General features: G+C 68.0%; 46 protein-coding genes, 1 pseudogene and 1 riboswitch (2 of these 48 running past the window's edge). Of the genes and pseudogenes, 27 read left to right on the plus strand and 20 right to left on the minus strand.

What is annotated here, in order from left to right:
• From RVX_RS16960 to RVX_RS16975, 4 genes are all read left to right on the plus strand, one after another.
• Positions 1 to 287, plus strand: the end of a protein-coding gene (locus RVX_RS16960) for a hypothetical protein (protein ID WP_116307479.1). It extends 790 nt beyond the left edge of the window; 287 of the gene's 1,077 nt are visible here — the last part of the coding sequence; its start codon lies off the left edge, out of view; the stop codon is at positions 285 to 287.
• Positions 288 to 534: 247 nt separating this feature from the next.
• On the plus strand, positions 535 to 1,593 hold the full coding sequence (locus tag RVX_RS16965; RefSeq protein WP_116307477.1) for a tRNA dihydrouridine synthase: 1,059 nt from the start codon (positions 535 to 537) through the stop codon (positions 1,591 to 1,593).
• On the plus strand, positions 1,590 to 2,435 hold the full coding sequence (gene ispH / locus RVX_RS16970; RefSeq protein WP_116307474.1) for a 4-hydroxy-3-methylbut-2-enyl diphosphate reductase: 846 nt from the start codon (positions 1,590 to 1,592) through the stop codon (positions 2,433 to 2,435). Before RVX_RS16965 ends, ispH begins: the two co-directional genes overlap by 4 nt.
• A gap of 39 nt (positions 2,436 to 2,474) precedes the next feature.
• Entirely contained in the window at positions 2,475 to 3,425 is a 951-nt protein-coding gene (locus tag RVX_RS16975; RefSeq protein WP_116307472.1) for a chemotaxis protein, read from the plus strand.
• A 104-nt stretch (positions 3,426 to 3,529) separates the two neighbouring features.
• Here RVX_RS16975 and RVX_RS16980 read toward each other — a convergent pair whose 3' ends face one another.
• Positions 3,530 to 4,543 (minus strand): RluA family pseudouridine synthase, encoded by a 1,014-nt coding sequence (locus tag RVX_RS16980; protein ID WP_116307469.1) that lies wholly within the window; start codon positions 4,541 to 4,543, stop codon positions 3,530 to 3,532.
• Positions 4,544 to 4,711: 168 nt separating this feature from the next.
• Positions 4,712 to 6,376, minus strand: coding sequence for an FG-GAP repeat domain-containing protein (locus RVX_RS16985; RefSeq protein WP_116307467.1), 1,665 nt, complete (start codon positions 6,374 to 6,376; stop codon positions 4,712 to 4,714).
• Positions 6,377 to 6,754: 378 nt separating this feature from the next.
• Here RVX_RS16985 and RVX_RS16990 point away from each other — a divergent pair, with 378 nt between their 5' ends.
• On the plus strand, positions 6,755 to 8,059 hold the full coding sequence (locus RVX_RS16990; RefSeq protein ID WP_116307464.1) for an RsmB/NOP family class I SAM-dependent RNA methyltransferase: 1,305 nt from the start codon (positions 6,755 to 6,757) through the stop codon (positions 8,057 to 8,059).
• Positions 8,060 to 8,228: 169 nt separating this feature from the next.
• On the opposite strand, the gene RVX_RS16995 is transcribed toward RVX_RS16990, so the two are convergent.
• The gene (locus tag RVX_RS16995) at positions 8,229 to 9,215 is read right to left on the minus strand and encodes a 3'(2'),5'-bisphosphate nucleotidase CysQ family protein (protein WP_116307462.1); all 987 of its coding nucleotides are present in this window, start codon (positions 9,213 to 9,215) and stop codon (positions 8,229 to 8,231) included.
• A gap of 51 nt (positions 9,216 to 9,266) precedes the next feature.
• On the opposite strand from RVX_RS16995, the gene RVX_RS17000 reads away from it, so the two are divergent.
• On the plus strand, positions 9,267 to 9,992 hold the full coding sequence (locus tag RVX_RS17000) for a C40 family peptidase (protein WP_230404743.1): 726 nt from the start codon (positions 9,267 to 9,269) through the stop codon (positions 9,990 to 9,992).
• A gap of 181 nt (positions 9,993 to 10,173) precedes the next feature.
• Here the strand turns inward: RVX_RS17000 and RVX_RS17005 are convergent, their stop codons facing one another.
• Positions 10,174 to 10,461, minus strand: a complete 288-nt coding sequence (locus tag RVX_RS17005; RefSeq protein ID WP_007525258.1) for an HU family DNA-binding protein — start codon at positions 10,459 to 10,461, stop codon at positions 10,174 to 10,176.
• Between the two features lie 267 nt (positions 10,462 to 10,728).
• On the opposite strand from RVX_RS17005, the gene RVX_RS17010 reads away from it, so the two are divergent.
• The 13 genes and pseudogenes from RVX_RS17010 (at position 10,729) to RVX_RS17070 (ending at position 30,432) form a co-directional block, all read left to right on the plus strand.
• Entirely contained in the window at positions 10,729 to 11,460 is a 732-nt protein-coding gene (locus RVX_RS17010; RefSeq protein WP_172596633.1) for a MerR family transcriptional regulator, read from the plus strand.
• A gap of 490 nt (positions 11,461 to 11,950) precedes the next feature.
• Entirely contained in the window at positions 11,951 to 14,269 is a 2,319-nt protein-coding gene (locus tag RVX_RS17015) for a vitamin B12-dependent ribonucleotide reductase (protein WP_371682114.1), read from the plus strand.
• 255 nt (positions 14,270 to 14,524) lie between these two features.
• Positions 14,525 to 15,214 (plus strand): annotated as a pseudogene (gene ftsE / locus RVX_RS17020) (cell division ATP-binding protein FtsE); the annotation flags it as partial.
• Between the two features lie 158 nt (positions 15,215 to 15,372).
• Complete coding sequence (locus RVX_RS17025) at positions 15,373 to 16,281, plus strand: cell division protein FtsX (protein WP_116307455.1); 909 nt, start codon at positions 15,373 to 15,375, stop codon at positions 16,279 to 16,281.
• Positions 16,282 to 16,620: 339 nt separating this feature from the next.
• On the plus strand, positions 16,621 to 18,288 hold the full coding sequence (ilvD, locus tag RVX_RS17030; protein WP_116307453.1) for a dihydroxy-acid dehydratase: 1,668 nt from the start codon (positions 16,621 to 16,623) through the stop codon (positions 18,286 to 18,288).
• A gap of 501 nt (positions 18,289 to 18,789) precedes the next feature.
• A riboswitch (cobalamin riboswitch) is annotated at positions 18,790 to 19,019 on the plus strand.
• Between the two features lie 115 nt (positions 19,020 to 19,134).
• Positions 19,135 to 21,465 (plus strand): 5-methyltetrahydropteroyltriglutamate--homocysteine S-methyltransferase, encoded by a 2,331-nt coding sequence (metE, locus tag RVX_RS17035; protein ID WP_116307451.1) that lies wholly within the window; start codon positions 19,135 to 19,137, stop codon positions 21,463 to 21,465.
• A 361-nt stretch (positions 21,466 to 21,826) separates the two neighbouring features.
• Entirely contained in the window at positions 21,827 to 22,633 is an 807-nt protein-coding gene (locus tag RVX_RS17040; protein ID WP_116307449.1) for a class I SAM-dependent methyltransferase, read from the plus strand.
• Between the two features lie 150 nt (positions 22,634 to 22,783).
• The gene (gene hisS / locus RVX_RS17045; protein ID WP_116307447.1) at positions 22,784 to 24,079 is read left to right on the plus strand and encodes a histidine--tRNA ligase; all 1,296 of its coding nucleotides are present in this window, start codon (positions 22,784 to 22,786) and stop codon (positions 24,077 to 24,079) included.
• A 154-nt stretch (positions 24,080 to 24,233) separates the two neighbouring features.
• Positions 24,234 to 26,090 carry an aspartate--tRNA ligase gene (aspS, locus tag RVX_RS17050; protein WP_116307445.1) on the plus strand — a complete coding sequence of 619 codons (1,857 nt, stop codon included), beginning with the start codon at positions 24,234 to 24,236 and terminating at the stop codon, positions 26,088 to 26,090.
• A gap of 147 nt (positions 26,091 to 26,237) precedes the next feature.
• A complete protein-coding gene (gene def / locus RVX_RS17055; RefSeq protein WP_116307443.1) occupies positions 26,238 to 26,792 on the plus strand; it encodes a peptide deformylase in 555 nt (184 codons plus the stop codon).
• Between the two features lie 37 nt (positions 26,793 to 26,829).
• A complete protein-coding gene (gene fmt / locus RVX_RS17060) occupies positions 26,830 to 27,879 on the plus strand; it encodes a methionyl-tRNA formyltransferase (RefSeq protein WP_371682115.1) in 1,050 nt (349 codons plus the stop codon).
• A gap of 157 nt (positions 27,880 to 28,036) precedes the next feature.
• Positions 28,037 to 28,966, plus strand: coding sequence for a DUF116 domain-containing protein (locus tag RVX_RS17065; RefSeq protein ID WP_116307439.1), 930 nt, complete (start codon positions 28,037 to 28,039; stop codon positions 28,964 to 28,966).
• Entirely contained in the window at positions 28,963 to 30,432 is a 1,470-nt protein-coding gene (locus RVX_RS17070) for a transcription antitermination factor NusB (RefSeq protein ID WP_116307437.1), read from the plus strand. Before RVX_RS17065 ends, RVX_RS17070 begins: the two co-directional genes overlap by 4 nt.
• 188 nt (positions 30,433 to 30,620) lie before the next feature.
• On the opposite strand, the gene RVX_RS17075 is transcribed toward RVX_RS17070, so the two are convergent.
• The 3 genes from RVX_RS17075 to RVX_RS17085 form a co-directional block, all read right to left on the minus strand.
• Positions 30,621 to 31,025: a DnaJ family domain-containing protein gene (locus tag RVX_RS17075; protein WP_116307435.1), complete on the minus strand. Its 405-nt coding sequence runs from the start codon at positions 31,023 to 31,025 to the stop codon at positions 30,621 to 30,623.
• A 333-nt stretch (positions 31,026 to 31,358) separates the two neighbouring features.
• Complete coding sequence (locus RVX_RS17080) at positions 31,359 to 32,384, minus strand: bifunctional heptose 7-phosphate kinase/heptose 1-phosphate adenyltransferase (protein WP_116307433.1); 1,026 nt, start codon at positions 32,382 to 32,384, stop codon at positions 31,359 to 31,361.
• Positions 32,385 to 32,415: 31 nt separating this feature from the next.
• Positions 32,416 to 33,348 (minus strand): ParB/RepB/Spo0J family partition protein, encoded by a 933-nt coding sequence (locus RVX_RS17085; RefSeq protein WP_116307431.1) that lies wholly within the window; start codon positions 33,346 to 33,348, stop codon positions 32,416 to 32,418.
• A 94-nt stretch (positions 33,349 to 33,442) separates the two neighbouring features.
• Here RVX_RS17085 and RVX_RS17090 point away from each other — a divergent pair, with 94 nt between their 5' ends.
• Positions 33,443 to 33,853: a hypothetical protein gene (locus tag RVX_RS17090; protein ID WP_116307429.1), complete on the plus strand. Its 411-nt coding sequence runs from the start codon at positions 33,443 to 33,445 to the stop codon at positions 33,851 to 33,853.
• A 48-nt stretch (positions 33,854 to 33,901) separates the two neighbouring features.
• Here the strand turns inward: RVX_RS17090 and RVX_RS17095 are convergent, their stop codons facing one another.
• The 6 genes from RVX_RS17095 to RVX_RS17120 all read right to left on the minus strand — a co-directional run bounded on the left by RVX_RS17095 (position 33,902) and on the right by RVX_RS17120 (position 40,463).
• On the minus strand, positions 33,902 to 34,690 hold the full coding sequence (locus RVX_RS17095; RefSeq protein ID WP_116307427.1) for a ParA family protein: 789 nt from the start codon (positions 34,688 to 34,690) through the stop codon (positions 33,902 to 33,904).
• A 603-nt stretch (positions 34,691 to 35,293) separates the two neighbouring features.
• A complete protein-coding gene (locus RVX_RS17100; protein WP_116307426.1) occupies positions 35,294 to 36,301 on the minus strand; it encodes an NAD-dependent epimerase in 1,008 nt (335 codons plus the stop codon).
• 211 nt (positions 36,302 to 36,512) lie between these two features.
• Positions 36,513 to 37,262 carry a slipin family protein gene (locus RVX_RS17105; RefSeq protein ID WP_116307423.1) on the minus strand — a complete coding sequence of 250 codons (750 nt, stop codon included), beginning with the start codon at positions 37,260 to 37,262 and terminating at the stop codon, positions 36,513 to 36,515.
• Between the two features lie 200 nt (positions 37,263 to 37,462).
• Entirely contained in the window at positions 37,463 to 38,497 is a 1,035-nt protein-coding gene (locus RVX_RS17110; RefSeq protein ID WP_116307421.1) for a hypothetical protein, read from the minus strand.
• Entirely contained in the window at positions 38,479 to 39,729 is a 1,251-nt protein-coding gene (gene coaBC, locus RVX_RS17115; protein ID WP_116307419.1) for a bifunctional phosphopantothenoylcysteine decarboxylase/phosphopantothenate--cysteine ligase CoaBC, read from the minus strand. Before coaBC ends, RVX_RS17110 begins: the two co-directional genes overlap by 19 nt.
• A 167-nt stretch (positions 39,730 to 39,896) precedes the next feature.
• Positions 39,897 to 40,463 (minus strand): hypothetical protein, encoded by a 567-nt coding sequence (locus RVX_RS17120; RefSeq protein ID WP_116307417.1) that lies wholly within the window; start codon positions 40,461 to 40,463, stop codon positions 39,897 to 39,899.
• Between the two features lie 251 nt (positions 40,464 to 40,714).
• On the opposite strand from RVX_RS17120, the gene queA reads away from it, so the two are divergent.
• The 6 genes from queA to RVX_RS17150 all read left to right on the plus strand — a co-directional run bounded on the left by queA (position 40,715) and on the right by RVX_RS17150 (position 45,470).
• Positions 40,715 to 41,908, plus strand: a complete 1,194-nt coding sequence (queA, locus tag RVX_RS17125; protein ID WP_116307414.1) for a tRNA preQ1(34) S-adenosylmethionine ribosyltransferase-isomerase QueA — start codon at positions 40,715 to 40,717, stop codon at positions 41,906 to 41,908.
• 226 nt (positions 41,909 to 42,134) lie between these two features.
• Complete coding sequence (locus RVX_RS17130) at positions 42,135 to 42,374, plus strand: 4Fe-4S binding protein (RefSeq protein WP_007525344.1); 240 nt, start codon at positions 42,135 to 42,137, stop codon at positions 42,372 to 42,374.
• Between the two features lie 4 nt (positions 42,375 to 42,378).
• Positions 42,379 to 43,464: a 3-methyl-2-oxobutanoate dehydrogenase subunit VorB gene (locus RVX_RS17135; protein WP_116307412.1), complete on the plus strand. Its 1,086-nt coding sequence runs from the start codon at positions 42,379 to 42,381 to the stop codon at positions 43,462 to 43,464.
• On the plus strand, positions 43,464 to 44,255 hold the full coding sequence (locus RVX_RS17140; protein WP_116307410.1) for a thiamine pyrophosphate-dependent enzyme: 792 nt from the start codon (positions 43,464 to 43,466) through the stop codon (positions 44,253 to 44,255). Before RVX_RS17135 ends, RVX_RS17140 begins: the two co-directional genes overlap by 1 nt.
• Complete coding sequence (locus RVX_RS17145) at positions 44,255 to 44,797, plus strand: 2-oxoacid:acceptor oxidoreductase family protein (RefSeq protein ID WP_116307832.1); 543 nt, start codon at positions 44,255 to 44,257, stop codon at positions 44,795 to 44,797. The genes RVX_RS17140 and RVX_RS17145 overlap by 1 nt, the downstream gene beginning before the upstream one ends.
• Positions 44,798 to 45,179: 382 nt before the next feature.
• Positions 45,180 to 45,470: a hypothetical protein gene (locus tag RVX_RS17150; RefSeq protein WP_116307408.1), complete on the plus strand. Its 291-nt coding sequence runs from the start codon at positions 45,180 to 45,182 to the stop codon at positions 45,468 to 45,470.
• Positions 45,471 to 45,659: 189 nt separating this feature from the next.
• On the opposite strand, the gene RVX_RS17155 is transcribed toward RVX_RS17150, so the two are convergent.
• The 4 genes from RVX_RS17155 to RVX_RS17170 form a co-directional block, all read right to left on the minus strand.
• Positions 45,660 to 47,867 carry a methyl-accepting chemotaxis protein gene (locus RVX_RS17155; RefSeq protein WP_371682113.1) on the minus strand — a complete coding sequence of 736 codons (2,208 nt, stop codon included), beginning with the start codon at positions 47,865 to 47,867 and terminating at the stop codon, positions 45,660 to 45,662.
• Positions 47,868 to 48,474: 607 nt separating this feature from the next.
• Complete coding sequence (locus tag RVX_RS17160; RefSeq protein WP_116307404.1) at positions 48,475 to 49,182, minus strand: ABC transporter ATP-binding protein; 708 nt, start codon at positions 49,180 to 49,182, stop codon at positions 48,475 to 48,477.
• A gap of 114 nt (positions 49,183 to 49,296) precedes the next feature.
• Positions 49,297 to 50,505 carry an ABC transporter permease gene (locus RVX_RS17165; protein WP_116307403.1) on the minus strand — a complete coding sequence of 403 codons (1,209 nt, stop codon included), beginning with the start codon at positions 50,503 to 50,505 and terminating at the stop codon, positions 49,297 to 49,299.
• 174 nt (positions 50,506 to 50,679) lie between these two features.
• Complete coding sequence (locus RVX_RS17170) at positions 50,680 to 51,147, minus strand: DUF2318 domain-containing protein (RefSeq protein WP_116307400.1); 468 nt, start codon at positions 51,145 to 51,147, stop codon at positions 50,680 to 50,682.
• A 197-nt stretch (positions 51,148 to 51,344) separates the two neighbouring features.
• Between RVX_RS17170 and ybaK the strand changes: the two genes are divergently transcribed.
• A complete protein-coding gene (gene ybaK, locus RVX_RS17175) occupies positions 51,345 to 51,809 on the plus strand; it encodes a Cys-tRNA(Pro) deacylase (RefSeq protein ID WP_116307399.1) in 465 nt (154 codons plus the stop codon).
• A gap of 396 nt (positions 51,810 to 52,205) precedes the next feature.
• Here ybaK and RVX_RS17180 read toward each other — a convergent pair whose 3' ends face one another.
• The 3 genes from RVX_RS17180 to RVX_RS17190 all read right to left on the minus strand — a co-directional run.
• Positions 52,206 to 54,629 carry a heavy metal translocating P-type ATPase gene (locus tag RVX_RS17180; protein WP_116307397.1) on the minus strand — a complete coding sequence of 808 codons (2,424 nt, stop codon included), beginning with the start codon at positions 54,627 to 54,629 and terminating at the stop codon, positions 52,206 to 52,208.
• Positions 54,630 to 55,087: 458 nt separating this feature from the next.
• Positions 55,088 to 56,389: a hypothetical protein gene (locus RVX_RS17185; RefSeq protein WP_116307395.1), complete on the minus strand. Its 1,302-nt coding sequence runs from the start codon at positions 56,387 to 56,389 to the stop codon at positions 55,088 to 55,090.
• A gap of 309 nt (positions 56,390 to 56,698) precedes the next feature.
• Positions 56,699 to 57,539 carry the 3' portion of a M48 family metallopeptidase gene (locus tag RVX_RS17190; protein ID WP_116307393.1) on the minus strand. 122 nt of this gene lie beyond the right edge of the window, so the window shows 841 of its 963 coding nt (coding positions 123-963); its start codon lies off the right edge, out of view — the gene reads right to left on this strand; its stop codon occupies positions 56,699 to 56,701.

The raw sequence follows: 57,539 nt of genomic DNA on the forward strand, positions 1-57,539 counted from the left end.
CCGGCTCTCCGGGCCGCTTCCTGCTGCACGGGCTGCTGCGGCCCGCAACCCTCGGCGTGCCAGCCCGGTTCGCCTTCCGGGTGATGGCGGAGCGGCCTGCCGGACTCGACGGGCTGTTGGAGCCGTTGATGGACCAATTGGCGCAGGCCGTGCCCGCCACTGCCGCAAACCCTGACGTGGCCCCTGACGTGGCCCTGCTGTCCACCGGTCCGCTGCCTCCCGGCCCGGCCGACCCGCTGGGACTGCTGCTGGCCGCCTTGCACGGCGGCCCCGGCCTGCTTACCTGATGCCGGGTAGCGGCAACATTCTTCCGGGAAGGCTCCGCCTCCCCCGACCCCTCCGGCAAAGGGGCCGCGCCCCTTTGCAAACCCTTTCCGGGGGGCTGCGCCGTATCCCGAAATGCACCGCGTGGCCAACAATTACTCGTAATTTTCCCGGGGATGCGGGGGGCGTTGCCCCCCGCCCGCCGGAGGCGTACAAAACGCCTTCCCGTTCCTGTCCGCTCCACCCCGTCCACCCCTACCCGCACCCCGCATGACCGACATAGCATCCTCCGCTCCCCACCTCTCTCTGGCCCCGCCCCTGCGGGCCGACGCCCCGTGGCTGGCCCCCCTGGCCGGGTATTCCGACCTGCCCTTCCGCCTGCTGTGCCGCGAGCACGGCGCGGCCGCCTGCTGCACCGAGATGGTCAGCGCCAAGGGGCTGCTGTACCACAGCCCCGGCACGCGCGAACTGCTGTCCACCACGCCTCAAGACGCGCCGCTTGTCCTGCAAATGTTCGGGGCCGACGCGGACATCATGCGCACGGTCATGCCGGGGCTGCTGGAACAAGGCTTCCGCTGGTTCGATCTGAACATGGGTTGCTCGGTGCCCAAGGTGGTCAAGACGGGCTGCGGCTCCGCCATGTCGCGTGACATGGACAACGCCCTGGCCGTGGCCCGGGCCATGATCGAGGTGGCCGGGGAAGGCCGGGTGGGCTTCAAGATGCGCCTGGGCTGGCAGGCGGGCGAGGAGACATGGCGCGAAATGGCCCTGCGCCTTCAGGACGCGGGCGCGGGATGGATAACCCTGCACCCCCGCTTCGCGCGGCAGGGCTTTGGCGGCGAGGCGCGCTGGAGCGCCCTGCGCGATCTTGCGGCCGCGCTGTCCATCCCGGTCATCGCCAGCGGCGACCTGTTCACGGCGGACGACGCGGTGCGCTGCGTGCGCGAAACGGGCGTGGCCACGGTGATGTTCGCGCGCGGGGCCATGAACAACCCCGCCGTCTTCGACGAATACCGCGCGCTGCTGGCCGGGGGCCAGCCCCCGCCGCCCGACGCGGACCGCCTGAGGGCGCTCATCCGCCGCCACCTGGAGCTGGCCCTGGCCCATTCCGGCGAACGCACGGCCATGCTCAAGATGCGCACCTTCGTGCCGCGCTACGTGCGCCACATTCCCGGCGTGCGGGCGCTGCGCAACCGGCTGGCCTCGTGCCTGGACCGCGCCCTGCTGGAAGAACTGCTGGAAACCCACCTGACGCCGCAGGCGTTCGCGGAAGGCGGCGACAGCGCCGACACCATCACAACCGTTTCCGACGGGGAGTCCCGGCCATGAAGATCATCCGCGCCCGCACGGCGGGCTTCTGCATGGGGGTCAGCCTGGCCCTGCGCAAGCTGGACCGCGAGGTGACCGAAAACAACGCGCCCATCGCCACCCTTGGCCCCATCATCCACAACCCGCAGGTCATGGCCCACTACGAGGGGCGCGGGGTGCGCTGCCTGCGCGACACAACGCAGGTCATGCCCGGCCAGCGGGTGGTCATCCGCGCCCACGGCATTCCCGTGGCCGAGGAAGCGGCTCTGAAGGCCACCGGGGCCTCGGTGGTGGACGCCACCTGTCCCAAGGTCAAGCGCGCCCAGCTCGGCATCGCCGAGGAACGCGGCCGGGGCGGCACCCTGCTGCTGTTCGGCGAGGCCGACCACCCGGAGGTGCGCGGTCTGCTCTCCTACGCCGGGGAAGGGGCCATGGTCTTCGGTTCGCTGGACGAACTGAAAAGTCTGCCCCTGCGCGACGACGTGGACTATTTTCTGGCCGCCCAGACCACCCAGGACCGGGCCGCCTTCGAGGACGTGGTGGCCTGGCTGCGGCAGCGCCTGGGCCGCGAGATGCCCGTGCTGCAAACCATCTGCGACGCCACCCGCAAGCGCCAGCAAGAGGCCGTGGACATCGCCCGGCGGGTGGAGGCCATGGTGGTGGTGGGCGGCTTCGACAGCGGCAACACCCGCCGCCTGGCCGACGTGGCCCGCGCGCAGGGGGTGTTCACCGTGCACGTGGAAACGGTAGACCAGCTTCCCGTGGACGAATTGCGCAAAAAATCAACCATCGGGCTAACGGCCGGGGCATCCACGCCGAAAAGTCTTATTGACGCCGTGCAGCGATTCCTTGAATCTCTGTAGATACGTTTCCATCGACGCGCCGCACCAACGGAGGGGGCCATGTCCCAGACCAACATCCTGCTCGAAGCCGGGACCAACGAACTCGAAATCGTGGAATTCCACCTCGAGGAAAGCTCCGCCGACCCCGACGCCGCCAACTATCGCGGCTACTACGGGGTCAACGTGGCCAAGGTGCTGGAAATCATCCGCATGCCCAAGGTCACGGGCCTGCCCGAGGTGCAGCACCCCTCGGTGCTCGGGGCGTTCAACCTGCGTTCGCACATCATCCCGCTGGTGGATCTCAGCCAATGGCTGGGCAAGCAGCGCGCCGAAAGCGAGCCGCCCAAGGTCATCGTCACCGAGTTCAACAACGTGACCACGGCATTCATGGTCTCCGGCGTCAACCGCATCCACCGCATCAGCTGGGAAGAGGTGGAGCCGCCGAACAAGTACGTGGCGGCGCTGTCCAACAACTCCATCACCGGCGTGGTCAAGCTGGAAGGGCGGATCATCTTCATCCTGGACCTGGAGAAGATCGTGGCCGACCTGAACCCGCAGTTGGGCCTGCGCCTGGACGAGGCCGTGGACTGGTCGGCCAACACCCGCTACCGCGCCCTCATCGCCGACGACTCGGGCCTGATCCGCGAAATGCTGAAGGACCTGATGCAGAAGGCCAACTTCGAGGTCGAGGCCGTGAACAATGGACGCGAGGCGTGGGAACGGCTGGTGGAACTGAAGCGCAAGGCCGAGCAGGAGGCGCGCCCCGTCACCGACTACGTGCAGGTGCTGGTTTCTGACATCGAAATGCCCAGCATGGACGGCCACAACCTGTGCAAGCAGGTCAAGGAGGACCCGGCGCTGAAGAACCTGCCGGTGGTGCTCTTCTCGTCGCTGATCACCGACAAGCTGCGCCACAAGGGCGACTCGGTGGGCGCGGACGACCAGATTTCCAAGCCCGAGGTCACGGCCCTGGCCAAGCGCTGTCTTGCGCTCATCGAGGCGGAGAAATAGCGCGCGCCGCAAGGACGGCATCCGGATAGAATTCGGGGCGGGACGCCACATGGCGCTCCGCCCCGTTTGCGTTGGTGCCGTGGCGGGGCATCGCGCCCGGCGCGTCAGGGCAGTTCGGCCTCGCCCACCTTCCATTGTCCGGTCCAGTCCGGCAACGCCGAAAAGCGCTCGCCGCCGGGCAGGGTCAGGCGCACGGCGTGCAGCAGCATGCCCTGCCCGCAGGCGGGGCCGCCGTACTTGCGGTCACCGATGATGGGGTGGCCGCGCCCGGCCAACTGCACGCGGATTTGGTGGGTTCGCCCGGTGTGCAAACGCACCAGCAGCAGCGATGCCGCGTCCCCGCGCCGCAGGGGGGCGACGGTGCAGGCGGCGTCGCGGGCCTCGTCATCGGCATCCGGACCGGCATGCCCCTGTCCGGCCTGGGCCACCCGCCGCACCTTCTGTCGTCCGGGTTCGCCCTGCTTCTCCAGCCGGTCGCGCAGGGTTCGTGCATCCTCATGGGGCCAGCGCCCCGCCACCCAGGCCAGATACTCCTTCACCAGCCCCTCGCGCGCGGCAAAGGCGTCGGACAACGCCCGCAGCCGCGCGTAGCTGGTGGCCACCAGCAGCAGGCCCGAAGTGTCGCGGTCCAGCCGGTGGGCGGGCGTGGGCAAAAAATCAGCTCCCACGTACTGCGCGGCCAGCCGGGCGGTGACGCAATCGGCATGGCCGGTGCCGGGCTGCACCGCGAGTCCGGCGGGCTTCAGCAGCACCAGCAGTCCCTCGGCCTGGCCGACCACGGGAGGAGGGGGCGGGAGTGACGACAGGGATGGCGCCGGTGCGGCAGGCGTGTCGGCCACGTCGCCACCGCCTGACCCGCTACCCGGCGCGCAACGTGACGCGTCGTCCGCCACCGCATCCGGGGCGCCTGCCCCGCCCGCCAGCGCAAAGGGCGGCACCCGCACCACGTCGCCTTCGGCCACCCGGTCGAAGGGCTTGCAGCGCCCGCCGTTGATGCGCACCTGCCCGGTACGCACCCAGCGCTGAATGGCCGACTGAGGCGCGCCGCACCGCCGGTGCAGGTACTGCAACAGCTTCTGCCCGGCCTCGGCGGCGGTGACCACGAGCGGTTCGGCCATGGGATGGATTCCGTGGGTTGGGGGTTGCCGCGCGCAACGGCGCGGAAAGGACCCGGGCCGGGCACCGGCCGTCTACGCGAACGCCCGGCGGGTGCGTGGGCAACCCGCCGGGCGTGGTGATCGCATGTGGGCCACCCCGTTCGGGGAGAACCCGTGCCCGTGGCCGGGCTACTGCTGTTCGTTCTCGGTCTTGTCCGGGGCCGTGTTGGGGTCGGCCTTGGCGAGGTCGAGGGGATAGGCCAGCAGCATGGTCTTGCGGCTTTCCAGGCCCAGCGCGCCGGGGTGGGTGTTCACGCACAGCACGATGTCGGTGGTGCCGTCGTTGTTGAAGTCGCCCACGGTGAAGTCGGCCACGGAGCCCTTGATGCGGCGGGTCTTCCACTGCAGGTTCAGGCCCACGCCGTCCCAGTACATGGCGTGGATTTCGCCCTGCGGGAAGAAGCGGTACCGGTCGAAGAACTGCGAGGCCGTGGAGATGGGCCGGTTGACCAGCAGTTCCCAGTTGTCGTCGCGGTCGAAGTTCACGGCGTACATGCGCAGCGGCACGAAGTACATGTTCTTCAACTGCACGCGGTCCTTGCCAAGGCCGGGCATGCCTGGTTCTTCGGGGATGCCCTTGGCCGAGCCGGAGTAGGTCTCGTCGGTCTCGGCCAGACGGGCGCCCCGGTCGGTGTGCACGCGCAGCCGCTCGTTCTCGGTAAGGACGATGCACTTGTCGCCTTCGCCCTTGCCGCCGGGCAGGTAGGCGAAGTTGAACACGTTGGTGCCTTCGGGCAGGTCGAGACGCTTGCCCATGACCAGCTCGTCGCCGCTCTTCATCATTTCATGCACGCCGGGCCGGAACAGGCGGGGGTTGTCGCCGCGCTGGCCGATGAGCGTGGGAATGTAGTCCGGGGGCAGCTTCTCGACGTTCAGGTAGAAGCGCACGCGGCGCATCAGTTCGATGAACTGGCCGCCCTTCCAGTTGAGGATGAACGATTCGGGTTCGCCCTTGTCGTTGTAGGCGCTGACCACGATTTCCTTCAGGCCGTCGCGGTTCCAGTCGATGGTGCGGATGTTCAGGCATTCCACCATGCCCGGCGAACGGTACTCGCCCATGGGGATCAGGCGGCCGCCGTCCCAGCGGTAGGCGTAGACGACGTGGTCGTCCAGCATGAGGATTTCGTTCTTGCCGTCGCCGTCCAGGTCCTCGACAATGATGCCGATGGCCGAATAGGGCAGCGACTGGCTGCGGATGCGGCTGTCGCCCTCGGGCGCGCCCGCATAGCGGAACTGCGGGTTCAGATACACCTGCTGGGGCTGCGTTTCGTTGTGCACCAGCTCGGGGTTCATCTGGTTGACCACCTTGGGCGTGGCGTTGGCCGCGCCGCCCTCGCCGGGGCGCTTGAACACCTCGGCGTTGATGGAATCTGCCACGCCCTTCAGCGCGGGGATCAGCCCGGCCACCTTGGCGTTGGCCGACTTGGGCCATTCCTTGCCGTCGCGGTCGCGCACGCGCACGTCCAGGCTGCAGTCCTCGCCCACCACGGTCACGCTGCCCCACACGGCGTAGTCGGCGCCCAGCGAGGCCTGGGCCGCCTTGGCCTGGGTCTCGCTTTCCGGGGGGGTGATCTTGGCGGCGGCGTCCTTGGACACGGGATGGAAGTTGTCCTTCCAGTACAGACGCGAGACGAGCATCTCGGGGATGGCCCGTTCGAGATACTTGTAGCCGGCGGGGCCGTTGACCTTGAACGGCAGCACGGCGAAGCTCTTGGGGGCGGGCGCGGCCATGGCGGTGGCGGCGGAAAGCAGCAGGGCCAGCACGAGCGCCGCCGAGCGCATGAGCAGTTGCATCAGGTTCTCCTTGGTTCAAGGCCGCATCCCCGCGCATTTCCCGGAAGGGGAAAGGGGATTGCCTTGGCGCTGAAGGCTCTCATAATATCTCTTGATGGCCGAAGCAACCATAAGGTAGGAGCGGCGCTGCGTCGTCCGCCTTTCGTCGCATGGGCCGGAGGGGCGTAAGGCGCGCAACCGTGCCCCGCAGCCGGGCTCGCCAGCGCTGGCGCCTGGCCGCGCCGCACACGCGGCGGCAAGGCCACGGGCATGCTGGTCAAGCAAATGGCCCAAGCATATTAACCCGGTTCCGTTGCCCCCGTATGTCCGGCCTGTTTCCGCCATGTATCGGGCAGGCCGCCGCGCCCGACACCATCAATCATGTTTCTCCGAGCGCCCATGAACGCACCCGCCGCCCGCTCCTTCCGCATCGTGTGCCCGCCCGCCCAGGTGCCCCTGGTGGAAGATCTGCTCCGGGCGCAGGGCTACGATTTTACCCCGGAACCGTTCTCGCCGTGGTGCCGCCGCCTGACCCACGAGCCGCGCCCCCTGGGCGGCAGCCTGGCCGCGTTCTTCGGGCTGATCTACATCCAGGACCGCTCGTCCATGCTGCCGCCGCTGGCCCTGGCCCCCGAGGCCGGGGCCGCCGTGCTGGACATGTGCGCGAGCCCCGGCAGCAAGACCGGCTTCCTGGCCCAACTGGTGGGTCCGCACGGGCTGGTGGTGGGCAACGAGCCCAACCACACCCGCCTGGCCACCCTGCGCCAGAACCTGTTCACCCTGAATCTCGTCAACGCGGTGACCTGCTCGCACCCCGGCGAATCGCTGCCCATGGCGGAAGGCACGTGGACGCGCATCCAGTTGGACCCGCCGTGCTCGGGCTGGGGCACGGTGGAGCGCAACCCTTCCGTGCTCAAGCTGTGGCAGGGCGACAAGGTCAAGCCGCTCATCGGCATCCAGCGGCTGCTGCTGGCCGAGGCCACGCGCCTGCTGGCCCCCGGCGGGCGGGTGGTGTTTTCCACCTGCACCACCAACGTGCACGAGAACGAGGCCCAGGTGCTGCACGCCCGCGACGCGTTGGGACTGGAGGTGGTTCCGCTGGCCCCGCCGCCCGGCTTCGTGTTCGCCGAGCCGGAACTGCCCGGCTGCGACGGCACCCTGCGGGTGGACCCGGAACGCTCGGGCGCGCAGGGATTCTTCATCGCCTGTCTGCGCAAGCCCGGCGGAAATGGAGACGCTGGCCCCCTTGCGCCCTGCCCCCCGCTGGCCGACACCGAGCGGGTGCGCGCCGACGCCCTGCCGCCCTCGGCCTGGCCCGATGCCGGGCTGGATCCGGCCCTGTTGCCCGACGGCGTGGTGGCCCCCTTCGGCGACGCCGCCTACTTCCTGCCCCGGCCCGCCCTGGAGCGGCTGCCCGCCGCATTGCGGTGGCGCGGCTATCCGCTGGGCAAGTGGGGCAAGGACGGCATCCGTCCCTCGCCCCGGCTGCGCGGCCTGATGCCGCAAGCAGCGGCTGCGCGCGGCGCGGGGATCGAAAACATCGCCATCCTGCACATGGACGACCCGGCGGACATCGCGGGGCTGCTCACCGGGCGCAGCATCGACGCGCCGCGCACCGCCTCCGCCGCCCTGCTCTACTGGCGCGACCTGCCGCTGGCCCGGCTGCGCGTCAAGGGCGGGCGGGCCTTGTGGGCGGAACGCTAGCCGCCGCACCCGGAAAAGGGCGCACGACGCCCGCGCCATCCGCCCCTCACGCTCTCTTGGCCACACTACCGCAACGCCGCACTGCGGAAACCGCCTGCCATGGCGCACGTCCCACGGCACACCATCGGCGTTGCGTTCCCGGCCCGGCATTGTCCGCGCCTGCCGCGCGCTACCCCGCGCAGTCCTGCGGGGGGCCTACCGCAAGGATGGGGCCGTTGCGCAGATCGGGCTTGTTGTAGCCCAACGGCGCGCCGTCCAGCAGGGTGACGGCCCCGCCCGCCCCTTCCACCAGCGCCTGGCCGGGCGCGGTATCCCATTCCCAGGTGGGGTGCAGGCACGGAAAGACGTGCGCCGCCCCTTCCGCCACCAGGCAGAACTTCAGCGGGCCGCCCGCCTGCATGCGCCGATGCGGAAACAGCCCGGCGCGCAGCCTGTCCTGCGCGGCCGTGTCCGGCGGCGGGACCACGTCCGACGGGGCCGCGCGCCACGCGCGGCCGGGAAAAGCCGCCGACCGTATGTCCGGGTGCGCCGCGAGAAAGGCATCCAGCTTGGGCGTGCGGCGCACCCGGCCCTGCACCACCGTGGCGCGGGGCGGAAAGACGCGCGAAGCGCGCACCGGCTCGGGCGGCGCGCCGTGCTCCACCCGCCACGAACCACAACCGCGCCCGCCGTACCAGGTGACGCCCAGCGCCGGAAAATGCAGGATGCCCGCCGTGGGGTGGCCATGCTCCACCAAGGCCACGCACACCGCGAAATCGCCCTCGCCGTTCAGAAAGCCGCGCGTGCCGTCCAGCGGGTCCACCAACAGGAAGCGCGTCCAGCCCGCGCGCTCGGCGTGCGGGGGGATGCGCCCTTCTTCCGACAGCACGGGCAGGCCGGGCCGCAACCGGGCCAGCCCATCGGCCAACACGGCCTGCGAGGCCTCGTCCGCCTCGGTGACCGGAGAATCGTCGGCCTTGCGGCGGGCGCTGGGGGCCGTTCCGCCGCACCAGCGCAGGATGGCCGAACCGGCAGCCTCCACCAGGGGCAACAGGTCGCGCAGGGGAAAAGACGCGGCGGTGACCGGAGCGCCGGAGCACCCGCGCCCCGCCGCACGCCCCCGTGCGTCCGCGCCGTCGCGCCATCCCTTGCATTGTCCCCGCTTCCCGTCGGCCATGGCCCCTCCGCATGCATGGGCATTTGCAGGATTTCGTGCTACAGGGCGGCCATGCGCACCGCACACTCCGCCGACCTGCATCGGCGCGCGCACCCAGCCCTCATCGCCACCGCCGCTCCGCACCCCGCCGGAACGCGCGGCACGACGCATTGCGACCGCCGCATCCGCCGCATCCACCGTACTGGCGGCACCTGCCGTACCGGGCATGCCCCCGTCGGGCAGCGGGTCACCGCCTGCGCCACGGCGCGCCGCGCCGCGCTGGCCTTCGTGCTGCTCTCCGTTGTGGCACTTGCGGGCTGCGCGGGCAAGCAGCAGATCCTCATGGAGCCGGAACAGCAGACCCAGGTCCGCCAGCAAACCGCAACCGCGCCGTCGCAGGCGCTCATCCGCACCGCCCGCTCCGCGCTGGGCGTGCCCTACCGCAACGGCGGACGCACCCCGGTGGAGGGTTTCGATTGCTCCGGCTTCGTGTGGTGGACCTTCCACCAGCACGGGGTGGACCTGCCCCGCACCTCGGAAGAACAGGCCGCCTGCGGCAGCCCGGTTCCGCCCGGCGGCGAGCTGCGCCCCGCCGACATCATCGTGTTCCGCACCGGGTCGGGCCCGCTGGGCCTGCACACGGCCATCTACACCGGGGGCGGGCAATTCGTGCACAGCCCCAAGCCCGGCGGCACGGTGCGCGAGGAAAGCCTGGCCGTGTACTATTGGCAGCGGGCCTTCATCGCGGCGCGGCGCATCTTCCGCACTGCGGACCAGACCACGCCAAGCCTGCCCTGATCCGCCGCCCGCAAGCCGCCCATCCCCGCACCGCCCCCGGCCCCGCATCGCCCACCGCGCTGGTTGCTGCCCGCCGCCAGCCCCGATCGCCCCCAACGCCTTCCGCCGCTCCAAAAAGAAACGACCGCACTCCGAAGGGGAATGCGGTCGTTCGCGTCCGGACGCGATGTAACTGCGAGCGCTACTTGTTCAGGCCTTCGACCAGGGTCTTGGCGGCCATGAACTTCACGGCCTTGCGGGCCGGAATGGAGATGCTCTGACCGGTCTGGGGGTTGCGCCCCGTGCGGGCGGCCCGCTCGGTAACGGAGAACGCGCCCACGCCGGGCAGACGCACGCCCGCGCCATTGGCGACGCCGTCGGAAAGCACGCGGCAGAACGCGTCATAGGCCTTCTCGGCGCTCACCTTGGTCACGAACACATCGGGCAGCGCCTCTTTGAGGGCGGCAACAAATTCAGCCTTGGTCAACATCAGGATGTCCTCCTTGCGCTATGCGGATTTCCCCCCGTAACCAAACCACGGTCAGCATGTCCCACCCTATGCAGTGACCACGTTTTCTTGTCAATCGTTTCACGGCCCGCAAAGCAAGGAAACACGCCATTTTCCCCGCTCAGCACCCCATCCAGTTGCGCTTGGTTCGCATTGCGTATAGAAGGCAGGATGTACACAGCCCCAGAGCAACAGGCATTGCGCACGCCGCCGGGCCGCGCATCCGCCACAACGCCACGGGAGCATGCCATGCCAGACGTCATGCCAGACGCCGCACCGCGCGATACCGCACAGACGCCGCCCCATCCTGCCGACGATCTGCTGACCATCGCCGACATCGCCCGCCGCCTTTCCTTGCCGGAATCCACCGCACGCTACTACTGCAAGCGTTTTGCCGCGTTCATGCCCACTGTGGGCGACGGACGCCGCCGCCGCTACCGCGCGGGCACCCTGGCCATCATCGAAGCCATCATCGAGGCCATGCACACCGCCCGTACCGCCAGCGCGGTGGAGGCCATCCTGGCCCGCAGCTTTCCCCGCAATGCCGCCGTGCAGCCCGCCCCCGGCCGGACGGCTGCTGCGGAGCAAATTTCCGCAACCAGCACCGCAAGCCCGGCCGTCCAGCCGGTGACGGTGACGGAAGGCGCGCCTGCCCCGGCCGCCGCCACGTCCACGTTTTCGGGCGGCGGCATGGAGCCCGGCCATGCGCTGTACGCGCTCATCGAGCACCAGACCCGTGCGCTGGACACCATCGCCGCCGCCCTGTCCACCCTGGCGGCACGCCAGTCGGCCATCGACCTTCTGGCCGACCTTGCCCGCACCGCCGAAGGCGAGGTGGGCAACATCCGCAAGGATGTGGAAACCCTGCGCCTGCTGCTGGATTCCTCGGAAAAGATCCACCAGCAGGACCTGGACCAGTTGCGCGACTGGCTGGGCCGGGTCATCGCCGACCGGCGGCAACGCACCCGCGAGCAGACGTAGCCAGGCGGTCCTCCGTCCTCCCCCCCCCACTCGCGCCCGCATCCCGCACTTGCCCGCCGCGCGCCTGCGTGCACCCGGAGTGCGGCCCCGACTGTGCCGCATCGACATTGCGCGCCGGTTGGGCTCGCCACGTCCGGCAGACCTGCGCAACTGACGGCGCGCCTCGCCCTTTCGCCGCACCCCGCACGCGCAGACATCTGTTGGCCGTGCAACGCATCGTTTTCCCCACCCGCATTTTGTGCATCTTTTTTTCCACTGTGATTCCTGGCCATTATGCCGTATTACAATATGACATCAAATTCGCCTTCAGCACGCCATCCGTGTATTGGCGGTGTCTTTCCCGCTGCATGGCAGACTGTGGAGAATTTCTAGAGACTCTGGATTTTCCCGTCCTGCCGGGTTACACCCTGTTCTGGTCACAACTGCATGCGCGGAAAAATTTTCCGTTCAAATTCAACATATTATAAAATTATCATCGGAAAACAGCCACATGACACTCCCCGCCAACCAGCCCCTGCCCACCCCGCCCCCCATGCCCGATGCCCTGCCCGACGTGGCCCTGAACCCCAACGCCAGGATCGTGCTGGCCAAGCGCTACTACCGCAAGGGCCCCGACGGGCAGCCGCAAGAGGACGCCCGCACGCTGTTCTGGCGCATTGCCGGGGCCATCGCGGCCGAAGAGGGGAAGTACAAGAAGTCGCCTTTCAAGGTGGATGCGCTGGCCCGCGAATTCTACGACCTGATGACCGGCTGGAAGTTCCTGCCCAATTCGCCCACGCTGATGAACGCGGGCACCGACCTGGGCCAGCTTTCCGCCTGCTTCGTGCTGCCGGTGGGCGATTCCATCGAGGAAATCTTCGACGCCGTGAAGCACGCCGCCATGATCCACAAATCCGGCGGCGGCACGGGCTTTTCCTTCTCGCGCCTGCGGCCCAAGGAGGCCCGCGTGGGCTCCACCGGCGGGGTGGCCTCCGGCCCGGTGTCCTTCCTGCGCATCTTCAACACCGCCACCGAGCAGATCAAGCAGGGCGGCACCCGGCGCGGGGCCAACATGGGCATCCTGCGCATCGACCACCCGGACATCATCGAATTCATCCGCGCCAAGGAGCGCGACGGAGAATTCAACAACTTCAACCTGTCCGTGGGCCTGACCGAAGCTTTCATGAAGGCCGTGGAGGCCGACGAGGAATACGACCTCATCGCCCCGCACTCCGGCCAGGTGCGCGAGCGCCTGAAGGCCCGCAAGGTCTTCGAGATGCTGGTGCAGAAGGCGTGGGAAAGCGGTGACCCGGGCATCGTGTTCCTGGACCGCATTAACCGCGACAACCCCACCCCCAAACAGGGCGAGATCGAATCCACCAACCCCTGCGGCGAACAGCCGCTGCTGCCCTACGAGGCCTGCAACCTGGGGTCCATCAACCTTTCCGCGTTCTTCGTGCCCGGCGCCGCCACGGCACCCACTACAAAGGACGGCGGCCTGCCGCATCCCTCGCCGGAAAAGGCCATCGACTGGGCGGAGCTGAAGCGGGTCATCCATCTTGGCGTGCGCTTTCTGGACAACGTCATCGACGCCTCGCGCTTTCCGCTTGAGCGCATTACCGAAACCGTGCACCGCAACCGCAAGATCGGCCTTGGCGTCATGGGCTGGGCCGACCTGCTGTACCAACTGGGCATCCCCTACGACAGCCAGGAAGCCATCAGCCTTGGCGAGCGGATGATGCGGTTCGTGCTGGACGAGGGCCGCGCCGCCTCCAAGGTGTTGGCCAAGGAGCGCGGCCCCTTCCCGGCCTATGCGGAATCGACCTTTGCCGAGCGCGACATGGGCCCCTACCGCAACGCCACCGTCACCACCATCGCGCCCACGGGCACGTTGTCCATCATCGCCGGGTGCTCGTCGGGCATCGAGCCGCTGTTCGCGCTGTGCTTCTCGCGCAACGTCATGGACGGCGAACGCCTGGTGGAGGTGAACCCCCACTTCGAGGCGGCCCTGATGACCACCGGCAGCCACAGCAGGAAGCTGATGGAGGCCGTGGCCGAAAAGGGCTCCATCCAGGCCATGGACCACCTGCCCGAAGACCTGCGCCGGGTGTACGTGACCGCCATGGACATCGCCCCGGTGTGGCACCTGCGCATGCAGGCGGCCTTCCAGAAGTACACCGACAACGCTGTGTCCAAGACCGTCAACCTGCCCAACTCGGCCAGCATCGACGACATCCGGGCCATCTACTGGATGGCCTACGAGCAGGGCTGCAAGGGCGTCACCGTGTACCGCGACGGCTGCAAGGCCGTGCAGGTGCTGTGCACCGGCGAAGGCGAAAAGAAGGACGACGGCAAGGACGACGACCACAAGACCGCCGTGCGCCAGCGCCCGGACATCGTCTACGGCTTCACCCAGAAGGTGCCCACCGGCCTCGGGGCCATGTACCTTACCGTCAACGAGGCCGACGGCAAGCCCTTCGAGGTGTTCGCCACCATCGGCAAGTCGGGCCGGTCCATCACCGCCAAGGCAGAGGCCATCGGCCGCCTGGTGTCGCTGGCCCTGCGTTCCGGCGTGGAAGTGCGCGACATCGTGCAGCAGCTCAAGGGCATTGGCGGCGAGCACCCGGTGTTCCAGAAGAAGGGCCTCTTGCTGTCCATCCCCGACGCCATCTCGTGGGTGCTGGAAAACCGCTACCTGAAGGGCGAACTGCCCCCCCATGGCCCGGTGAACGAACTGGACAGGCAGCGCTGCCCCGATTGCGGCGAGGACCTGGTGTTCCAGGAAGGCTGCTACATCTGCCCCGGCTGCGGCTTCACGAAATGCGGGTAGGAAAAATCAGGTAAGAATAACCGGGGGAAGGGACCTTTTGCGGCAGCCGTTAGATGAGCGCAACGCGCGAATCTTACGGATGGCGACCGCAACGCGCAAAAAGGTCCCTTCCCCCGGACCCCCATCCTCCAAAACTTTTCATTTGGGCTCCCCCATCTTTTTCATACGGTCACGCCGCCCCCTTCTTGCCTCCCTTGCGCCCTTGTTCCCTTGCCTCTTGCAATGTCGCGCGGGCTTTGCTTTGATGCGGCCAGCATGCTCAAGGTCAGCCACCTGTCCCATTCGTTCGGCGCGCACTGGGCGCTGAAGAACGTCACCTTCTCGCTGGAGAAGGGGGAATTTCTGTTTCTTTCCGGGCCTTCGGGCGCGGGCAAGACCACGCTGCTGCGCCTGCTGCACGGGGCCTTGCCGGTGCAGCGCGGCGCGGTTTCGGTGGCGGGGTTCGACCTTGCGCGCCTTACCGGGCGCACCGTGCCGCTGTTGCGGCGGCAGGTGAGCGTGGTGTTCCAGGATTTCAAGATTCTGCCCGAGCGCAGCGTGTACGCCAACGTGGCCCTGCCGCTGGAAGTGCGCGGCCTTGCGCCGCAGCACATCGGGCGACGGGTGCGCGCCGTGGTGCGCGCCCTGGGGCTGGAGAACCGGCTGGACACGCCCGGCGGCGAACTTTCCGGCGGCGAACAGCAGCGGGTGGCCGTGGCCCGGTCCATCGTGGTCAACCCGCAGGTGCTGCTGGCCGACGAACCCACCGGCAATCTGGACCCGGAACTGTCGCTGCGGCTCATGGACATCTTCATGCAGTTCCACGCCTACGGCACCACCGTGGTGCTGGCCACGCACAGCCCGGAACTGATCCGCCGCCATTCGGACGCGCGCCTGCTGCGGCTGGAGGACGGCATGATCACCCACGCCAACTGGGCGGGTGGCGAGGTGTTCCGCTGCGCCGACGGCGGGCTGCACCTGGGAGACGGGGGCGATGGGGGGGGCGGCGGACGCGGCATGGACCCCTGCGGGCTGGACGCGCCGGGCATCCCCGGCGGTTCCGCCGCGCGCCAGGACGACGCCGAAGACTCCAGCGAACGCCGCGACGGGCGGCTGTCACTGTGATGCGCACCCTGTTCCGCCTGCTGGGCCGTGGCGTGGCCGACCTGTTCCTGCATCCGTGGGCGCAGCTGCTGTCCCTGGCGGCGGTGACCCTGGTGGTCTTTCTGTCCGGGCTGTTCCTGATGGCCCTGGCCACGGTGGACGCCGAGCTCAGCGCCTCGCGCGGCGAGACCGTGTACCAGGTGTACTGGCGGCCCGGCACCGACATGGGCCACGTGCGCGGCCAGTGGGAAGAAATGCGCCACCTGCCCTGGCTGGCCAGCGTGGAAACCTACAGCCCCGACGAGGCGCTGACGGCCCTGGCCCGCCGCATGGGCGAGACGGCTGGCGGCGCGGGCGGCGGGCTGCCCGGCGGCCTTGATGTGGGCTTTCTGTCCGGCAAAAGCCCCCTGCCCCCCACGGCCCTGCTGACCTTTGCCCCGCGCGAGGCCGACCCGGAGAAATGGTCCGCCGACACCCAGGCCTACCTCAAGGCCCTGCCCGGCGTGGAGCGCGTGGCCGCATCGCCCCTGCGCGACGAACTGGGCAAGGCGTGGCGCTCGGCCAGCCGCTTCGTGATCTGGCCCACCGTGGGGTTCCTCGGCGTGGTGCTGGCGCTGGTGGTGGGCAACACCGTGCGGCTCACCCTGTCCACCCGCCGGGAAGAAATCGACATCCTGCAACTGGTGGGCGCGCGCAACTGGTACATCCGCCTGCCCCTGATGGTGGCGGGCGCGCTGCAAGGGCTGCTGGGCGGGGGCCTTGCCTGCCTGCTGCTGGCCGCCGTGCACTGGCGCTTCCGCACCGCGCTCAACGTGCCGCCCCTGCTGCTGGAACTGCGCCTGCCCCCGCCGGAACAGGCCGCCCTGCTGCTGGCCGTGCCCGTGCTCATGGGCATCCTGGGCAGCTGGATTGCCGTCCGCAGCCGGTAGGGGTACAAATTTCCACGGGTGACCGGAAGCCCGGCCCTGCTGCCTGCCTTACGGACGCGCTACGCGCCTCCTGACCGCCGCCGCAAGACGCCGCCCCGCTCCCCAGCCCCCCTCTCCCCGAGGCATTTCCCTTGGGGCGACACAGCCACGCGGCCATACCCCCGCAGGCTGACGGCGGTCGCCACACCAATCCGCACCGCCATGCCCACCCAATCAAAAAGTTTTGCGGGGTGGAGAGGGGATGCGGGGGAGAGGAGGGACGCTTTTCCAAAAGCGTCCCTCCTCTCCCCCGCGAACCAACCCTACGAGCCAACGACGCATACAATGAGGACGCAGACCATGCGCAGCAAGAAGATGACCCATGGATTGGAGAAGGCCCCGCACCGTTCGCTGCTGCATGCCCTGGGGCTGACGCGCGAGGAGATCGAGCGCCCCCTGGTGGGCGTGGTGAACGCGGCCAACGAGGTGGTGCCCGGCCACGTGCATTTGCACACCATTGCCGAGGCAGTGAAGGCCGGGGTGCGCGCGGCGGGCGGCACGCCCATGGAGTTTCCGGCAATTGCCGTGTGCGACGGCCTGGCCATGAACCACGAAGGCATGCATTTTTCGCTGCCGTCGCGCGAGATCATTGCCGATTCCATCGAGATCATGGCCACGGCGCACCCGTTCGACGCGCTGGTGTTCATCCCCAACTGTGACAAGTCGGTGCCTGGCATGCTCATGGCCATGCTGCGGATGGACATTCCGTCCATCATGGTCAGCGGCGGCCCCATGCTGGCGGGCGGCACCCTGGCGGGCCGCACCGACCTGATCAGCGTGTTCGAGGCCGTGGGCCGCGTGCAGCGCGGCGACATGACCATGGCCGAACTGGACGAGATGACCGAAACGGCCTGCCCCGGCTGCGGTTCGTGCGCGGGCATGTTCACGGCCAACACCATGAACTGCATGGCCGAAACCATGGGCCTTGCCCTGCCGGGCAACGGCACCATCCCGGCGGTGACGGCGGCGCGCGTGCGCCTGGCCAAGCACGCGGGCATGAAGGTGATGGAACTGCTGGAAAAGAACATCACCCCGCGCTCCATCGTCACTCCGCGCGCGGTGGCCAATGCCGTGGCCGTGGACATGGCCCTCGGCGGCTCCACCAACACGGTGCTGCACCTGCCCGCCGTGTTCGGCGAGGCCGGGCTGGACCTGACGCTGGACATCTTCGACGAGGTCAGCCGCAAGACCCCCAACCTGTGCAAGCTTTCCCCGGCCGGGCACCACCACATCCAGGACCTGCACGCCGCAGGCGGCATCCCGGCCGTGATGGCGGAACTGACCAAGAAGGGTCTGGTGGACACCTCGGTCATGACCGTCACCGGCAAGACCCTGGCCGAAAACCTGACCGAGCTGAACGCCCGCGTGCTCAACTACGACGTAATACATTCCGTTGACGAACCGTATTCGGCGCAGGGCGGCATCGCCATCCTCAAGGGCTCGCTGGCCCCGCAGGGCGCGGTGGTCAAGCAGTCGGCCGTGGCTCCGGAAATGATGGTGCGCGAGGCCGTGGCCCGGGTGTTCGATTCCGAGGGCGATGCCCACGCCGCCATCATGGGCGGCAAGATCAACAAGGGCGACGCCATCATCATCCGCTACGAAGGCCCGCGCGGCGGCCCCGGCATGCGCGAGATGCTGTCGCCCACCGCCGCCATCGCGGGCATGGGCCTGGGCGCGGACGTGGCCCTGATCACCGACGGCCGCTTCAGCGGCGGCACGCGCGGCGCGGCCATTGGCCACGTCTCGCCGGAAGCCGCCGACGGCGGCAACATCGGCCTGGTCAAGGAAGGCGACCGGATTCGCATCGACATTCCGGCCCGCAGGCTGGACCTGCTGGTGGACGAGGCGGAACTGGCCGCCCGGCGCGAAACCTTCGTGCCCAAGGAAAAGCCGGTCACCTCGCCCCTGCTGCGCCGCTACGCCCGTCAGGTGACCAGCGCGGCCACCGGGGCCATGTTCCGCAAGTAGTCTGCCGTAACAGGCTGGATTCTTACGGGGGAGGGACCCTTTTGCGGCAGCCGTAGGCGAGTCCACGAGCCGTACGGATGGCGTCCGCAAAGCGTGAAAAGGGTCTCCTCCCCCGAACCCCCACCCCCCAAAACTTTTATTTGTATTTCCTGCGCATTGCGAGGGCACCCCGAATGAGATCCAAGAGGCGACTGCCGCGCGACGGTCGTCATCCGTAAGACTCGCAAGCTCGCCTAACGGCTTCCGTTCTTGGCCGTTAAGGGCGTCAAAGAGCAAACCTTTTCAATAGCCTGTTAACCCTCCCTCGCCCCCACAGCATTCCCTGACGGCCCGTCGCACCATCCGGTGCGGCGGGCCGTTGTGCGTGGTTGCTGTGGATGGACTTTCGGCAAAATCCGCGCGCCCTCGCTTGACACTCAATCACTATATCAGTATTTGCTGATTTAGTGATGTTATCATCCCCGAGCACGGCAGACCGCTGCATGCTCGGACGTGGAAGGGAAACGGAAACCGGTGCAAATCCGGTACAGGCGCGCTGCCGTGTTCGGGCATGCCGCCCGCCGCCACCGCCAGCGCCATCCCGGCTCTCCCTGCCCGCACGGGCAACGGAGTTGTCGGGCATGGCACGCGGGAAGGTCGCGGGCCACGGCTCCGGACCACGCGATGCCCCTCGCAAGGGCGTTCGCGTGGTTGCGAAGCCTTTCACCCACCGCCCGTCAGTCGGAAGACGTCCCCTCCGCACCGCCCAAGGCCGCGCGAACCGGACCCCGGCATGCGCCCGCCCCACTGCAGGGGCGCGCGCTCGCGAATCGCTCTCACCTGTCTTCACGCATTCCGGAGGTGGCAATGCGTACCCACAACCTTGGCTTTCCGCGCATCGGCGGCAACCGTGAACTGAAAAAGGCCGTCGAGGACTACTGGAAAGGCGCGGCCACGCGCCAGCAACTGGAGAACGCCGCGCGCGCCATCCGCCTGCGCAACTGGACCCTCCAGCGCGAGGCGGGCATCGACGTGGTGCCCGTGGGCGACTTCGCCCTGTACGACCACATCCTGGACGCCGCCCTGCTGCTGGGCGTGGTGCCCCCGCGCTTCCGCCACGGCGACGCGCCCCGCGACATCGACCTGATGTTCCGCATGGCCCGCGGCCAGGGCGGAGAGCACCCCGTGTCCCCGCTGGAAATGACCAAGTGGTTCGACACCAATTACCACTACCTGGTCCCGGAACTGGACGCGGCCACCACCTTCGCGCCCGAGGCCGCCCCCCTGCTGGCCCACATCGACGAGGCGCTGGCGGCGGGCTTCACCCCCAAGGCGGTGCTGCCCGGCCCCATGACCTTCCTGTGGCTGTCCAAGCGCGTGGACGGGGGCACCCGCTGGTCGCTGCTGCCCGCCCTGCTCGACGCCTACGGCGCGCTGCTGCGGCAGGTGGCCGCCCGCTGCCCGCTGATCCAACTGGACGAACCCATCCTGTCTTTGGATCTGGCCGATGACATCCGCTCGCGCTTCGTGCCCGCCTATGCCCGGCTGCGCGTGGCCGTGCCGGACGCCACCCTGCTGCTGGCCAGCTACTTCGCCCCGGTGGGCGACAATCTGCCCGTGGCGCTGTCCCTCCCTGTGGACGTGCTGCACCTGGACCTGGTGCGCGGGCCGGAAGACCTGGCCCCGGCGCTGGACATCCTGGCCCGCGCGCCCCAGAAACCGACGGGCGACCCCGCGTTGCCGCAATCCGGCATTGCGCTTTCCCTGGGCGTGGTCAACGGCCGCAATGTCTGGCGCGTGGATGCCGACTCCGCCGCCTCGCCGGTGCGCGCCGCCGTGGCAGCCCTTGGCCCGGACCGGGTGTGGGTGGCCCCGTCCTGCTCGCTGCTGCACAGCCCCGTGGACCTCGACGCGGAAACCGGGCTGGACCCGGAAGTGGCGCAATGGCTGGCCTTTGCCAAACAGAAATGCGCCGAAGTGCGCCTGGTGGCCGACATGTGCGACCTGAACGGCCGCGCCGACGCGCCGGAGACCGCCGCCGCCCTGGCCCGCAACCGGGCCGCCTTGGTCGCCCGCGCCGCAAGCCCGGCCATCCACGACCCTGCCGTGGCCGCACGCGTGGGCACCGTCACCCCGGAAATGGGCTGGCGCGCCACGCCCTACACCGCCCGCATCGCTGCCCAGCGCGCCGCGCTGCGTCTGCCCCAGCTGCCCACCACCACCATCGGCTCGTTCCCCCAGACAGCCGACATCCGCGCCCAGCGCCGCAAGCTGCGCACCGGCCAGATCACCGAGGCCCAGTACGACGCCGCCATGCGCGAGGCCATCGCCACCGCCGTCCGCGAGCAGGAGGCCCTGGGACTGGACGTGCTGGTGCACGGCGAGCCGGAGCGCAACGACATGGTCGAATACTTCGGTGAGCAGTTGCGCGGCTTCTGCATCACCGCCAACGGCTGGGTGCAAAGCTACGGCACCCGCTGCGTCAAGCCGCCCCTGCTCTACGGCGACGTCTCGCGGCCCGGCCCCATGACCGTGCGCTGGATCACCCATGCCCAGTCGCTCACCGCCAGGCCGGTCAAGGGCATGCTTACCGGCCCCGTCACCATCGCCTGCTGGAGCTTCGTGCGAGACGACGTGCCCCGGCCCGTGGTGTTCCGCCAGCTGGCCCTGGCCATTCGCGACGAAGTGGCCGACCTGGAGGCCGCTGGCATTGGCGTCATCCAGATCGACGAGCCCGCCCTGCGCGAGGGGCTGCCCCTGCGCCGAGCCGCCCACGCCGCCTACCTGGACGCCGCCGTGGGCGCGTTCCGCCTGGCTTCGTCCGGCGTGCGCGACACCACCCAGATCCATACCCACATGTGCTACTGCGACTTCCACGACATCATCGACCATGTGGCCGCCCTGGACGCCGACGTCATCAGCCTGGAAGCCAGCCGGAGCCGCATGGAACTGCTGGAGGTCTTCGCCACCCACGCCTACCCCAACGAGGTGGGCCCCGGCGTGTACGACATCCACAGCCCGCGCGTGCCCTCCATCGACGAAATGGAAACCCTGCTCCGCGCCGCCGCCCGCGTCCTGCCCCTGGACCGGCTGTGGGCCAACCCCGACTGCGGCCTGAAAACCCGCGACTGGCCCGAAACCCGCGCCAGCCTCGCCCACCTCGTGGCCGCCGCCGCACGGGTGCGGGGCAACGCGTAGCGAAAAAAATCGCTGAAGAGTAACCGGGGGAAGGGACCCTTTGGAAAGGGTCTCCTTCCCCCGGACCCCCATCCCCCCAAACTTTTCATCGGGTAAAATTCTTTTCCCATCCTCGTTCCCGCCAGCCTCGCTTATTGTCGTCCACCCCCAATTGAAAAGTTTTGGAGAAAGGGGGTGGGGGTCCGGGGGCGGGGGAAAGAACCTTCTTCAAAAGGTTCTTTCCCCCGCCCCCGGTTCCTTCTACTTCTCCCCACCAGCCCTCCCCCCCCACGTCCTTCCGCACCCCGCACACCCTTTCCGCGCGGGGGGTCTTGGCGTATGGTGCGCGCAAAGCGGGACGTCCAACGATACGGGGAGGCGCATGAACCAGCGGTGGGATGCGGACACGGTGCGGGGCTACATGCAGTGGCTGGAGACGCCCATGGGGGCGTTTGCCGTGCGGCACGAGCAGCGGCTGCTGCACCACCTGGTGTCCGGCTGGCCCCGGCGCGGGCACACCCTGCTGGAGGTGGGCTGCGGCCCGGGGGTATTCCTGGAATCTTTCTGGGAGGCGGGGTTCGACGTCACGGGGCTGGACAGCAGCGAGGCCATGCTGGAGGCCGCGCGCGAACGCATGAACTGCCGGGCGGACTTCCACCTGGGCGTGGCGGACCACCTGCCCTTTGACGACGACGCCTTCGACTACGTTGCCTTGCTGACCAGCCTGGAATTCATGCCCGACCCGGCGGCGGCCCTGGCCGAGGCGTTCCGGGTGGCCTCGCGCGGGGTGCTGGTGGGCTTTCTGAACCGGATTTCGCCCTACTATCCCACCCACGGCATGCCGGCGCCGGGGCTGCGCGGCTCGCTGCTGCGGCAGGCGCGCTGGTTCAGCGTGGGGTCCATGTACGCGCTGGTGCGCGCCACCGGGGTGCCGTGCTCCATCACCATGCGCTCGGTGCTGCACGGCCCGGCGTGCACCTGGCGCGAATCGCGCCTGTTCGAAATGCTGAACGGCTGGATCAGCCTTTCGCCGTTCGGGGCATACGTGGGCATGCGCATGGACTTCGGCCGCCGCATGCCGGTCACCCCGCTGATGCTGCGCACGGGCAAGGCCGCCGTCTCGCGCATCACTCCCGGCCGTCAGCCCGCCACGGGCGGATACTCCTGCCGCGAAAAGCACGCCGGATAGCCGCCCCGCGCCCTTGCGGCGCGCGCGTGACATTCGACGATTTTGACAATACCCGCCCATTGGACTATCCATGGCTGTTTCCGCACCGGCGGGGCGCGGCGTGGAGTTCGCACGCCCCCTGCCGCGCGAGTCTGCATCCGGAAGCGAGCCATGAGCACCAACAATTCCGACAAGACCGCCGCCGACAAGGCCACGCAAAAGGGCACGGGCGACAAGGTGGGTACCATCAAGGGGTTCGCCGACATGTTCAGCCCCGACAGCGACGTGTTCACCTTCATGGAGAACACCGCCCGCGAGGTGTTTGGCCGCTACGGCTACACCGAGCTGCGCACCCCGCTGCTGGAGCGCACCGAACTGTTCTGCCGTTCCATCGGCACCGAGACCGACGTGGTGCAGAAGGAAATGTACACCTTCCCCGACCGCAAGGGCCGCTCGCTCACCCTGCGCCCGGAAGCCACGGCGGGCGTCATGCGCGCCTTCATCGACGCGGGCCGTCACGCGCAGGAGCCGGTCTCCAAGCTGTTCACCACCGGACCCATGTTCCGCTACGAGCGCCCGCAGAAGGGCCGCATGCGCCAGTTCCACCAGATCAACTGCGAATGCCTTGGCCCGCAGGAGCCGCAGGCCGACGCCGAACTGGTGCTGATGCTCATGACCTTCCTGGGCCAGCTGGGGCTGACCGATCTTTCGTTGCAGGTGAACTCGCTGGGCTGCCGCGAATGCCGCCCGGTGTACCGGGCCACGCTGCGCGACTTTCTGGATTCCATCGACCGCGAGGCCCTGTGCGAGGACTGCCGCCGCCGCATCGACACCAACCCGCTGCGGGTGCTGGACTGCAAGGTGCCCACCTGCCGCGAGCTGACCGCCGACGCCCCGCGCATCATCGACCACAACTGCCCGGAATGCCGCAGCCACTTCGACACGGTGCTGCGGCTGTTCGACGCCGCGCGGCTTCCCTACGTGCTCACCCCGCGTCTGGTGCGCGGGCTGGACTACTACAACCGCACCACCTTCGAGGTGGTGTCCGGCTCCATCGGCGCGCAGTCGTCGGTGGCGGGCGGCGGCCGCTATGACGGCCTGGTGGCCCAGTTGGGCGGCCCGGACGTGCCCGGCGTGGGCTTTGCCTGCGGCATGGAGCGCCTTGCCCTGATGCTGCCCGCGCTGGAGAAGAAGCGGCCCGATTTCTACATCGCCGTGCTGGACCCGGCCGCCTCGGACGCGGCTATGCTGCTGGCGCAGGATCTGCGTGCCGTCGGCAGGGTGGGCGAGGTGTCCTTTGCCGCGCGCTCCATCAAGAGCCAGATGCGCCAGGCCGGGCGCACCGGCGCGCGCGTGGCCCTGCTGCTGGGCGGCGACGAGCTGGCCAGCGGCACCGTGGTCATCAAGGACATGGACAGCGGCGAGCAGCGCAGCGTGCCGCAGGGTGAGGCCGTGAGCCACGTATAGTGCGGTGGCCAACGGCGGTCAGCACTACCCCTTTTGAAACGTTTGGGGGGGAGGGGTCCGGGGAGGGAGACCCTTTCCAAAGGGTCCCCTCCCCGATACGCTTTCTGCCTATTTACGACTTGTCATCCTCGGGTAACATCCAAAGGAACCGTTCATGAGCGACCAGAAACTTGACGTCCAACAGGAACACCAGCAGTACATCGAACCCCTGGGCGACTGGGCGCGCAGCCATGACTGCTGCACCCTGACCGCCGCCGACACCGGGGCCGAAGTCTGCCTGATGGGCTGGGTGCAGTACCGCCGTGACCACGGCGGCCTCATTTTCGTGGACCTGCGCGACCGTCAGGGCCTTACCCAGATCGTGTTCAGCCCCGACGTCAATCCCGCGGCGCATGAGCGCGCGCACGTCATCCGCTCTGAATACGTGCTGGCCATTCGCGGCACGGTGCGTCCCCGGCCCGAGGGCATGACCAACCCCGGCATGAAGACCGGCGAGATCGAGGTGTACGTTTCCGAATGGAAGCTGCTGAACACCTCCAGGACGCCCGCCTTCGTCATCGAGGACCGCACCGAGGCCAGCGAGAACCTGCGCCTGCAGTACCGCTACCTCGACCTGCGCCGCCCGCGCATGGCCAACAACTTCATCGTGCGCCACAAGGCCGCGCAGGCCACCCGCCGCTACCTGGACGAGCTGGGCTTTCTCGAAATCGAGACGCCCTACCTCACCAAGTCCACGCCGGAAGGCGCGCGCGACTTCCTGGTGCCCAGCCGCCTGAACCAGGGCCAGTTCTACGCCCTGCCGCAGTCGCCCCAGCTGTTCAAACAGCTGCTGATGATGTCGGGCATGGAGCGCTACTACCAGATCGTGCGCTGCTTCCGCGACGAGGACATGCGCGCCGACCGCCAGTTGGAGTTCACCCAGATCGATATCGAGATGAGCTTCGTGGACGAGGAGCAGGTGATGGCCATGGCCGAAGGCCTGATGGCCCGCGTGTTCCGCGACGCGCTGGACCGCGAGATCGCCACCCCCTTCCCGCGCATGAGCTATGACGACGCCATGGCCCGCTACGGCGTGGACAAGCCCGACACCCGCTTCGGGCTGGAGCTGCAGGACGTCACGCACATCGTGCGCGGCTCCAACTTCAAGCTGTTCGCCACGGCGGAACTGGTCAAGGCCATGCGCGTGCCCGGCGGCGAAACCATGACCCGCAAGGAAATCGACGAATTCACCGAGTTCGTGAAGATCTACGGCGCGCAGGGCCTGGCCTGGATCAAGATCCGCCCCGACGAATGGCAGTCGCCCATCGCCAAGTTCCTGTCCGATGCCGAACGCGCCGGACTGAAGGAAGCCCTTGGCCTTGAAACGGGCGACATCGTGTTCTTCCAGGCGGGCGCGCCGGGCATGGTCAACGCGGCGCTGGGCAACCTGCGCGTGCGCCTTGGCGAGCACCTGGGCCTCATCGACGAGACCGCCTTCAACTTCCTGTGGGTGACGGACTTTCCGCTGTTCGAGTACGACGAGGAAGAAAAGCGCTATGTGGCCTGCCACCATCCGTTCACCTCTCCCAAGGACGGCCACATGGACGTCATGGTCGAGAACCCGGCGGCGGCCCGCGCCCGTGCTTACGACATGGTGCTGAACGGCTACGAACTGGGCGGCGGCTCCATCCGCAACCACACGGCCGAAAAGCAGCGCCGCATGTTCGCGGCGCTCGGCTTCTCGCCCGAAGAAGCGGAAGCGCAGTTCGGCTTCCTGACCCAGGCGCTGGAGATGGGTGCTCCGCCGCACGGCGGCATCGCCTTCGGCATGGACCGTCTGGCCATGCTGCTGACCGGCTCGTCGTCCATCCGCGACGTCATCGCCTTCCCCAAGACCCAGAAGGCCACCTGCCTGCTCACCCAGGCCCCGGACACCGTCTCCGCCCGCCAGTTGCGCGACCTGGGCCTGCGCCTGCGCGAAACGGGCAAGGATGCCGTCAAGGACGGCGCAAAGGAAACGCCGCAGGGCTAGGCCCCGCACATTGTCTGCTCCGCACGGGGGAGGAAGGCCGCGCGCCTTCCTCCCCCGTCGCTTCGCGCCGTTCCAGCCCTTTCCTTGCCCGCACGGCGTGCTTACCGTAGGGTGACCGCATCAAACGCCCACATCACAGGACCGCCCATGATCCGAGAAGTGCTGCAATATCCCGATCCGCGCCTTGCCGTCGAATGCGAGGACATCACCGAGATCACCGACGAGATCCGTCAGCTTGCCGCCGACATGGCCGAAACCATGTACCGGCAGGACGGCATAGGCCTTGCCGCGCCCCAGGTGGGCGAGCACTGCCGCCTGATCGTGGTGGACGTTTCCGGCCCCGAAAAGCGCGAGGCGCTGATGACCTTCGTGAACCCCCGGCTGGAACTGACCGGCGAGAAGATCGACTCGGAGGAAGGCTGCCTGTCCGTGCCCGGCGGCTACCGCGCCACGGTCACCCGCAGCGACACGGTGCGCCTGACCGCCCGCGACCTGGACGGCAACGAGGTGTGCATGGATGCCGACGGACTGCTGGCCGTGTGCCTGCAGCACGAGGTGGACCACCTGATGGGCACCCTGTTCATCGACCATATCAGCAGGCTCAAGCGCACCCTGTACGATTCGCGCCTCAAGAAGATGCAGAAGAACGCCCCCCGGCCCATGCCCACGGCTGCGGCCAAGGCGCGCACGGGAGCGCGCTAGCATGACAGGCCAGGACGATGCGCGGAATGATGCCGCCATGCCTGACGGCGTCGCCAAGGCTGATGGGGCACGGCCGGTGACGGAACCCGCCGCGCCGCGCGCCCCCCTGCGCGTGGTGTTCATGGGCACCCCCGGCTTTGCCGCCGTGATCCTGCGCCACCTGCTGGAATGGGACGACTGCGAGGTCATCGCCGCCTATACCCAGCCCGACCGCCCCTGCGGGCGCGGCCAGCAGTGCCGCCCGCCGGAAGTGAAGCTGCTTGCCATCGAGCACGGCGTGCCGGTGTACCAGCCCCTGAATTTCAAGACCGAGGAAGCTGTTGCGGAATTGCGCTCGCTGCGTCCCGACGTGCTGGTGGTGGCCGCCTATGGGCTGATATTGCCGCAATCGGTGCTGGACATCCCCCGCCTCGGCCCCGTCAACGTGCATGCCTCGCTGCTGCCGCGCCTGCGCGGGGCCGCGCCCATCCAGCGCGCCGTCATGGCCGGCGACGCCGTGACCGGGGTGACCATCATGCGCATGGAGGCCAGCCTGGATACCGGCCCCATGCTGCTGCAGAAGGCCATGGGCATCGGCATCGGCGACACGGCGGGCGATCTGCACGACCAGTTGGCCGAGCTTGGCGGCAGGCTGCTGACGCAGGCCCTGGGCAAGCTGGCAGACGGCACCGCCTTGGCCATACCGCAGGACAACGAGCGCGCCACCTACGCGGCCAAGCTGACCAAGGCCGACGGACTCATCGACTGGAACCGCACGGCCGTGCAGGTACACGCGCACATTCGCGGGGTTACCCCGTGGCCCGGCGCGTACTGCACCATACAGAGGGAAGGACAGAAGGAACTGCGCGTGGCTTTGGGTCCCGGCCGTATCGGCCCGTTGCGGTCGGAGGCCCCGGAATACGAAGGAGCTGCCCCCGGCACCATAGTCGGGCTGGTGGACGAACAGTTGGCCATCGCCTGCGCCGACCGGCTGTACCTTGTGGATTCCATCCGTCCGGCGGACCGCAAGCCCATGGATGCCCGGGCCTTTCTGTGCGGCTACCTGAACGCCTGCGAATGCGACGGCGGCCTTGCCGTGTGCGTGTAGGCAGCTGACGCAAGCGTAGCCACGGACGGCAAGGCATCTGCCTTACAGGTGTGGCGGCCCAGCGGCGCACTCCGGCCTCGCCCCGCCCCCGGACCATATCCGAATAGCACCGGCAGCGCGTTTCCAACCCTTTCCGCATTCCGCAACCACGAAAGCCATGTCCATGCCCCTCCGCAAGAACCCGGATTCCCTCCCGCGCGAAGACTACCACGGCGCGCGCAAACGGCTGTTCATCGGGCTCATCAGCCTGACCTCCGCCGCGTTGTGCCTGGTGCTGCTGGTGGGGTGGATCATCCCGTACATCGGGCTGGGCAACATCCATCCATTGGTGCCGGAAATCACCGGCATGCTGCTGGTGGCGTCCATCGCGCTCATCGTGTGGGCCACTCTGGGCCTTGTGCTGCACATCTACACCGGGCGGCCGTGGTTCGGCTCGCAGCGGGTGCGCGGGGTGGCGGTAAAGCTGTTCCTGCCGCTCATGGAACTGCTGGGGCGACTCTTCGGCGTCTCGCGCGAAGAGGTGCGCCACTCATTCATCAAGGTCAACAACGAGCTGGTGCGCGGCGAGACGGGCAGCTTCGCCCCCTCCGACGTGCTGATCCTGCTGCCGCACTGCCTGCAATCCAGCAATTGTTCGGTGCGCCTGACCTACGGCGTTGACCACTGCAAACGCTGCGGCCAGTGCCCCATAGAACGGCTGCTGGTCCTGCGCGACCGCTACGGCGTCAAGCTGGCCATCGCCACCGGCGGCACCATCGCCCGGCGCATCGTGGTCAAGGAGCGGCCCCGGCTGATCATCGCCGTGGCCTGCGAGCGCGACCTGGCCAGCGGCATACAGGACACCCACCCCATTCCGGTGTATGGCGTGCTGAACGAGCGGCCCAACGGCCCCTGCCTGGACACCCTCGTCAGTCTTGGCAACGTGGAAAAGGCGTTGCGCCACTTCCTGAACGTGCTGCCCCCCGATGACGCCGCCGTACCCGGCGCAGTGGCGGGGGCTACCTTTGGCCCGCAGCACGGCAAGAAGGATGGGGGGGCGGCCCCTCACCCTGCTGCCGCGCCCGCCCCCCCTGCGGAACCGCAATGAGTACCCGCCGCCCCACACACCCTGGCAGGAAGAATGCGCAGCTGCCCCCGGCGCGCGCGGCCGCCCTGTCCGCCCTGAACAAGGTGCTGCGCAAGGGGCAGGAGGTCCAGGCGGCACTTGATGGCGAACTTGCCGACGCCGCTGCACGCAACGAGACAAACACGCTCGCAACCGCAAGCAGCGCACCTGTCGAAAGCAGTGTGCACGCCCTGCCACCACCTACCCCAACCGCCCCTGGCGGCTCCGCATTGCGGCATGCCCGAATTTCGCGCCAGGACGCCGCCCTGGCCACGGAGCTGGTTTACGGGTATCTGCGGTTGGAAATCCGCATTTCGTGGCTGCTGCGGCGCTTCCTGAAGTCCCCGGAGAAGCTTCCGCCCGAGGCGCTGCTGGCGCTCGGCGTGGCCGCGCACGAAATCGTGCACCTGGACCGCATCCCGGACTATGCCGCCGTGGACTGGGCCGTCACCTACATCCGTCAGCGCTTCGGCGATGGTCTCGGCAAGCTGGCCAACGCGGTGCTGCGCAACGTGGCCCGGCTGGGTGGCGCAACCCGCGAGGCGGAGCTGTACCGCACCGAACGGCCCGACCCGGCGGCATTTCTTTCCGTGTATCACGCCGCGCCGCGCTGGCTGGTTGGCCTGTGGTGCGACGCCTATGGCCCGGACCGCGCCGAGGCCCTGCTGGCCGCCAGCGCGCAGGCCCCTTGCCCGGCCGTGCGCGTCAACGCCGCGCGCGAAGGATGGCAGGCGCTGCGCGACCGCTTGGCGGCGGACCATGGCGGAACGCTGTGCGGTCATGCCGGGGTGGCCTTTCCCGTTGGTGGCTTTCCGGCCGAGGTGGCCGCCCTTGAACGCGAGGGCCTGCTGTCGCGCCAGGGAGCCGCATCGCAGGAAGTGCTGGACGCCTTGCGCCCCGAAACCTGGGAAGGTCCGGTGTGGGACGCCTGTTGCGGACGCGGCGGCAAGGCGCTGGGCCTGCTGGAGCGCGGGGTGGACGTGCGCCTGTGCAGCGACCCCAATGCCGGACGGCTGCGCGGCCTGCGGACCGATGCGGCGCGGCTGGGGCTTGCGGTTCCCGCCGTGGCCCGCGCTTCCGCAATGCAGCCTCCGTTCGCAGCCGACGCCTGCCGCACCATCCTCATCGACGCGCCGTGCTCCGGCCTGGGCACCCTGTCGCGACGGCCGGACATCAAGCTGCGCCGGTCCCCGGCCGATCTCGACGCGCTGGCCGCGCTGCAAGCGCGCATTCTGGATGCCGCCGCCAGCGCGCTTCCGTCCGGGGGGCGCATCGCCTACATCACCTGCACGCTGAACCCCCAGGAAAACGAGGCCCAGGTGGAACGGCTGCTGGCCGCCCGCGGCGCAACCGGCGGCCCGCTGTTCACGGTTGAAGCGCAGCACGTCACCCCGGCGGATGCCCCCGCCCGCGAATTCTTTTTCGGCGTGCTGCTGCGCAAGGCATAGCCGCCTTGGCCGCGCACGCGCAAAGGGCCGCCCGGCGTCGCCTGGCGGCCCTTTTTTCTGCTGTCCTCCCCCGCTCTCCGGCCCCATGCCTGATGTAGCGCGTGGGGGTCGGCAACCGCCATTCTTCCGCACAGCCTGCGACTTTTGCTGGTGACCGGGGCTGTTCGGGCGCTGGGCGGGCCGGGGGTTTACTTCTGTCCAGCCCCTCCGTTTTCGGCCTGCCCCGCAACGCGCACGCGATTTACCATGCGCCTGTAATACGCTTCGTACTCCTCGAAGTTCAGAGGCTTGTGACGGCTGGCCCCCACCTTGCGCAGCAGCAGGTTCAGCTTCTGCATCTGACGATATTTTTCGCGCTCGTCCGCGCAGTTTTCCAGCAGGTCCATCACCGTCTGGATCTCGCGCGCCGTGTCCAGTTGCGGCGGCAGGTAGCCCGCGTTGCGCAGCACCTTGTAGGCCATGCGCAGGTCTTCGGGCACCATGGAGTCGTCCTCCAGTTCCAACGGGCGACCTGCGCCCGGCAGGTTATCGAACGCGCCCTCTTCCTGCGCCTCGGCGATGCGCCGTTCTGCGATCAGCGAAATGGCGTCCATGCTGCCTCCTGCGAGTGGGTCCGGGCGCGCTGCGCGCGCCCGGGAAAAATCCAATCCGGCATCCCCGGGGTGACGGGCTCGGATGTGCGAAGGCCCTTTGCGCTCCTTACGCGCATGCCGGGCCAACGGCAACGGACGCCCGCTGAAATGCTGGCCGCCGTGCCGCGCCCTTTCCGACTGCGCCGTCTCTGGCATCCGAAAAGTTCATCAAATCGTATTACGATTTCGGCTGCGTTTACACTTCGTGTTTCACGTGAAATCGCACCTTGTCCTCCCAAACGCACAAGGCTCCCTTGCGGGAGCCTTGCCGAAATCCAGAGCGCCGCACGCCCATCAGGCCCAGCGGTCTACGCTCGGCACCGGCAGGGTCGCAATGGCTTCGCGCAGCTCGTCCGGCCGCACCGATGCAGCCCCCACCTGTCCCACCACGATTCCAGCCGCATAATTGGCCAGCACGCAGCTTTCCAGCAGCCCTATTCCGGCCGCCAACGCCAAGGCAACGGTGGCGATCACCGTGTCGCCCGCGCCGGTCACGTCGAACACGCTGCGCGCCGTGGTGGGGATGTGCCACACCCTGTCGCGCGCCTCGAACAACGCCATACCCTTGGGGCCAAGGGTGGTCAGCAGGTGTTCACAGTGCAGCTTGTCGAAGATGGCCCGCCCGGCGGCCAGGATTTCCTCGCGCGTGCCCGTGGGCAGGTGCGCGCCTTCGCTGGTTTCCTTGGAGTTGGGCGTGGGCATGAACACGTTGCGATACAGATGGAAGTTGGGCGTCTTGGGGTCCACCAGCACGGCGGGACGGCGAGTCCGCCTGGCCCACAGCGCCTCCAGGCCGTCCATGAACGCGCCGGTCACCACGCCCTTGCCGTAGTCGGACACGATGACCACGTCGCAATCGGCGCTGGCCGTGTCCACCAGCGCCAACAGCGCGGCAAGGTGCTGGCCGCCGATGGGGCTGGTTTCCTCGCGGTCTATGCGCAGCATCTGCTGCTGACGGGCGATGACGCGGGTCTTCAGGGTGGTGGGCCTGCCGGGAACTTCCACGAAATCGGCGTCAACGCCCTCTTCGCCCAGCACCCGGCGCAGCAGCGCGGCGCGGGGGCCGTTGCCGCACACGCTGACCAGGCGCGGCACGCCGCCCAGGGTGCGGATGTTCTTGGCCACGTTGCCCGCGCCGCCCACCAGGTGGCGATCCTCGCTCACGCTGATGACCGGCACGGGCGCTTCGGGCGAAATGCGCTGGGCGTCGCCCACAAGGTACTCGTCGATCATCACGTCGCCCACCACGCACACGCGGGCGCCCGACAGTCGGGGCACCAGCGCGCCGAGGGCAGCGCCATCGATGTTGTAGCTGACCATCAAACCTTCCTGCAAAGTGTAATACGCTACGTTAACGTGGCTCCAGACCAAGCCGCGACAGAATGTGCGCAAGCTGGTCCGGTGATTCGAAATTCAGGGTGATCTTGCCCTTCTCTTCGGTGCCGCTCACCGACACGCGCAGGCTCAGCGCCTCGTGCAGGCGGCCTTGCAGGCTGCGCATGGACGGCGCGACGCGCTGCGGCGGGCGGGCAGGGCTGGGGGCTTCACGCTTGGGGGGCACGGCCAGCGGCTCCGGCAACGCGCCCCGGTCGCGCCAGTGCGCGGCGGCGGCCTCCGCCTCGCGCACGGACAGCCTGTCGGACAGGATGCGTCGGCGCAGGGTGTCTTGCGGTTCCGGGTCGGTCACCGTCAGCAGCGCGCGGGCATGCCCGGCGGACAACCGCGCCTCGCGCAGGTCATCGCGAGCGGCTTCCGGCAGGTGCAGCAACCGCAGGGTGTTGGCCACGGCCGGGCGGCTCTTGCCCAGCTTCTGGGCCAGGTCTTCCTGGCTCAGACCGAACTGCTCGCGCAGTTCCTGCATGGCCAGCGCCTCTTCCATGGGGTTCAGGTCTTCGCGTTGCAGGTTTTCGATGAGCGCCACGGCCAGGGTTTCCTGGTCGGTCAGTTCGCGGATGAGCACCGGCACTTCGCGCAGCCCGGCCATCTGGCTGGCGCGCCAGCGGCGCTCACCGGCCACGATCTCGTAGGCCTGCCGCGCGTCCTCGCCCTGCCCTTCCGTGCCGGGGATGGGCCGTACCAGCAGGGGCTGCAGCACGCCCTGGCTGCGAATGGACGCAGCCAGCTCCTCCAGCGCCGCCTCGGTAAACATCTTGCGGGGCTGGTTGGGGTTGGGGTGCAGCGCGCGTATGGGCAGCGTGCGGATGTCCGAGGGCTTCGGCTGTTCCTGATATCCCTTGAACAGGGCGTCGAGTCCCCTGCCTAGTCCGCGCGAAGGTCCTGCCATCGTGTTCTCCTTGACTTTGGGCCGCGTTGCCCTAACTCTTTGGCCTAACTCTTTGCCCTGCCGAACAAACACACCCTTATGGAGTGAAGTCCGAATGACTGAACGCGAAGCGCACGTGGTGCACCTGCACGACCGCCACGGCGAACTCTATGGCGTGCTGGTGAGCCCGCAGCTGTGGGCCGCCGTGCAGCACAAGGTGGCGCCGCTGCTGGAGCAGGCCCTGGAAAAAATGTACCCGACCATGCGTCCCGAGCCCCTTGAGGACTGGCAGACCTTCAAGGACTACTGGGACTTCAAGTATCCCTTCTGCGCCGACGTGCACTGCGACTGCTGCGGCGCGGCGACGGAAGACTGGGAGCACGACCCCTTCCATCCGTTCCGGCTGCGCAACGCAACCCTGAGCGGCATGCTGGTCTTCGACTGCGTGAAGTGTGGCGCCTCGGTGCGCAAGAAGCACTTCAAGGACCACATCTGTTTCGAATTCACGCCCGCCAGCTCCAAATGAACACGGTTCGCCGCGCGCCAGCGCGGCGAACCGCCTTCGAAAACCTGCCTACCCGCCCTGCCCTTCGCGGCGCTGGGGACGTCTGAGCACCACCTCTTTGGCCAGTGCCAGATACGCCTCGGCGCCCTTCGACTTTATGTCGTAGTGGATGATGGACTTGCCGTGGCTTGGGGCCTCGGACAGGCGCACGTTGCGCGGAATCACCGTTTCGAAGAGGTGGTCCGGGAAACACTTGCGCACCTCATTCTTCACCTGCCGCGACAGCTTGTTGCGCACGTCGTACATGGTCAGCACCACGCCCAGCAGCGCAAGGCCGGGGTTCAGCCGCTTCTTCACCTGCTCGTAGGTCTGGAGCAGCTTCACGATGCCTTCCAGCGCGAAAAACTCGCACTGCAGGGGGATGAGCAGCTCACGCGCCGCGCACAGGGCGTTGAGGGTGATCAGCCCCAGCGACGGCGGGCAGTCGAGGATGATGTAGTCAAACCTGCCATCCAGCGGCTTCAGCAGGTCCGCCAGAAAATATTCGCGGGCCATCTTGTCCACCAGTTCCAACTCCAGCGCCACGAGGTCCGTGGTGGACGGCAGGATGGACAGGTATGGCGTCTGGGTGGGGTAGATGGCCTCGACAACCTCTTCGGGCTGGAAGAACACCGAATAGAGATTGTGGCGCACCTCTTCCTGGTCAATGCCAAGCCCGCTGGTGGAGTTGGCCTGCGGGTCGCAATCGACCAGCAAAACCTTCTTTTCCATGATGGCGAGGGAAGCTGCGAGGTTGAGCGAAGACGTGGTTTTGCCCACGCCGCCCTTCTGGTTGGCGACTGCGATGATTCGTGCCACGGCTGCCTATCCTGTTGGGGTAAGAGGCAAAATTCATGTTTCACATGAAACGTGCGCGCGCCGGAGGGGGAAAACGGCGGAGTCTGGCCCCGCCGGGCTCGCCAAGCACTCGCTATAGCTAGTTGAGGGCGGATAGCGTGTCAACACGCAAAACGGAAAGGCAGCACGCCTGAAACTGACATTCGGCCGTGTCGTAAGGCAACACTTGGCTGGAATTGCAACACGATAGAGCAAAAGCAGCGCGACAAAGGGCACGCGTGGCCTTCGCGGTCAGACAGTGACCAACCGGACGGAAACGTCTGGCCGGATTATCCACCGGGACTCTTCAGAAAACATCACTGCGCGAACGCCCTTCACGTATCGCTCTGCGTGGAGCCCCGCCAACGCCACCGCCAACGCCCTCCCGAACGACGCCAAGCCCAACGCATTGCGGAAAATTGCCGCGCACGAGCACCACTGGAGTCAACCCAGAGCCATTACAGGCAGATATAAAGTTTCACATGAAACAACCGGCCATCATCCGCAAGAATGATGGCCGGTTGAGAAGATAGCAATGCGGCCCGCCCGCTTGAATGAGCCCAGCGTGAATGCAGGGGCGGAAGTCTAGACCTTGTAGTAGTCGCGGAACCAGCGCACGAACTCGCCAACACCCTTCTCAAGCGGGGTATGGGGCTTGAAGCCGGTGTCGCGGATCAGGTCGTCCACGTCGGCATAGGTGGCCTCCACGTCGCCGGGCTGCATGGGCATCAGGTTGCGCACCGCCTTGCGGCCCAGGGCGTCTTCCAGAATTTCGATGAACCGGCCAAGCTCGACGGCGTTGTTGTTGCCGATGTTGTAGATGCGGTAAGGGGCCGGGCTGGTGGAAGGGTCCGGGGCATCACCGCGCCATTCCGGATTGGGCTGGGGGGTGCGCTCGGTCACGCGCACAACGCCCTCCACGATGTCGTCGATGTAGGTGAAGTCCCGGCGCATGCGGCCTTCATTGAACACGTTGATGGGCTTGCCTTCCAGAATGGCCTTGGTGAACAGGTACAGGGCCATGTCGGGCCTGCCCCACGGGCCGTACACGGTGAAGAAGCGCAAGCCGGTGGTGGGCAGCCTGTACAGGTGGCTGTAGGTGTGGGCCATCAGCTCGTTGGCCTTCTTGGAGGCGGCATACAGGCTGATGGGGTGATCCACGTTGTGGTGCACGCTGAACGGCATGGCCGTGTTCAGCCCGTAGACCGAGCTGGACGAAGCGTAGACCAGGTGCTGCACGCCGTTGTGGCGGCAGCCTTCCAGAATGTTGCCGAAGCCCACCAGGTTGGACTGGATGTACGAACGGGGGTTCTTGAGCGAGTAGCGCACGCCCGCCTGTGCGGCCAGATTGACCACGTGGGTGAAGCGCTGCTTCTCGAACAAGCCGTCCATGGCCGCGTCGTCGGCCATGTCCATGTGCGCGAAGGTGAAACCGGCGTAGGGTTCAAGCTCCTTCAGACGATCCTTCTTGAGTTGGACGTCATAGTAGTCGTTCAGGCAGTCCAGACCGACGACGGTGTGTCCGGCTTCCAGAAAACGCCGGGAAAGGTGAAAGCCGATGAACCCGGCCGCGCCGGTGACGAGAATATGCATGCTGGGGGTCCTGTGCTGGCGTTATGTGGTGAGTGCGAAATAGGGCGCGTCAACTCAAGCCCGCGCGCAAATCCGCGTGCGGCACGTTGCCTCGGACGCGCCGCTGGCGACACTAGCGGAAGTCGGCGACAAGGAAAAGACGGGCGGCGCGGAACCAGACCAAGGCTTGGCCATCCCGCCCTGCCCGCCCCCCCTTGGGAACAGGCCCGGCCTACCCCTTTCCACCGTCACGCGGCAGCAGCCCCCGCAGCAGGTCCAGGGGCACCGGCAGCACGGTGGACGAACTTTCCGCCGCCATCTCGCGAATGGTCTGCAGGTAGCGCAACTGCAGCGCCTCCGGGTGGGCGGCGATGATGGCCGCCGCCTGGGCCAGCTTGTCTGCCGCCTGGAATTCGCCCTCGGCGCTGATGACCTTGGCGCGGCGTTCACGCTCGGCCTCGGCCTGCTTGGCCATGGCGCGCTGCATTTCCTGGGGCAGGTCGATGTGCTTCAGTTCCACCGACTGCACGGCAATGCCCCAGGCCTCGGTCTGGGTATCGAGCAGTGACTTGATGTCCTCGTTGACCTTGTCGCGGTGGGCCAGCAGGTCGTCCAGCTCCACCCCGCCGCATACGCTGCGCAGGGTGGTCTGGGCCAACTGCGAGGTGGCGTACAAATAGTCTTCCACCTCGTTGATGGCCTTCACCGGGTCCACCACGCGGAAATAGACCACGGCATTGACCTGGATGGATACGTTGTCGCGGGTGATGACGTCCTGGTTGGGCACGTCCATGGTCAGCACGCGCATGCCCACCCGCACCATGCGGTCGATCACCGGTATGACGATGATCAGGCCGGGGCCCTTGGGACGGATGATGCGCCCCAGGCGAAAGATGACCGCCCGCTCATATTCGTTGAGCACCTTGAGCGACGCCACCACCAGAAGCACGACGACGGCAGCGACCGGAATGAACTCGAACATGGGACCTCCCCTGGCGTGACGGGCCTGAACAACGGCGGATCATCCGCCGACCTGAAGCCTGTCGCGAGCCATATGTGGAAAACATAACACAAGAGGGTGGGAAAGGAACGGGGAAGCGCCACGGTGGGGCAGAAACACCGTCGGCACGTCAAGAACGCCGCGCACGCAAGGTGGCGGAAAAGGCGGGGCAAAGGGTAGTGTTACCGCGTTGCGGGCTTGAGGGCCGTGCGCAGGTAAGCGATGACCGCCTCAACGGTGGCCGGAGCGGCGATCAGGTTGTCCATGTCCGGCAGAACGATGAGCAGCCTGCCACGCCACGGTATCTGTTGGTAGGGCCGGGCGCGAAGGTCGGGCGCGAAGGCGCGCAGCGCCTTGGACCCCATGACCACCACCAGGCGCGGCGCAATGCGCTCGAGCCCGGCCAGGAAAAGCGCGGTGTCCGCGACAACGTCCGGGCCTATATTCGGGGCGTCATTTGGGGCGTCGGGCGCGGATTCGGCATCCGCCGGCAAAGAGGCCGCTGGCGTATCGGGCATGGCCACGGGCCAGAAGGCATTGCTGCCCTTGGGCTGTTGCAGCGCCCCCAGGATGCGGCGCAGGGTGTCGCGGCGGGCCGCGTCGGCGCAGCCGGAAAGGTCCAACCCCAGCGCCCAGTACGTCCACAGGACGGGCGCCGGTTGCGGTGTTCTGGCGAACAGGTCGCGCCACTGCGTGGGCCATTGCTGGAGCGGCAAGGGGCTGGCCGAGGGGCCGGTGGGCGCTGGCGGAGCCGATTCCGCCAATGCGACGGCAGGGCGGTGCGCCGCACGGGGGGGTGGAAGAGGGCCAAAACCGGGTTGCCCGCCGCCCGGCGCGCCGAGACGCGCCGCCGAAGCAGGGAACCCGCCAGCCTGTGCCTCGTCGTGCATGGGGTCTGGCGGAATATCGTAGGCATCGGGATCGAAGGAAGGATCGGCGCCGGACCCGTAGCCAGCCCGATCGACAGATCCGGCATGCCCGGCATTTCGTGCGGGCAGTCCGTCACGCAGCCCGTCGGGCGCTTCGCATGCGGCAGGGAAGCCGCGCATGTCGGGAACATCGGAACCATCGTGACCGACAGGCGATTGCGCCCCATCGGCACCGGGGGCGGCAGGGGCATCGGACGCACCCTGCCCTTCGGGCAGCAACACGTGCAGCAGACCGGCCCCGTGCCAGGGGCGCAGGGTTTCCAGCAGGCCTAAAGGCGGACGAGCCAATCCACGATCCTCCATGCCACGTCGGGCTTGGGCAGCACGGGCCATTCCTCCGCGTCGCGGCCCGCCGCCAGCACGGTTACGCGGTTGGTTGCTGAGCCGAAACCGGCATCCGCGCCGCCCACCAGATTGCCCACGATCATGTCCGCGTTCTTGGCGGCCAGCTTGCGGGCCATGCTTTGCGCAAGGCCGGATGTTTCGGCGGCAAACCCAACCACCTTCTGCCCGCCGCGCTTGCGCTGGCCCAAGGTGGCCAGAATGTCCGGGTTGGGGGTGAAGTCCACGCTGAACCCATCCTGGGCGTCTGCCTTCTTGAATTTTTCCGGGCCACGGGGTGCAGGACTGAAATCTGCCACGGCTGCGGTGAACACGCCTGCGTCCATGCTGTCCCACAGGCCGTCGGCGGCCTCGAACATCTGGCGGGCGCTGGTGACGTCGTGCCGGGTGATGGCGGCGGGCAGCCACGGCGTGCCGGGGCCGCACACAGCGTGCACATCGGCTCCGCGCAGCCACAGGGCCACGGCCACGGACGCGCCCATGACACCGCTGGAAGGGTTGGTCCAGTAGCGCACGCCGTCCCATTGTTCACGGGTGGGTCCAAGGGTGACCAGCACGCGCCTGCCCTGCATGTCCTGCGGGGATGCGGCCCGCAGCGCGTGCAGGTAAATGTCGCGCGGGTCGGCCAGCCTGCCCTGCCCTTCCTCCATGCACGCGGTGCGCCCGCAGCCGGGCTCCACCACCACATGACCACGGCGGCGCAACACGTCCAGGTTGTCCTGCGTGGCGGGGTTGGACCACATCTTGGGGTTCATGGCCGGGGCGATGACCAGCGGGCCGGGGTACGCCAGCGCCTGGGCCGACAGCATGTCGTCGGCAAGGCCATGCGCCAGCCGGGCCAGAGTGGATGCGCTGGCCGGGGCGATGACGAAGGCGTGTGCCGACTGGCCGGGCATGAGGTGCCCGAACACGTCGTCGTCGGCTGAATGGGGTGATGCGCCGTCACCGGGGTGCCCGGCCGCGAACATGGTGGTGAACACCGGGGATGCCCCCAGCGCCGCGAAGGTCAGCGGGGCGATGAAACGGCGGGCGGCATCGGTAAGGGTGACGCCCACATCCATGCCAGCGTCGCGCCACATGCGCACGAAGTCGGGGGCCTTGTAGGCCGCGATGGAGCCGCAGACCCCAAGGTGGAGCCTGCGGCCGGTGAAGCGGGTAAAGGCGAGATGCGCGTCCATACGTACTCCAGGCGTACTCCCTGGTACTCCGGGGTGAAGCTCCGGGGGGGATCGTCGAAAATCGACGCCAAGCCCGGCACAGGGGGGCGGCATGATGCCCGGCAATGCGCCGGGCACCCGTTGGGCGCGGCGCATTGCGCGCCACTGGACAGCGGACGCCGGACGGACTACTGCGAAAGCCCCTGTTCCTTCACGCCGCCGCCGGAGCCCGAGGGAACCGGCGCGTTGGGAGCAACCGAAAAATTACCGGTGGGGTAGGTGCCCTCAGACGCGGTGCCCGCGCCGGACGATACGCCCGCGCCATCGGCCAGGCGCTGGGTGACCCACACTTCCATGGTGGAATATGCCTGACCGTCGGTGATGCCGATGATGGCGTTGCGGTCGCCCTTCTCGAACAGCAGCACGCTACGCTGGCCACGGAACACCGACCGCAGGGCCCAGCCCTGGCGGGTCATGTTATGGATCATGGCGTTGACCAGCGACTGCCGGTCGATGCGGCCCTCGAACACCTGGGTGCCGCTCTTGGAGCCGTCGGCGTTCTGCGAAACGGCCGTATACTTGGTCTGTTCGCTCATGTCGCTGGGCACGGGCACGTCGCGGAACTCGCCGAAGTACACCTCGTTCACGTTGGCGGGCGGGGCAGGCTCGAAGGGGTTCGGGATGGACGTGGAGGAGCAGCCCTGCACGGTGAGCAGGGTGGCGGAAAGGGCGGCGGCCATGACGAGCTTGCGCATGGGATTCTCCTGTGCTGATGGTGCGGACGGGCGGCGCGCGCCGCAAGGCGGGCCTGCGCTGCGTCCGGCCGGGATGCTGGCGGTCGTGAGGTGACGTTCGGGTGTATCGTTGCGGCCCGCACACGGGCCGTGCGGGGGCATGCGCCCACCGCGAAAACTGCGCCGACACTAGCGGATGTCGTGCCGGACTGCAAACGGCGCGCACCGCGCCGATAACGCCCCACGGGCACACTATGAGCATGGATGAGACGATGGGCAACACCGCACACGAACCGAAACACACCACGCAAGATACCACGAACGTGGCCGACTCCGTCCCCGAGGATGACCGGCTGGAATCCTACCGCTTCCACCTGCCGGAAGCGCAGATCGCCCAGCATCCGTCGCCGGAACGGGGCGGTTCCCGCCTGCTGGTGCTTGATCGGAGCGCAGGCACGCTGACCCACGCCCGTTTCGCGGACCTGTGCGACCATCTGCCGGAAGGCTGTCTGCTGGTAGCCAACAATTCCAAGGTGTTGCCCGCGCGCCTGCTGGGTGTGCGCCCCACCGGCGGCAAGGTGGAATTCCTGCTGCTGACCCCCCTGCCCCTGCTGGAGGAACTGCCCCACGCCTCCGCGGGGCGCGACGGCGTGCGCGACGACGCGGACGGATGGCGCTCCGTGCCTGCGGAAGGCCTGTTGCGCGCCTCCAAGAAGATCCGCCCCGGCGACGTCATGGATTTCGGGCCCCACATCAGGGTCGAGGTGGTCCAGCCCGGCGATTTCGGCCGCAGCGCGGTGCGCCTGCACTGGCGGGGCGACCTGCGCGGGCTGTTCCTGGAGCAGGGGCACCTGCCCCTGCCGCCGTACATCCGGCGCGAGAACACCGCCCAGACGGAAGACGCGCCGGAAGACCGCGACCGCTACCAGACCGTGTATGCCGACGACGCCCGCCTGGGGTCCGTGGCCGCACCCACGGCCGGGCTGCACTTCACGGACAGACTGCGCGATCGCCTTGCCGCCACGGACCGGCAATGGGCGGAAGTTACCCTGTACGTGGGCTACGGCACCTTCAGCCCGGTGCGCTGCGCGGACATACGCCAGCACGCCATGCACCGCGAATACATTGAGGTAAGCGAAGCCACCGCCGCCGCCATCCGCAAGGCCAAGGCGGAAGGCAGGCCGGTGGTCACCGTGGGAACCACCTCCACCCGCACCCTGGAGGGGACGGTGCGCGCCTGCGGCGAGGTGCGCGCCTTCACCGGCTGGACGGACATCTTCATCAAGCCCGGCTACCGGTTCACCGTGGCGGACCACATCATCACCAATTTCCACCTGCCGGAATCGTCGCTGCTGATGCTGGTTTCGGCCTTCGCCGGGCGCGGGCGGGTACTGGCGGCCTACGAAGAGGCGGTGGCGCGAGGCTACCGGTTCTTTTCCTACGGCGACGCCATGTTGCTGTTGTGACAGGGGGTTGCGCAGTGCGCCGCCCCTTGCGACCGCCAGCGCGGCGGCCACGGCGCACCGCCAGCACGCCACTTTGAAAAGCTGCGCGACTTGTCCTATAGGTAGAAGCCCGCGCGGGCCGGACGGAGTGCTGCCGCACCTCCAGGCCCGGCGGGCTCCGCGTGTCACGCGGACAACGCACACACATCCACACGCCTTACGAACCTCCATCCCAAAGGACGGTTTCATGTCACGGGTCGTATTTCTGGACGAGCGCTGCAAGGGGTGCCTGTTGTGCACCACGGTGTGCCCCAAGGGCATCATCGTGCAGTCCTCGCGCTTCAACAGGCAGGGCTACAAGGTCGCCGAGGTTCCGGCGGATGCCATGAAGGACTGTACGGGCTGCGCCTCGTGTGCGCTGATCTGCCCGGACGTCGCCATCCGCGTCATCAAGTCGCGCAAGGCCAAGAAGGCCGGGAAGGAGTAGCCCCATGCCGCACAACACAACCGACACGGGCACGCCGGAACGCATCTTCATCAAGGGCAACGAGGCCATCGCCCACGGCGCGCTGGCCGCTGGCTGCCGCTGCTACTTCGGCTACCCCATCACCCCGCAGAACGACATTCCGGAAATGATGTCCTACGCCCTGCCCGACGCGGGCGGGGAATTCGTGCAGGCGGAAAGCGAGGTGGCATCGGCCAACATGCTGCTGGGCGCCGCCGCCGCGGGCATCCGCGCGCTGACCTCGTCGTCCAGCCCCGGCATCTCGCTGATGCAGGAAGCCATTTCGTACATGGCGGGCAGCGAACTGCCCGGCGTCATCGTGAACATGAACCGTGGCGGGCCGGGCCTTGGCGACATCGGCCCCTCGCAGGGCGACTACTTTCAGTCGGTGAAGGGCGGCGGCCACGGCGACTACAAGCTGCTGGTGCTGGCCCCGGCCACCTGCCAGGAATGCTACGACATGATGGTGCAGGCCTTCGACCTGGCCTTCAAGTACCGCAACCCGGTCATGGTGCTGGGCGACGCCATCGTGGGCCAGATGAAGGAACCGGTGACCCCGTGGAAGCCCGCCGCCGTTGAAGGCACCGAAGCCGCAGACTGGCGGCTGGAAGGGGCCAAGGGCCGCAAGCCGCGCCTGCTGAAGTCGCTGTTCCTCGAAGACGGCGCCCTGGCCGGGCAGAACCGCCACCTGCAGGCCAAGTACGCGGCCATGCAGGCCGAGGCCAAGGCCGAAAGCTTCCTGACCGAAGACGCCGAACTCATCGTGGTGGCCTACGGCTCCATCGGGCGCATCGCAAAGTCCGCCATCCGCAAGCTGCGCGGCCAGGGGCACAAGGTGGGCCTGGTGCGGCCGCAGACGCTGTTCCCCTTCCCCGGCCCGCTGCTGCGCGGCCTGGCGGAACAGGGAAAGCGCTTCCTGACCATCGAGCACAACTGCGGCCAGATGGTGGAGGACGTGCGGCTTTCCATTCGCGGCATCGTGGATTCGGCCTTCTACGGGCACATGCCGGGCGAGATGCCCGGTTCGGACGATTTCCTCGCGCCCATTCTGGACGCCATGGGGGGCAAGTGATGCAGGCTGACGAAAGACTGGCGCTCGCCGACGACGAGCAGATGGCCTTCGAGGTTCCCGACGTGCTGGTGGACCGCGCCACCCACTACTGCCCCGGCTGCCACCACGGCATCGCCCACCGCCTGGTGGCCGAAGTGCTGGAGGAAATGGGCGTGGTGGACGACACCATCTGCGTGGCTTCCATCGGCTGTTCGGTGTTCATCTACAACTACCTGGACGTGGATTCGGTGGAGGCCCCGCACGGGCGCGCCCCGGCCGTGGCCACCGGCGTCAAGCGCGGGCGCATGGACAAGATCGTGTTCACCTACCAGGGTGACGGCGACCTCGCGTCCATCGGCCTTGCCGAAGTGATGCACGCCGCCAACCGGGGCGAGCGCATCACCATCGTGTTCGTGAACAACACGGTCTACGGCATGACCGGCGGCCAGATGGCCCCCACCACCCTCATCGGCCAAAAGACCACCACCTGCCCCGGCGGCCGCTGCCGCGACCGCGAGGGCATGCCCATCCGCATGGCCGAAATCATCGCCGGGCTTGGCGGCGTGGCCTATTCCGCCCGCGCCTCGCTGGACAGCGTCAAGAACATCCGCGCCGCCAAGAAGGCCGTGCGCAAGGCCTTCGACGTGCAGCAGCAGGGGCTGGGCTTCGGCTTCGTCGAACTGCTGTCCGGCTGCCCCACCAACTGGCGCATGGACGCGGTAAAGGCCAACACCCGCATCCGCGAGGAGATGATCCCCTACTTTCCGCTGGGGGTGTACAAGGACGTGACCGAAGGCGAGGGGGTGTGCTGATGGCGCTCTACCAGGACGTGATCATGGCCGGTTTCGGCGGCCAGGGCGTGATGCTGATCGGCAACCTGCTGGCCTACGCGGGCATGAACGCCGGGCTGAACGTGACATACATTCCCGTGTACGGGCCGGAAATGCGCGGCGGCACCGCCAACTGCACGGTGGTGGTGTCGGACGAGGACATCGGCTCGCCCATCATCCAGCGGCCGAAAAGCCTCATCGTCATGAACCAGCCCTCGCTGGACAAGTTCCAGCCCCGGCTGGAGGATGGCGGGGTGCAGGTGCTGAACACCTCTCTGGTGGACGCAGCGCAGGCCGAGGCGCGCGTGCGCACGGTGGCCGTGCCCGCCAACGACATCGCCGACAAGCTGGGCAACACCAAGATGGCCAACATGGTAGCCCTTGGCGCCTACGTGCGGGCCACCGGCGTGGTGGACCTGGAAGTGGTGAAGAAGAGCCTGACCAGCGTCATCTCCGCCCACTACAGCCATCTGATTCCGAAAAACGCGGAGGCGTTGCAGGCTGGCTTCGACCACGCAGGCTAACCTTCGGGAACGGAAGGGAAACACCTGCAACAAACTGCCAACCGCATCGCGTTGCCCCGCCCCGGCCGCAACCGGAGCGCAACGGCAACGCGGGGCATGAAGCCCACCGTTTCCCCTGTCCTGCTAGGATTTCGGGAGACATGCCGAAAAATGACCGCCCGCCGCGAGCATACGCGGCGGGCGGTTTTGCCATGCGGGCAAAGGCGACACATAGCGCCTGGCATTACGGCGGAATGCGGAAAGTGAATTCCGGCCTTCCTCCCGCCCCGGGCTGGACGCGGCCCGTGCAAATGCCTACATCATCATGTGAAGGCGCGGCATGGGGCCGCGCGGATGCCGGACACTCCGGCCCCCCCAACCTCCAGCCACGGGAGTGCAGACCATGCCCAACACCAGGGAAGAGTACATCCGCACCCTTCGCGACAAGCTCGAACTGTGGAAGGCCCAGCTCGAGAAGCTGGAAGTGCAGGCCGCGCTGGCCAAGGCGGAAGCGAAGGTGGAATACCACGAGCAGATCGCCGATCTGCGCCACAAGCGCGAAGAGGCCAAGCGCAAGCTGGACGAATTGCAGCACGCTGGCGAACACGCCTGGAAGGACATGAAGGCCGGGCTGGAACTGGCATGGGATGCCGTGGAGGCAGCCTTCAGCTCGGCCCGCTCGCGCTTCAAGTAGCCTTTCCGTCCATGGCGTGGTCAGTGTGACGGGCAGACGGCCACGTGCCGGATGCCTGACGCGGCCACACATGTTTGCCTGCAATTGCACGCGGGGGGTACGCCCAGACGTACCCCCCGTTTTTCTTGTTGTTCATGCAGCCCGGCCTAGCGGCGGGCTTCCGGCACGCAGCCTGGCGAAGCGCCGCGCCTAGCCGCCCGACTTCATCTTGTCGATCAGGGCGCGCAGGTTCTGCGTCTGTACGGCAAGTTCCGCCACGGCCCGTGCCGACTGCTGCATGGCGTTGGCGGTATCGGCGCTGATACGGTTGACCTCTTCCACCGAGCGATTGATCTGCTCACTGGTGGCCGACTGTTCCTCGCTGGCGGTGGCGATGCTGTGCACCTGGTCGGCGGCGGTGCCGATAAGCTGCACGATCTCCGCAAGGGCGTCGCCGGAACGGTTCGCCAGGGTCGTGGCCTCTTCCACCGTGGTCACGGCGCGCTGGACGTTCTCCAGGTTCTTGCGGGTGCCGCGCTGGATGCCGCCCACGGCATCGCCCACCTCGCGGGTGGCGTTCATGGTCTTTTCCGCCAGCTTGCGCACCTCGTCGGCCACCACGGCGAATCCGCGCCCGGCATCACCCGCCCGTGCCGCCTCGATGGCCGCGTTCAGCGCCAGCAGGTTGGTCTGGTCAGCAATGTCGCTGATCACGTTCATGATCTGGCCAATGCCTTCGGCCTGCGTGCCAAGGGCCTGCATGTCCGTCTTCATTTCAACGGAAACCTGCTGCATGGTCCCTATCCCGGCCACCACCTGATCGACGATCCGGCGGCCTTCCTCGGCCTTCTTGCTGGCTCCGGCGGCAGAATCGGAAGCACGACCGGCATTGCGGGCCACCTCCAGCACAGAGGAGTTCATTTCTTCCATGGCCGTGGCCGTTTCGCCCACGCGCACCGCCTGGCGCTCGGCCCCGCTGCTGGACTGCGCCACCTGCGCGGAAAGCTGGTCGCTGGCGCTGCTGACGACCTCGACGACCTGCTCCAACTGCACGGCGGCCTGCATCATGCCCTCGGCCCTGGCGTTCTCGGCCCTGGCCTTGGCCTCGTGGGCTTCCTCCATGGCCTTGCGCGCGTTCTCCGTTTCGCGGCGGGCTTCCTCGCCCTTGGCCTGCGCCTCGCCGATCATGGTTTGCAGGTTCTGCACCATGGTCCGCAAGGCATCCGCCAGCGTGCCTATTTCGTCATGCTGGCGAATGTCGAGTTGGCGGCTGAAATCGCCCGAGGCCACCTGGCCCGCATAGTCCGCAGCCATGCGCAAGGGCCGTGTGAGCGACCCGGAGAAGAACCACAGAAAGACTATGCCCAGCAGGGCAATGCCCGCGCCCACGCCCACCTGCTGCATGGCCCCGCTGGCGGCCCTGGCGGCAAGTTCCTTGTCCAGGGCGTTGGCGTCGGCCAGCACCACGTCGCTGGGCAGGCGGATCAGCACCGACCAGGGCCGCCCCGTGCGCCCCAGCTTGATGGGCGCATAGGCGACCATCAGCCTGCCGCCTTCGGCATCGCCGACATAGGACTTGCCCGCCTGAATGTTGGCGACGATCTCGTCCGCATCCTTCAGCACGGTCTTCAGCGGCTGCCCCACGGTCTGGGCATCCTTGCTGTTGGCCACGACCAGGCCGTCAAAGCTGAGGATGAACACCTCTCCCTGTCCGGAATACAACCCCTTGTTCACCCGCACGGCCATTTCCTGCAGAAAGCCGAGGCGCAGGTCCGTACCGGACACGCCCAGGAACTTGCCGTTCTGCTTCACGGGCACCGACAGGGTGGTCAGCCAGTCCTTCTGCCCCTGCACGATGTACGGAAACGGATCAAGCACGCTTTCCTTGCCGGATTCCCTGGGGCCAAGATACCAGCCGCCCTTGCGCACGCCGTTGGGGTGCTTTTCCTGGCTTTCGTATTCCACAAGGGCCTGCCGGGCGATCTTGCCCGACGGGTCGCGGTTCCAGTAGGGGATGAAGCGACCGGAGGCGTCGTGCCCTTCCGTGCCAGCATGCCGCGCATCGTTGCCGTCAAGGGCATTGGGTTCCCACGCGGAATACGACCCCAGATAGGTGGGGTTGTTCTCCAGGTTGGCCAGCAGGATGGCGTTGAAGGTGTCGCGCAGCGAATCCCTGTCCAGCCGGGCCCGCAGCACCTCGAAGACCTTGCCCGTGGTGCGCGCCGTGTCCAGGTTGTCCTGCAGGGCGCTTTCCACCACGGCGGCCTGGCTCGCCGCAAGGGATTCCAGGTTCGCCTCCGCGCTGCGGTGCATCAGCGTGCCCACGCGCTCGGATACCATCTGCTGGGTCTGCCCTGCGGAATACACCCCGTACGCAACCAGAATGCCTGCCGTCACCAGGAGGCACACCCCAGCCATGAACGCAATTTTCTGCTTGATGGAACTCAGCCGCATACTACCCCTGCCTTTGGCGACAACACTTCAACCATACGACCATGGCCGGAACACGACACACCCTCATCGCTGATTGTTCAACCAGCGAGTTGGCATTCATATTTCCATGCCTCGCAATGCAAACATGACCAGTTCATATGTTACAGCACTGCTCCATGAAATGTCTATCGGCGAAGCAGTATTTTACATTAATCCATGCGTCACACGACAAACACGAGACACGTTGCATCCCCGGGCGGCATACTTGCGGCACGATCCGAATGTGTGACGGCGTCCATCCATGGGGGAACGAAAAGGAAGCGCCCACACCGGGAACAGTCTGCCTGGCACATCGCTGCAGACGCCGCCTCGCGGGGGGGGGCGGGCGCGGCAATACCGGCATGCACCAGCATCACCCGCATGGCGGACGGATCTCCGTTACCGTCGCTTCGGGCACGCAACTGGCTGACGCCGCGCAACAAAAAGGGGAGCGTGCAGCCCCCCTTCGCATTGCGCAATGGCGAAACCCCGCCAAAAACCGGCTGGGTTCGCGCTGCCCGCCGCAGCGGGCAACCCTTCAATCCTTTCAATCCTACCCGTCCACCATCAGTCCGTCGCGCATGACCAGGGTGCGGTGGGCGCGGCGGGCGTAGTCCGGGTTGTGGGTGACCATCACCGTGGTCAGCCCCTCGCCGCCCAGTTCCGCCAGAAGTTCCATGATGGCTTCGCCGGTGGCGGTGTCCAGGCTGCCGGTGGGCTCGTCGGCGAACAGCACGCGGGCGTCGCGCACCAGGGCGCGGGCAATGGCCACGCGCTGCTGCTCGCCGCCGGAAAGCGCGCCGGGCAGCGATCCTTCCTTGCCGGAAAGCCCCACCCTGCCCAGCACTTCGCGTCCCTTGGCCGCCATGGCGGCGGGCACCGGAGCAAGGCCGTTCATGAACGGCAGCAGCACGTTTTCGAGCGCGGTCAGGTAGGGCATCAGGTGGTGGGCCTGAAAGATCACGGCGAAGTCGCTGTGGCGCAGTCGGTTGCGCCGGGCCTCGGACACGCGGATGATGTCCTGCCCGTCGAACAGCACCGTGCCTGCATCCGGCAGGGTCAGCGAGGCCAGCACGTTGAGCAGGGTGGACTTGCCCGAGCCGGAACGGCCCGCCACGGCCACGAATTCGCCGGGGGCCACGCGCAGAGAAACGCCGCGCAGCACGGGCGCGGGCGCGCCGCCGTCGGTGGCCGGATAGCTCTTGCAAAGGTCGCGCGCCTCGATGATGGCCGGGGCGCTGGCGGTATGGTCTGTGGTCATGCGGTGCCCTTCTTCAACAAACAGAACTGTGCGGGGATGGAAATGGGCGGTGCTCTCCGCGGTCACGGTCGCCTGTCGCCGCCATGAGGATTCAAGGGCCATAGCGGTAGCTGACTACAACGAGACCAGCGCGGCCGCAGGCTCCACGCGCGACGCCTTCCACGCCGGGAAGGCCGCGGCCAGCACGGACACGGCGGCGATTCCGCCTGTCGTCAGTGCCAGCGCGGCAGGGCTGAACACGGGCGGGGCCACGTCGGCCATGTGCAGGAGGTCCAGCACCTTCAGGGCCAGGCCGTGCCCGGCCAGATGCCCCACAAGCCCGGCGGCCACGCCCACCAGCAGCGCCTCGGACGCGAACACGGTGAACACCCCGAAGCGCGAGAAACCCACCGACCGCAGGATGCCGATTTCGCGCCGTCGCTCGTTGACGGCGGAAAGCATGGACATGACCACCATGGCGCAGGCCGTCAGCAGGATGACCAGGCTGACCACCAACGCCAGATGCTGGGCGAAGTGCACGGAATACATGCGCTGCTCCACCACGTGACGCAGGGCCTTGATGTCCTGCCCCGGCAGCGCGGCGCGCAACTGGGCCACGATGTCGTCGATGGGACAGCCCGCGCACAGGGCCGCCACTTCCACGAAGCTGGCCTTGTCCGGCAGGTTGAAGGACCGCTGCACGAAGCCGATGTCGGCCAGCAGCACGTTGTCGTCGTCGCTGCCGGTGGCCCCGATGACCCCGGTGATGGTCACCGCGTGGCCGTTGACGTGCACCACGCTGCCCGGCGCAAGGCCCAGCCGGGCGGCCACGGTGTGGCCCGCCAGCGCCCCTTCGGGCGTTTTGGAAGTGGCACCGCCCGGCGTGGAACCATTGATGGCCCAGTAGCCCTTCAGCGAAAGCTCCTCGGACCAGTCCACGCCCACCACCGCCACCGGCAGCGGGGCCACGGGCACGGCCGCGCCCACGGGCGAGCCGATGCGGGCCATGGTCACCAGCTTGGGAGCCACGGCCGCGATGTTGGCGTTGAATTCGATGGACCGGATGCGCCGGGCGGTGTCAGCGTGGGGCAGATGGCCCTCGTCCAGCAGCAGGTCGCCCAGGGGCAGGCCGCCGTAGCTCACGGTAAGCGTTTCGCGCGCCGGGGAGACCATGATGTTGGCGCCAAAGCTGGTCAGCTTGCGTTCCAGGCTTTCGCCCACCACGGCGGACACCTCGCGCAGAGCCACGATGGAAGCCACCCCCAAGGTGAAGATGCAAAACAGCGAGAGGGTGCGCAGCCACTTCTTGCGGGCGCAGCGCAGCGGAATGGTCAGGATGTTCATGATGTGCTCGCGGGGGGGATTGCAGTGCGGTGTGGCCGGTCCCTGGCTGCCCGGTCAGGCAGGGCTGGAGAACCGGGCCGGAAAAGCCGGGCAGCCACGACAAGACCTGCCTTGACCAGACTTGTCAGGGCCAGAAAGCGCGCCCCGGCCGCAGGGCTGTCCCTGCGGTGTGGGTTATTTCTTCGCGGTGGCGAAATATTTGGCCCCGGCCTTCAGTTCCGCCACGCGCAGCAGCAGGTCGCCGCCCGCATCCACGGTGCGCTCCAACGGATGCGGGTTGCAGCCGCCACGCACCTCGTTGATGCGCGCGGTATTGAAGGCCATGCCGCAATTCTCGCAGACCATGTTGGCCCCTTCCTGGCGGTAGCCCTTGCCTTCGCGCCAGCACACGTCGCAGGCGTCCAGCGCGGCGCGGGGTGCGCCGTCCGGCCCCTTGACCACGAAGAAGCGGATTTCGGTGTCGCCGTCCTTGATGGCGTAGAACTTCGCCGTGGGGGTGATGTCGGCGGCCTTGATGCGAATGGTTTCTCCTTGCGGCTGCACGGTTTCGTACTTGCCGCCAAACCCGAAGAAGGCATGGGCGGCGGTGGACAGAGCCAGCACCGCGAGGGCGGCCAAAAGAATCAGACGGAAAAGCTTCATGCACTGCTCCTGAAAAAAAGGGACGTACCGCCTCACATAGGCATGCCCGCCAAGGCAAGCAACCGCTGACCAGCGCAAAGCCGTGGCAGGCGTTGCGCGCCGGGCGCAACGGCGGTATGGCGCGGTGTCGGCACCCTTCGTCCCCGCCGACCCGGACCAGCTTTCGACCGTCTCGACCGTATCCGCAGGGAGCAGCCATGACCCCGGCCATAGACCGCGCCAAAAAGGCCAAGATCGCCTACACCATCCATGAATACACGCACGACCCGGCGGCGGAATCCTACGGCCGCGAGGCGGCGGACAAGCTGGGCGTGGACCCGGCACGGGTGTTCAAGACCCTGGTGGTGGCCGCTGGCGACGGGCTGGTGGTGGCCGTGGTGCCCGTGTTGCACCAGTTGGACCTGAAACAACTGGCCCGCGTGGTGGGGGCCAAGAAGGCCGCCATGGCCGATGTGGCCGTGGCCGAGCGCGTAACGGGCTACGTGGTGGGCGGGGTAAGCCCGCTGGGCCAGAAGAAGCGCCTGCCCACGGTCATCGACGCCTCTGCCCAGGGGTACCCCACCATCTACGTCAGCGCGGGCCGTCGGGGGGTGGAAATAGAACTTGCGCCCGCCGACCTTGCCGCCCTCACCGGGGCCGCCTTCGCCGACGTGGCGGCCTGAACCGCCCTTCCCCCCACCCAAATCAAAACCACCCGAATAGCGGGTGGTCAGGTTGTTGACAAAGCCTGTTTTTGTACGCCTCCGGCGGCCAAGGACGGCAGCCGTTGGGCGAGCTTGCGAGCCTTACGGATGGCGATCGCAGAGCGGCTGCCGCCCCTTGGAACCCTGTATTTTCGTAATGCACGAAAAGCACAAATAAAAGTTTTTGGGGGGGCTTTAGCCGTTATGCGAGTCTTCGAGCATTACGGATAAAGACAGCAGAGCGGGGGTCCGGGGGAGGAGACCCTTTTCACGCTTTGCGGACGCCATCCGTACGGCTCGAAGACTCGCCTACGGCTGCCGCAAAAGGGTCCCTCCCCCGGAAGATTTTGGATTTGTCAGCAGCCTCACCCACCCCTACGCCTTGGGCCGCAGCAGGCGCAGGCCGTTCATGATCACCAGGAACGAGCCGCCGATGTCGGCCACGATGGCCATCCACAGGCTGGCCACCTGCAACACGGCAAGGCCCAGGAATAGCGCCTTCAGCCCCAGGGCAAAGCCGATGTTCTGGCGGATGACGCCCAGGGTGCGGCGCGAATGGCGCACCAGCCAGGGCAGCTTGCCGAGGTCGTCGGACATCAGGGTGATGTCGGCAGTTTCGATGGCCGCGTCACTGCCGATGCCGCCCATGGCGATGCCCAGGTGCGCGGTGGCCAGCGCGGGTGCGTCGTTGACGCCGTCGCCTACCATGGCCACCCGTTCGCCTTCGGCCACCAGCGCGGCCACGGCGGCGGTCTTGTCGGCAGGCAGCAGGTCCGCCCGGATGTCCGTGACGCCGCAGGCGGCGGCCACGCGGACGGCGGTGGCCGCGTTGTCGCCGGTCAGCATGACCACCCGGCGCAGCCCGGCCGCGCGCAGATCGTCCAGCACGGTGCATGCGTCGGGGCGCAGATCGTCCTCCAGTTCCATGACGGCGGCAAGGCCCGCGTCGTTCCACAACAGCACCGAGGAACCGGCGGCGTCAGCCTGGCCCGGCCCGTCTGACCCGGTGGCATCCGTGGGCAACAGCGCGCCCCCGGCACCGCCGGACGGTCCGTCCTGCTCGAAAAAGCGGCGGTTGCCGATGCGCCAGCGTTCCCCGTCCACCACGCCTTCGGCCCCCAGGCCGGGCAGGGTGCGGTGGTCCACGGCCACGGCGACAGTATCCAGCCCGTCCCCCAGCACCTGCCGGGCATGGTGCACGATGGCCCGCGCCAGCGGATGGCTGCTGGGGGCTTCCAGCGCGGCGGCAATGCGCAATGCGGACGCCGCGTCCCGCACCAGCGGGTGGGCGTCCACGGGCAGCACGCGGGCCACGCGCGGGCGGCCCAGGGTCAGGGTGCCTGTCTTGTCGAAAGCGATGGCCGTGAGGCTGGCGGGCAGTTCGAGGAACGAGCCGCCCTTGATCAGCACGCCGTTGCGGGCCGCGCTGGTGAGACCGGCCACGATGGACACGGGCGTGGAGATGACCAGCGCGCATGGGCAGGCGATGACCAGCACCACCAGCGCCTCGTACACCCAGGCCGACCACGCGCCGCCGAAGAACAGCGGCGGCGCCACGGCCACCAGCGCGGCCACGGCCAGCATGGCCGGGGTGTACACGGCGGCGAAACGGTCCACCCATTGCACGGCGCGGGCGCGGCGCGACTGGGCCGCTTCCACCATGTGCAGGATGCGGGCGAGGGTGGTGTCCGACGCGGCGCGGGTGGTCAGCACCTCCAGCACGCCGCCGCCGTTGATGGTGCCCGCGTACACGGCCTCGCCGGGGCGCTTGGGCACGGGCATGGATTCGCCGGTGATGGGCGACTGGTCGATGTCCGAAGACCCGGCAGCCACCTCGCCGTCCAGAGGCACCCGGTCGCCCGCGCGGATGAGGATGCGCGAACCCACGGGCACGTTTTCCACGCCGGTCTCAATCGGCGGGCCGGGCAGGCCGCCGGGCAGCGCCAGAAGCAGCGCGCGCGAGGGCGAAATGTCCAGCAAGGCCGCAATGGCCGAGCGGGCCCGGTCAACGCTCCACGATTCCAACTGGTTGGCCACGGCGAACAGGAAGGCCACCGAGGCCCCCTCGAAGAATTGGCCGATGGCCGCCGCGCCGATGACCGCCGTGACCATCAGCAGGTTCATGTCCGGCCGCAGCGTGCGCACCGAATGCAGCGCGCGCGGCAGCACCCGCCACGCGCCCGCCACCGCCGCCGCCAGCCACAGGGCCAGCGTGGCCGCGTGGGGCACGCCCGATTCCGCGAACACGGCCAGCAGCGACCCCGTGCGCGCCCATTCCACGCCAATGCCCGCCGCAAGGGCCACCCCGCTCGCCGCGCACAGCAGCAGCGAGGCCTGGCGGGTCCACAGCTCCACCAGCCAGCACGGCAGCAGGGTCGACAGACCGGCGGGCGCGTCGCCAGACGCGGGCGTGGACGTGGCGCACGCGCCGCCGCAGCACGAGCATCCGGCCAGGGCCGGAATCTGGGCGGGGCGGTGGGCGATGCCGGACACATGCACCTGTTCGTGCGCGTGGTCATGTGTGTGGTCATGTGTGTGGGCAGGGCTGCCCAAAGGGACCGGGCGGGGCATTGCCCCGGCGCGGACGGGGGCCTCGGGCGCGGCGCGCATGCCGGTGCGGGCCACGGCGGCCACCACGTCTTCGGCGCGCACCGAAAGGCCATCCAGATTCACGCGCATGCTGCGGGAGAGCACGTCGAATTCCAGCCGGTCGGCGTTGCCCACCAACGGTGTCAGTTCGCGCCGCAGGATGTTCACCTCGTTGGCGCAGTCCATGTCGTCGATGCGGAAGGCGGTCATGGTCGTGTCTCCGTGGGAAAACGGCGGAACGCGCGTGCGTGTTGCCCGGCCGGGGATTCTGCCTGCACATATGAACATGTGTTCATATGTGCAGAGTATGCGGCGCGAACCCCGGTGTCAACCGCCCGGCAGGGTTGGCCCGGCGGAAATCGCGCCCTACACTCGCCCCAACGGCGCAACGACACGGAAAGTGCAAAAAGCCCGGCCTGTTCCAGATACGGACAGCCGGGACTGAAAAGAGGGAGGCGGCAGGGAGAAACGGCATCGCCGCACGCGCCAAAAGACCGACACCCGGCAAAGGTGGCCGGAATGCCATGGAGGATGCGCGAAAAATCGCGCGCGAGTGCGAGTCGCGGGATGCTGCGGACATGACTGACGCCGCCAACGCGGGTCAGTCCGAACCAGACAGACCTGGCAGGACCAGACCCAACCTGCCGCACGGGGCGAAGGGTATGCGCCTACGCCCGGTTCTTGCCGTCGGTCATGGCCAGGGCCAGCTTCATCTCGCGGTCCAGGCGGTTCTGCACGGCGGCCTGCACCCGCTCGGACGAGGACCCGAACTGGCCGGAGCGCACCGCGTACACCTCGCGGATGAGTTGCTTCTCGAAGTTGCGGCCCGCCTTGGCGGTGCCCGCCTGCACGCTGGCCTCGCCCTGCCCGCCTTCCTGCGGCACGGACTGCTGTTCGGCCAGGTTGTCCAGGGCGCGGGCAAAGATGCGGGTTGCGCCTGCGGGGCCGTGCTGCACGGCGGTGCTCCACAGCACCTCGCGCAGCGCGGGCGACAGCGCCCCCTTGTTCAGCCCGGCGGCGCGGCTAACGGCCTGCAAGGCGGGGGCATAGTGGCTTTCATGGATGAACCGCTCTTGCAGGGCCTCGAACCGATCGGGCTGCTCTTCGGCTATTTCGCGCCACACGCGCGGCATTTCGCCGGTCTTTCCGCCGGTGTTGGCGGGCCCGGCCGCCTCCAGGCGCGAGGCGATGTCGGGCGCGGTCTGCCGCGCGAAGTCCAGGAAGCGGTCCATGGTCCCGGCCCGCGAGGAAATCTGGTACTTGCCGTACGAGGTGCCGCCGTGCCGGTCGTAACCAACGGCAGCGATGCCTTCTTCGCCCGACTCGAACTGCGCCGAAAGCCCGCCAAGTTCAGCGGCGGACGTTGCGGCCGCGCCGCCCCCGGCCCGCCGCCCAGCCCTTTCGGTCCTGTCGGCCCGTTCCTGCCCGCGCCGCCCGGCCTTGCCCGCGCCCGCCTGCGCGCCGCCGCGCCCCGGCCCGCCAGCCACGGCAGCCATGGGCTCTCCGCCGCCCATGCCGCCCATGCCAGAGGTCGCCATATCCAGATTGCCGGAAAGGGCCATCAGGTTGCGCGAGGTCATGGCCCCGCGCAGCGAATCCAGCCCGCCCGCGCCGCCTTCCATGACCTTGGCCAGGGTTGCCAGCGCACGGGAATTGACGATGTCCATGGCCGCGCGCGAGGCGCGCTCGTCACCAGCCAGGGCGTTTTCCGTCTGGCCGCCCGCCGCCGTCAGGCCGGGCAGGGCCGCCAGTTGCGGCGACGACGCGGCTCCGCCGCCAAGACCGCCCGCAAGCACTCCCCCGAGGGGCGATGCGCCCCCGCCCTTGGCCAGCAATGCGGCAAAACGCGGGTCGGCGGTGCCGCGCTGGCCCGCCCTGGGGGCGGAACCGGCGCGCCGGGTACCTTCGGTGGCCCGTCCTTCGACCAATGTCTGAAGGGCGTCCATGGAGATGTTCTTTCCGTAGGCCATGCGCAATCCTCCTGCCGCCGGGGGAACGGAGTGGCGGCGCAAAGGACAAAGCAAGGGGAATGCCAGCACGGCAACTCTGCCTTGCATGACGGCAAGTTGCGGACACGCGGCCGGTAAGCGGCGGTGCCGGGCGGGGGGCCTGGGCGGGAACCGCGTCAAGCCGCCGACGGATGGCCAAGAAATGGAGACCGCGCACCGGGTCGACGTTCTGCGGAGCTCCCGACCATGGCCCCGTTCGCCCACGCCCACGCGCAAGACCCCGCGCTAATGCACGGGGCCTTGGCATTCCGAACAACGACGTATGGTTGGCTACTTTCCTGCGGGGGCTGGTCCACCAGGGCCGGTACCGGGACCACTGGCCTTGCCGCCAGAGCCCCCGCCAGAGCCCCCGGAGGCCCCGTCATCGCGCGGGCGGTAGTGGCGCATGGCCTCGGGCAGCATGCCCCGCAAGGCGTCAATGCGCTTGGCCTCGGTGGGGTGGGTGGACAGGAAGTCCGATTTGCGCCCGCCCGACTGCTTGAGCATCTTCTGCCAGAATTCGATGGCCGCATGCGGGTCGTACCCGGCCTTGGCCATGAGCAAAAGCCCGATGTGGTCGGCCTCGTATTCCATCTCGCGGCTGTTGGGCAGCATGACGGCCATGTTCATGGCCCCGGCGTAACCGTCGCCCACGGCCTGGGCCGCCTGCGATGAGCCGCCCGCAGCCGCCACGCCCACCATGGCGGCCAGCTGGCCCACCTGCACCATGCGCGCCCGGCTCATCTTCTCGTTGCTGTGCCGGGCCAGGGCGTGGGCCACCTCGTGCCCCACCACGGCGGCCAGTTCGGCGTCGGTCTCGGCGATGTCCAGCAGGCCGGTATACACGGCCACCTTGCCGCCGGGCAGGCAGAAGGCGTTGACCACGTCCTTCTCTATGGTGTGAAATTCCCAGCGGTACTGGGGGCGTTCAGCCACGGCGGCAATGCGGCGGCCCACCCGCTCCACGCGGGCGGATTCCGGCGTGCCGGTGACCTCCTTTTCCTTCTTCAGCACCTGCTGCATGGCGGCAAGGCCCATCTTGGCCTCGTCCGCGTCGGAATACATGATCAACTGGCTGCGCCCGGTGTAGGGGGCCTTGGCGCACCCGGCCAGGCCCAGCAGCAGCACGCAG

The organism is Nitratidesulfovibrio sp. HK-II, from assembly GCF_003402415.2.
Lineage (GTDB): Bacteria > Desulfobacterota > Desulfovibrionia > Desulfovibrionales > Desulfovibrionaceae > Cupidesulfovibrio.

What these genes read in the sequence shown, in the direction of transcription:
- RVX_RS17065 (WP_116307439.1), top strand. Translation starts at nt 28,037, where the DNA reads ATGTCCATGCCCCTCCGCAAGAACCCGGATTCCCTCCCGCGCGAAGAC.
- ilvD (WP_116307453.1), top strand. Translation starts at nt 16,621, where the DNA reads ATGCGCAGCAAGAAGATGACCCATGGATTGGAGAAGGCCCCGCACCGT.
- queA (WP_116307414.1), top strand. Translation starts at nt 40,715, where the DNA reads ATGGGCAACACCGCACACGAACCGAAACACACCACGCAAGATACCACG.
- RVX_RS17105 (WP_116307423.1), bottom strand. Translation starts at nt 37,262, where the DNA reads ATGTTCGAGTTCATTCCGGTCGCTGCCGTCGTCGTGCTTCTGGTGGTG.
- RVX_RS16985 (WP_116307467.1), bottom strand. Translation starts at nt 6,376, where the DNA reads ATGCAACTGCTCATGCGCTCGGCGGCGCTCGTGCTGGCCCTGCTGCTT.
- RVX_RS17070 (WP_116307437.1), top strand. Translation starts at nt 28,963, where the DNA reads ATGAGTACCCGCCGCCCCACACACCCTGGCAGGAAGAATGCGCAGCTG.
- RVX_RS16965 (WP_116307477.1), top strand. Translation starts at nt 535, where the DNA reads ATGACCGACATAGCATCCTCCGCTCCCCACCTCTCTCTGGCCCCGCCC.
- metE (WP_116307451.1), top strand. Translation starts at nt 19,135, where the DNA reads ATGCGTACCCACAACCTTGGCTTTCCGCGCATCGGCGGCAACCGTGAA.
- RVX_RS17170 (WP_116307400.1), bottom strand. Translation starts at nt 51,147, where the DNA reads ATGAAGCTTTTCCGTCTGATTCTTTTGGCCGCCCTCGCGGTGCTGGCT.
- RVX_RS17130 (WP_007525344.1), top strand. Translation starts at nt 42,135, where the DNA reads ATGTCACGGGTCGTATTTCTGGACGAGCGCTGCAAGGGGTGCCTGTTG.
- RVX_RS17010 (WP_172596633.1), top strand. Translation starts at nt 10,729, where the DNA reads ATGCCAGACGTCATGCCAGACGCCGCACCGCGCGATACCGCACAGACG.
- RVX_RS16990 (WP_116307464.1), top strand. Translation starts at nt 6,755, where the DNA reads ATGAACGCACCCGCCGCCCGCTCCTTCCGCATCGTGTGCCCGCCCGCC.
- RVX_RS17140 (WP_116307410.1), top strand. Translation starts at nt 43,464, where the DNA reads ATGCAGGCTGACGAAAGACTGGCGCTCGCCGACGACGAGCAGATGGCC.
- RVX_RS16980 (WP_116307469.1), bottom strand. Translation starts at nt 4,543, where the DNA reads ATGGCCGAACCGCTCGTGGTCACCGCCGCCGAGGCCGGGCAGAAGCTG.
- aspS (WP_116307445.1), top strand. Translation starts at nt 24,234, where the DNA reads ATGAGCGACCAGAAACTTGACGTCCAACAGGAACACCAGCAGTACATC.
- RVX_RS17025 (WP_116307455.1), top strand. Translation starts at nt 15,373, where the DNA reads ATGCGCACCCTGTTCCGCCTGCTGGGCCGTGGCGTGGCCGACCTGTTC.
- RVX_RS17145 (WP_116307832.1), top strand. Translation starts at nt 44,255, where the DNA reads ATGGCGCTCTACCAGGACGTGATCATGGCCGGTTTCGGCGGCCAGGGC.
- RVX_RS17135 (WP_116307412.1), top strand. Translation starts at nt 42,379, where the DNA reads ATGCCGCACAACACAACCGACACGGGCACGCCGGAACGCATCTTCATC.
- RVX_RS17040 (WP_116307449.1), top strand. Translation starts at nt 21,827, where the DNA reads ATGAACCAGCGGTGGGATGCGGACACGGTGCGGGGCTACATGCAGTGG.
- RVX_RS17150 (WP_116307408.1), top strand. Translation starts at nt 45,180, where the DNA reads ATGCCCAACACCAGGGAAGAGTACATCCGCACCCTTCGCGACAAGCTC.
- RVX_RS16975 (WP_116307472.1), top strand. Translation starts at nt 2,475, where the DNA reads ATGTCCCAGACCAACATCCTGCTCGAAGCCGGGACCAACGAACTCGAA.
- RVX_RS17080 (WP_116307433.1), bottom strand. Translation starts at nt 32,384, where the DNA reads ATGGTCAGCTACAACATCGATGGCGCTGCCCTCGGCGCGCTGGTGCCC.
- RVX_RS17000 (WP_230404743.1), top strand. Translation starts at nt 9,267, where the DNA reads ATGCGCACCGCACACTCCGCCGACCTGCATCGGCGCGCGCACCCAGCC.
- RVX_RS17015 (WP_371682114.1), top strand. Translation starts at nt 11,951, where the DNA reads ATGACACTCCCCGCCAACCAGCCCCTGCCCACCCCGCCCCCCATGCCC.
- coaBC (WP_116307419.1), bottom strand. Translation starts at nt 39,729, where the DNA reads ATGGACGCGCATCTCGCCTTTACCCGCTTCACCGGCCGCAGGCTCCAC.
- ispH (WP_116307474.1), top strand. Translation starts at nt 1,590, where the DNA reads ATGAAGATCATCCGCGCCCGCACGGCGGGCTTCTGCATGGGGGTCAGC.
- ybaK (WP_116307399.1), top strand. Translation starts at nt 51,345, where the DNA reads ATGACCCCGGCCATAGACCGCGCCAAAAAGGCCAAGATCGCCTACACC.
- RVX_RS17075 (WP_116307435.1), bottom strand. Translation starts at nt 31,025, where the DNA reads ATGGACGCCATTTCGCTGATCGCAGAACGGCGCATCGCCGAGGCGCAG.
- RVX_RS17090 (WP_116307429.1), top strand. Translation starts at nt 33,443, where the DNA reads ATGACTGAACGCGAAGCGCACGTGGTGCACCTGCACGACCGCCACGGC.
- RVX_RS17005 (WP_007525258.1), bottom strand. Translation starts at nt 10,461, where the DNA reads ATGTTGACCAAGGCTGAATTTGTTGCCGCCCTCAAAGAGGCGCTGCCC.
- RVX_RS17160 (WP_116307404.1), bottom strand. Translation starts at nt 49,182, where the DNA reads ATGACCACAGACCATACCGCCAGCGCCCCGGCCATCATCGAGGCGCGC.
- def (WP_116307443.1), top strand. Translation starts at nt 26,238, where the DNA reads ATGATCCGAGAAGTGCTGCAATATCCCGATCCGCGCCTTGCCGTCGAA.
- fmt (WP_371682115.1), top strand. Translation starts at nt 26,830, where the DNA reads ATGCCTGACGGCGTCGCCAAGGCTGATGGGGCACGGCCGGTGACGGAA.
- hisS (WP_116307447.1), top strand. Translation starts at nt 22,784, where the DNA reads ATGAGCACCAACAATTCCGACAAGACCGCCGCCGACAAGGCCACGCAA.
- RVX_RS17100 (WP_116307426.1), bottom strand. Translation starts at nt 36,301, where the DNA reads ATGCATATTCTCGTCACCGGCGCGGCCGGGTTCATCGGCTTTCACCTT.
- RVX_RS17155 (WP_371682113.1), bottom strand. Translation starts at nt 47,867, where the DNA reads ATGGCTGGGGTGTGCCTCCTGGTGACGGCAGGCATTCTGGTTGCGTAC.
- RVX_RS17085 (WP_116307431.1), bottom strand. Translation starts at nt 33,348, where the DNA reads ATGGCAGGACCTTCGCGCGGACTAGGCAGGGGACTCGACGCCCTGTTC.
- RVX_RS17180 (WP_116307397.1), bottom strand. Translation starts at nt 54,629, where the DNA reads ATGACCGCCTTCCGCATCGACGACATGGACTGCGCCAACGAGGTGAAC.
- RVX_RS17185 (WP_116307395.1), bottom strand. Translation starts at nt 56,389, where the DNA reads ATGGCCTACGGAAAGAACATCTCCATGGACGCCCTTCAGACATTGGTC.
- RVX_RS17165 (WP_116307403.1), bottom strand. Translation starts at nt 50,505, where the DNA reads ATGAACATCCTGACCATTCCGCTGCGCTGCGCCCGCAAGAAGTGGCTG.
- RVX_RS16995 (WP_116307462.1), bottom strand. Translation starts at nt 9,215, where the DNA reads ATGGCCGACGGGAAGCGGGGACAATGCAAGGGATGGCGCGACGGCGCG.
- RVX_RS17120 (WP_116307417.1), bottom strand. Translation starts at nt 40,463, where the DNA reads ATGCGCAAGCTCGTCATGGCCGCCGCCCTTTCCGCCACCCTGCTCACC.